Annotated in this window: 50 protein-coding genes (1 of these 50 cut by a window edge); 35 read left to right on the top strand and 15 right to left on the bottom strand. The window is 73.0% G+C overall.

The window, feature by feature from the left end; all coding sequences use genetic code 11:
* The 5 genes in view from ACIQ9E_RS14075 to ACIQ9E_RS14055 are tightly spaced (at most 7 nt apart) and all read left to right on the top strand, a layout consistent with a single transcriptional unit that may run on beyond the window.
* Positions 1–1,397, top strand: partial view of an ABC transporter substrate-binding protein gene (locus tag ACIQ9E_RS14075; RefSeq protein WP_403706561.1) — the 3' portion only. The gene continues 121 nt to the left of window position 1, outside the view; the window shows 1,397 of its 1,518 coding nt (coding positions 122–1,518); its start codon lies off the left edge, out of view; its stop codon occupies positions 1,395–1,397.
* A gap of 7 nt (positions 1,398–1,404) precedes the next feature.
* Positions 1,405–2,370 carry an ABC transporter permease gene (locus ACIQ9E_RS14070; RefSeq protein WP_403706559.1) on the top strand — a complete coding sequence of 322 codons (966 nt, stop codon included), beginning with the start codon at positions 1,405–1,407 and terminating at the stop codon, positions 2,368–2,370.
* On the top strand, positions 2,367–3,242 hold the full coding sequence (locus tag ACIQ9E_RS14065; RefSeq protein WP_403706557.1) for an ABC transporter permease: 876 nt from the start codon (positions 2,367–2,369) through the stop codon (positions 3,240–3,242). The genes ACIQ9E_RS14070 and ACIQ9E_RS14065 overlap by 4 nt, the downstream gene beginning before the upstream one ends.
* Complete coding sequence (locus tag ACIQ9E_RS14060; protein WP_403706555.1) at positions 3,239–4,114, top strand: ATP-binding cassette domain-containing protein; 876 nt, start codon at positions 3,239–3,241, stop codon at positions 4,112–4,114. Before ACIQ9E_RS14065 ends, ACIQ9E_RS14060 begins: the two co-directional genes overlap by 4 nt.
* The gene (locus tag ACIQ9E_RS14055; protein WP_403706553.1) at positions 4,111–4,956 is read left to right on the top strand and encodes an ABC transporter ATP-binding protein; all 846 of its coding nucleotides are present in this window, start codon (positions 4,111–4,113) and stop codon (positions 4,954–4,956) included. The genes ACIQ9E_RS14060 and ACIQ9E_RS14055 overlap by 4 nt, the downstream gene beginning before the upstream one ends.
* A gap of 6 nt (positions 4,957–4,962) precedes the next feature.
* Here ACIQ9E_RS14055 and ACIQ9E_RS14050 read toward each other — a convergent pair whose 3' ends face one another.
* The 3 genes from ACIQ9E_RS14050 to ACIQ9E_RS14040 all read right to left on the bottom strand — a co-directional run bounded on the left by ACIQ9E_RS14050 (position 4,963) and on the right by ACIQ9E_RS14040 (position 8,079).
* The gene (locus tag ACIQ9E_RS14050; protein ID WP_403706551.1) at positions 4,963–5,646 is read right to left on the bottom strand and encodes a gamma-glutamyl-gamma-aminobutyrate hydrolase family protein; all 684 of its coding nucleotides are present in this window, start codon (positions 5,644–5,646) and stop codon (positions 4,963–4,965) included.
* 50 nt (positions 5,647–5,696) lie between these two features.
* Entirely contained in the window at positions 5,697–7,181 is a 1,485-nt protein-coding gene (gene eat, locus ACIQ9E_RS14045; RefSeq protein ID WP_403706550.1) for an ethanolamine permease, read from the bottom strand.
* 157 nt (positions 7,182–7,338) lie between these two features.
* Positions 7,339–8,079: a FadR/GntR family transcriptional regulator gene (locus ACIQ9E_RS14040; protein WP_403706548.1), complete on the bottom strand. Its 741-nt coding sequence runs from the start codon at positions 8,077–8,079 to the stop codon at positions 7,339–7,341.
* 78 nt (positions 8,080–8,157) lie between these two features.
* Between ACIQ9E_RS14040 and ACIQ9E_RS14035 the strand changes: the two genes are divergently transcribed.
* The 3 genes from ACIQ9E_RS14035 (at position 8,158) to ACIQ9E_RS14025 (ending at position 11,759) form a co-directional block, all read left to right on the top strand.
* Positions 8,158–9,522 (top strand): glutamine synthetase family protein, encoded by a 1,365-nt coding sequence (locus tag ACIQ9E_RS14035; RefSeq protein WP_403706547.1) that lies wholly within the window; start codon positions 8,158–8,160, stop codon positions 9,520–9,522.
* A 76-nt stretch (positions 9,523–9,598) separates the two neighbouring features.
* Positions 9,599–10,969 carry an aldehyde dehydrogenase family protein gene (locus ACIQ9E_RS14030; RefSeq protein ID WP_403706545.1) on the top strand — a complete coding sequence of 457 codons (1,371 nt, stop codon included), beginning with the start codon at positions 9,599–9,601 and terminating at the stop codon, positions 10,967–10,969.
* Between the two features lie 4 nt (positions 10,970–10,973).
* Entirely contained in the window at positions 10,974–11,759 is a 786-nt protein-coding gene (locus ACIQ9E_RS14025; protein ID WP_403706543.1) for a 3-oxoacyl-ACP reductase, read from the top strand.
* Positions 11,760–11,786: 27 nt separating this feature from the next.
* Here the strand turns inward: ACIQ9E_RS14025 and ACIQ9E_RS14020 are convergent, their stop codons facing one another.
* Positions 11,787–12,989, bottom strand: coding sequence for an amino acid deaminase/aldolase (locus ACIQ9E_RS14020; RefSeq protein ID WP_403706541.1), 1,203 nt, complete (start codon positions 12,987–12,989; stop codon positions 11,787–11,789).
* Between the two features lie 1,544 nt (positions 12,990–14,533).
* On the opposite strand from ACIQ9E_RS14020, the gene ACIQ9E_RS14015 reads away from it, so the two are divergent.
* Positions 14,534–15,397 carry a hypothetical protein gene (locus ACIQ9E_RS14015; RefSeq protein WP_403706539.1) on the top strand — a complete coding sequence of 288 codons (864 nt, stop codon included), beginning with the start codon at positions 14,534–14,536 and terminating at the stop codon, positions 15,395–15,397.
* 65 nt (positions 15,398–15,462) lie between these two features.
* Positions 15,463–16,659 carry a type VII secretion-associated serine protease mycosin gene (gene mycP, locus ACIQ9E_RS14010; protein WP_403706835.1) on the top strand — a complete coding sequence of 399 codons (1,197 nt, stop codon included), beginning with the start codon at positions 15,463–15,465 and terminating at the stop codon, positions 16,657–16,659.
* A 124-nt stretch (positions 16,660–16,783) separates the two neighbouring features.
* Here the strand turns inward: mycP and ACIQ9E_RS14005 are convergent, their stop codons facing one another.
* Complete coding sequence (locus tag ACIQ9E_RS14005; protein WP_403706538.1) at positions 16,784–17,305, bottom strand: serine hydrolase; 522 nt, start codon at positions 17,303–17,305, stop codon at positions 16,784–16,786.
* A gap of 185 nt (positions 17,306–17,490) precedes the next feature.
* On the opposite strand from ACIQ9E_RS14005, the gene ACIQ9E_RS14000 reads away from it, so the two are divergent.
* Entirely contained in the window at positions 17,491–18,234 is a 744-nt protein-coding gene (locus ACIQ9E_RS14000) for an SseB family protein (protein ID WP_403706536.1), read from the top strand.
* A 201-nt stretch (positions 18,235–18,435) separates the two neighbouring features.
* On the opposite strand, the gene ACIQ9E_RS13995 is transcribed toward ACIQ9E_RS14000, so the two are convergent.
* Entirely contained in the window at positions 18,436–18,834 is a 399-nt protein-coding gene (locus ACIQ9E_RS13995) for a DUF1844 domain-containing protein (RefSeq protein WP_403706534.1), read from the bottom strand.
* Positions 18,835–19,204: 370 nt separating this feature from the next.
* Here ACIQ9E_RS13995 and infC point away from each other — a divergent pair, with 370 nt between their 5' ends.
* The 10 genes from infC to ACIQ9E_RS13945 all read left to right on the top strand — a co-directional run bounded on the left by infC (position 19,205) and on the right by ACIQ9E_RS13945 (position 31,829).
* A complete protein-coding gene (gene infC, locus ACIQ9E_RS13990; protein WP_403706833.1) occupies positions 19,205–19,840 on the top strand; it encodes a translation initiation factor IF-3 in 636 nt (211 codons plus the stop codon).
* Positions 19,841–19,965: 125 nt separating this feature from the next.
* Complete coding sequence (gene rpmI, locus ACIQ9E_RS13985; RefSeq protein ID WP_003959822.1) at positions 19,966–20,160, top strand: 50S ribosomal protein L35; 195 nt, start codon at positions 19,966–19,968, stop codon at positions 20,158–20,160.
* 139 nt (positions 20,161–20,299) lie between these two features.
* Complete coding sequence (gene rplT / locus ACIQ9E_RS13980; protein WP_006350245.1) at positions 20,300–20,686, top strand: 50S ribosomal protein L20; 387 nt, start codon at positions 20,300–20,302, stop codon at positions 20,684–20,686.
* Between the two features lie 231 nt (positions 20,687–20,917).
* Positions 20,918–21,748, top strand: a complete 831-nt coding sequence (locus tag ACIQ9E_RS13975; protein WP_403706532.1) for a TrmH family RNA methyltransferase — start codon at positions 20,918–20,920, stop codon at positions 21,746–21,748.
* 171 nt (positions 21,749–21,919) lie between these two features.
* Complete coding sequence (locus ACIQ9E_RS13970) at positions 21,920–23,044, top strand: ATP-binding protein (RefSeq protein WP_403706530.1); 1,125 nt, start codon at positions 21,920–21,922, stop codon at positions 23,042–23,044.
* A 185-nt stretch (positions 23,045–23,229) separates the two neighbouring features.
* A complete protein-coding gene (gene pheS / locus ACIQ9E_RS13965) occupies positions 23,230–24,354 on the top strand; it encodes a phenylalanine--tRNA ligase subunit alpha (RefSeq protein ID WP_403706529.1) in 1,125 nt (374 codons plus the stop codon).
* A complete protein-coding gene (gene pheT / locus ACIQ9E_RS13960) occupies positions 24,354–26,882 on the top strand; it encodes a phenylalanine--tRNA ligase subunit beta (protein ID WP_403706527.1) in 2,529 nt (842 codons plus the stop codon). Before pheS ends, pheT begins: the two co-directional genes overlap by 1 nt.
* Before the next feature lie 1,390 nt (positions 26,883–28,272).
* Positions 28,273–29,466: a PP2C family protein-serine/threonine phosphatase gene (locus ACIQ9E_RS13955; protein ID WP_403706525.1), complete on the top strand. Its 1,194-nt coding sequence runs from the start codon at positions 28,273–28,275 to the stop codon at positions 29,464–29,466.
* Between the two features lie 345 nt (positions 29,467–29,811).
* Positions 29,812–31,152 carry a transcriptional regulator gene (locus ACIQ9E_RS13950; protein ID WP_403706523.1) on the top strand — a complete coding sequence of 447 codons (1,341 nt, stop codon included), beginning with the start codon at positions 29,812–29,814 and terminating at the stop codon, positions 31,150–31,152.
* A 146-nt stretch (positions 31,153–31,298) separates the two neighbouring features.
* Positions 31,299–31,829, top strand: coding sequence for an NUDIX hydrolase (locus ACIQ9E_RS13945; protein WP_187144582.1), 531 nt, complete (start codon positions 31,299–31,301; stop codon positions 31,827–31,829).
* Between the two features lie 407 nt (positions 31,830–32,236).
* Here ACIQ9E_RS13945 and ACIQ9E_RS13940 read toward each other — a convergent pair whose 3' ends face one another.
* Positions 32,237–33,097 carry a 3-hydroxybutyryl-CoA dehydrogenase gene (locus ACIQ9E_RS13940; RefSeq protein ID WP_403706521.1) on the bottom strand — a complete coding sequence of 287 codons (861 nt, stop codon included), beginning with the start codon at positions 33,095–33,097 and terminating at the stop codon, positions 32,237–32,239.
* 156 nt (positions 33,098–33,253) lie between these two features.
* Between ACIQ9E_RS13940 and ACIQ9E_RS13935 the strand changes: the two genes are divergently transcribed.
* Positions 33,254–34,507: a glycoside hydrolase family 10 protein gene (locus ACIQ9E_RS13935; protein ID WP_403706519.1), complete on the top strand. Its 1,254-nt coding sequence runs from the start codon at positions 33,254–33,256 to the stop codon at positions 34,505–34,507.
* Positions 34,508–34,642: 135 nt separating this feature from the next.
* Here the strand turns inward: ACIQ9E_RS13935 and ACIQ9E_RS13930 are convergent, their stop codons facing one another.
* Positions 34,643–34,837, bottom strand: coding sequence for a DUF1918 domain-containing protein (locus ACIQ9E_RS13930; RefSeq protein ID WP_006350254.1), 195 nt, complete (start codon positions 34,835–34,837; stop codon positions 34,643–34,645).
* A gap of 324 nt (positions 34,838–35,161) precedes the next feature.
* Positions 35,162–36,106: a DMT family transporter gene (locus ACIQ9E_RS13925; protein ID WP_403706517.1), complete on the bottom strand. Its 945-nt coding sequence runs from the start codon at positions 36,104–36,106 to the stop codon at positions 35,162–35,164.
* Here ACIQ9E_RS13925 and ACIQ9E_RS13920 point away from each other — a divergent pair.
* A complete protein-coding gene (locus tag ACIQ9E_RS13920) occupies positions 36,105–37,541 on the top strand; it encodes a PLP-dependent aminotransferase family protein (protein ID WP_403706516.1) in 1,437 nt (478 codons plus the stop codon). The two genes, ACIQ9E_RS13925 and ACIQ9E_RS13920, sit on opposite strands and share 2 nt — an antisense overlap.
* Positions 37,542–37,655: 114 nt before the next feature.
* Here ACIQ9E_RS13920 and ACIQ9E_RS13915 read toward each other — a convergent pair whose 3' ends face one another.
* The gene (locus ACIQ9E_RS13915; RefSeq protein ID WP_403706514.1) at positions 37,656–38,315 is read right to left on the bottom strand and encodes a CGNR zinc finger domain-containing protein; all 660 of its coding nucleotides are present in this window, start codon (positions 38,313–38,315) and stop codon (positions 37,656–37,658) included.
* Positions 38,316–38,380: 65 nt separating this feature from the next.
* Here ACIQ9E_RS13915 and ACIQ9E_RS13910 point away from each other — a divergent pair, with 65 nt between their 5' ends.
* The 3 genes from ACIQ9E_RS13910 to ACIQ9E_RS13900 all read left to right on the top strand — a co-directional run bounded on the left by ACIQ9E_RS13910 (position 38,381) and on the right by ACIQ9E_RS13900 (position 42,417).
* Positions 38,381–40,153 (top strand): MFS transporter, encoded by a 1,773-nt coding sequence (locus tag ACIQ9E_RS13910; protein WP_403706512.1) that lies wholly within the window; start codon positions 38,381–38,383, stop codon positions 40,151–40,153.
* Entirely contained in the window at positions 40,084–40,518 is a 435-nt protein-coding gene (locus tag ACIQ9E_RS13905) for a hypothetical protein (protein WP_403706511.1), read from the top strand. The genes ACIQ9E_RS13910 and ACIQ9E_RS13905 overlap by 70 nt, the downstream gene beginning before the upstream one ends.
* Positions 40,519–40,794: 276 nt before the next feature.
* A complete protein-coding gene (locus ACIQ9E_RS13900; protein ID WP_403706509.1) occupies positions 40,795–42,417 on the top strand; it encodes a N,N-dimethylformamidase beta subunit family domain-containing protein in 1,623 nt (540 codons plus the stop codon).
* Positions 42,418–42,455: 38 nt separating this feature from the next.
* On the opposite strand, the gene ACIQ9E_RS13895 is transcribed toward ACIQ9E_RS13900, so the two are convergent.
* The 3 genes from ACIQ9E_RS13895 to ACIQ9E_RS13885 form a co-directional block, all read right to left on the bottom strand.
* Entirely contained in the window at positions 42,456–43,097 is a 642-nt protein-coding gene (locus ACIQ9E_RS13895; protein WP_403706831.1) for a beta-glucanase, read from the bottom strand.
* A gap of 104 nt (positions 43,098–43,201) precedes the next feature.
* Positions 43,202–43,651, bottom strand: a complete 450-nt coding sequence (locus ACIQ9E_RS13890) for a hypothetical protein (RefSeq protein WP_403706507.1) — start codon at positions 43,649–43,651, stop codon at positions 43,202–43,204.
* Positions 43,652–43,718: 67 nt separating this feature from the next.
* Positions 43,719–44,711: an SMI1/KNR4 family protein gene (locus tag ACIQ9E_RS13885; RefSeq protein WP_403706506.1), complete on the bottom strand. Its 993-nt coding sequence runs from the start codon at positions 44,709–44,711 to the stop codon at positions 43,719–43,721.
* A gap of 151 nt (positions 44,712–44,862) precedes the next feature.
* Between ACIQ9E_RS13885 and argC the strand changes: the two genes are divergently transcribed.
* The 5 genes from argC (at position 44,863) to ACIQ9E_RS13860 (ending at position 49,839) form a co-directional block, all read left to right on the top strand.
* Positions 44,863–45,891 carry an N-acetyl-gamma-glutamyl-phosphate reductase gene (gene argC / locus ACIQ9E_RS13880; protein ID WP_403706505.1) on the top strand — a complete coding sequence of 343 codons (1,029 nt, stop codon included), beginning with the start codon at positions 44,863–44,865 and terminating at the stop codon, positions 45,889–45,891.
* A 73-nt stretch (positions 45,892–45,964) separates the two neighbouring features.
* Complete coding sequence (gene argJ / locus ACIQ9E_RS13875; RefSeq protein WP_403706504.1) at positions 45,965–47,116, top strand: bifunctional glutamate N-acetyltransferase/amino-acid acetyltransferase ArgJ; 1,152 nt, start codon at positions 45,965–45,967, stop codon at positions 47,114–47,116.
* Positions 47,113–48,045: an acetylglutamate kinase gene (gene argB / locus ACIQ9E_RS13870; protein ID WP_403706502.1), complete on the top strand. Its 933-nt coding sequence runs from the start codon at positions 47,113–47,115 to the stop codon at positions 48,043–48,045. Before argJ ends, argB begins: the two co-directional genes overlap by 4 nt.
* Positions 48,042–49,232, top strand: coding sequence for an acetylornithine transaminase (locus ACIQ9E_RS13865; protein ID WP_403706500.1), 1,191 nt, complete (start codon positions 48,042–48,044; stop codon positions 49,230–49,232). The genes argB and ACIQ9E_RS13865 overlap by 4 nt, the downstream gene beginning before the upstream one ends.
* Positions 49,233–49,317: 85 nt before the next feature.
* Positions 49,318–49,839: an arginine repressor gene (locus ACIQ9E_RS13860; protein ID WP_403706829.1), complete on the top strand. Its 522-nt coding sequence runs from the start codon at positions 49,318–49,320 to the stop codon at positions 49,837–49,839.
* 62 nt (positions 49,840–49,901) lie between these two features.
* Here ACIQ9E_RS13860 and ACIQ9E_RS13855 read toward each other — a convergent pair whose 3' ends face one another.
* Positions 49,902–50,666: a L,D-transpeptidase gene (locus ACIQ9E_RS13855; protein WP_403706498.1), complete on the bottom strand. Its 765-nt coding sequence runs from the start codon at positions 50,664–50,666 to the stop codon at positions 49,902–49,904.
* Between the two features lie 146 nt (positions 50,667–50,812).
* Here ACIQ9E_RS13855 and ACIQ9E_RS13850 point away from each other — a divergent pair, with 146 nt between their 5' ends.
* Together ACIQ9E_RS13850 and argH are read left to right on the top strand one after the other, a co-directional pair.
* Complete coding sequence (locus ACIQ9E_RS13850; protein ID WP_403706496.1) at positions 50,813–52,009, top strand: argininosuccinate synthase; 1,197 nt, start codon at positions 50,813–50,815, stop codon at positions 52,007–52,009.
* Between the two features lie 70 nt (positions 52,010–52,079).
* Positions 52,080–53,507: an argininosuccinate lyase gene (argH, locus tag ACIQ9E_RS13845; RefSeq protein WP_403706494.1), complete on the top strand. Its 1,428-nt coding sequence runs from the start codon at positions 52,080–52,082 to the stop codon at positions 53,505–53,507.
* Between the two features lie 130 nt (positions 53,508–53,637).
* Here the strand turns inward: argH and ACIQ9E_RS13840 are convergent, their stop codons facing one another.
* Complete coding sequence (locus ACIQ9E_RS13840) at positions 53,638–54,144, bottom strand: hypothetical protein (RefSeq protein WP_403706492.1); 507 nt, start codon at positions 54,142–54,144, stop codon at positions 53,638–53,640.
* A gap of 89 nt (positions 54,145–54,233) precedes the next feature.
* Between ACIQ9E_RS13840 and ACIQ9E_RS13835 the strand changes: the two genes are divergently transcribed.
* Both ACIQ9E_RS13835 and ACIQ9E_RS13830 read left to right on the top strand, forming a co-directional pair.
* Positions 54,234–54,788, top strand: a complete 555-nt coding sequence (locus ACIQ9E_RS13835; protein ID WP_040916805.1) for a TetR/AcrR family transcriptional regulator — start codon at positions 54,234–54,236, stop codon at positions 54,786–54,788.
* Complete coding sequence (locus ACIQ9E_RS13830; protein ID WP_403706491.1) at positions 54,785–56,335, top strand: MFS transporter; 1,551 nt, start codon at positions 54,785–54,787, stop codon at positions 56,333–56,335. Before ACIQ9E_RS13835 ends, ACIQ9E_RS13830 begins: the two co-directional genes overlap by 4 nt.
* Positions 56,336–56,563 lie beyond the last annotated feature (228 nt).

Raw genomic sequence — 56,563 nt, 5'->3', positions numbered from 1 at the left:
GCGCCACCGTCTCCATCGGCTCCCTCTACGAACCGCAGAACCTCGACAACACCGGAGGCGGCGGCCAGGGAGTCACCGAAGCCCTCCACGGCAACGTCTACGAAGGCCTGTTCCGGCTCACCGACACCGGGAAGACCGAACCGCTGCTCGCCGCCGCCCACCAGGTCAGCCCGGACGGCCTCACCTACACCTTCACCCTCCGCGACGGTGTCACCTTCCACAGCGGCAAGAAGCTCACCAGCGCCGACGTCAAGTACAGCCTGGAGCGGGTGATCGCCCCGGCCTCCCAGTCCGCGCGGAAGAAGAACCTGTCCGTCATCAAGACGGTCGAGGCGCCCGACCCGAAGACCGTCCGCGTCACGCTCTCCCAGAAGTCGATCTCGTTCGTCTACAACCTCAGCTACGTGTGGATCGTCAACTCCGCCGCCGGTGACCTCCGGGCCACGGCGGACGGCACCGGCCCCTTCCGGCTCGGCAAGTGGACCCGCGGCTCCAGCCTCGGACTCGACCGCGCCACCGGCTACTGGGGCACCGCCGCCGCCAGCAAGAAGGTCGTCTTCCGCTACTTCAAGGACGCGGCAGCGCTGAACAACGCCCTGCTCAGCAATGGTGTCGACCTGGTCACCAGCCAGCAGTCGCCCGACGCCCTCGACCGGTTCAAGAACAACCCGGCCTACCAGGTCACCGAGGGCAACTCGACCACCAAGCTGCTGCTGGCCTTCAACGACAAGGCCAAGCCGTTCACCGACGTCAAGGTCCGGCGGGCCGTCGCCGCCGCCGTCGACGACAAGAAGCTGCTGGAATCCGTCTGGGGCGGCCACGGCAAGCTCATCGGCTCCATGGTCCCGCCCACCGACCCCTGGTACGAGGACCTCACCGGCACCGACCCGTACGATCCGGCGCTCGCCAAGAAGCTCCTCGCGGAAGCCGGTTACGCCGACGGGTTCACCTTCACCCTCCAGACCCCGTCCTACGACCCCCACCCCACCGCCGCCACCTTCATCGCCGCCCAGCTCGCCGACGTCGGCATCAAGGTGAAGATCAACACCATCACCCCGGACGAGTGGTACACCAAGGTCTACAAGAACAAGGACTTCGACGCCACGCTCCAGGAGCACGTCAACGACCGGGACCTGGTCTGGTACGGCAACCCCGACTTCTACTGGGGCTACCACAACCCGCAGGTCACCCGGTGGGTCGACGAGGCCGAGCGGTCCGGCACCGCGGCGGAGCAGACCGAGCTGCTGAAGAAGGTCAACCGCACCACCGCCCAGGAGGCGGCCAGCGAGTGGCTCTACCTCTACCCGCAGATCGTGGTGGCGAGCAGCCGGGTCTCCGGCTACCCCCTCAACGGGCTGAACTCGCAGTTCCACGCCTTCGGCATCAAGAAGAGCTGACGCCCCGATGGCCCGCTATCTGCTGCGGCGGTCCGCTCTGCTCCTGCTCTCGCTGGGGCTGGCGACCGTGGTGCTCTTCATCCTGCTGCGGATGCTCCCCGGCGATCCGGCCAACGCGCTGACCGCCGTCGGCGCCACCGACGAGCAGATCGCCGCCGCCCGCGCGGCGATCGGCTCGGACCGGCCGCTGCCCGAGCAGTTCACCCACTGGACCGGACAGCTGCTCCGGGGCGACTTCGGCACCTCCTTCGTCAGTTCGCTGCCCGTCGGACCCGAGATCGCCACCCGGCTCCAGGTGACCCTTCCGCTGACCGCCGCCGCGTTCCTGCTGGCCGTCCTCGTCGCCGTACCCGCGGGCTTCGTCGCCGCCCACCGGCGGCACACCTGGTACGGCTCCCTGCTCAGCGGGGTCTCCCAGCTCGGCATCGCCGTCCCGGTGTTCTGGCTGGGCATGATCCTGGTCGCCGTGCTCGCGGTGAACGCCCGCTGGTTCCCGTCGGGCGGTTTCCCGCCCGACGGCTGGGCCGACCCCGCCGAAGCCGTACGCTCCCTCGCGCTTCCGGTGATCACCGTCGCCCTGGTGATGAGCGCCTCCCTCATCCGGTACGTGCGCTCCGCCGCCCTCGACGTCCTCGGCAGCGACTACCTGCGCACCGCGCGGGCCCTCGGCGGCACCTTCCGGGGCGCCATGTGGCGGCACGGACTGCGCAACGCCTCCGTCCCCGTCATCTCGGTCCTCGGCATCGAACTCGCCTCCACCCTGCTCGGCGCCGTGGTCGTGGAGTCCGTCTTCGCCCTGCCCGGACTCGGCTCCCAGCTCACCACCGGCATCAGCCAGCACGACTACCCCGTCATCCAGGGCGTGCTGTTCGTGTCCACGCTCGCCGTCCTGCTGATCGGCTTCGCCGCCGATATCGTCCAGCGCATCGTCGACCCCCGGCTCCGGGGCGGACTCGCGGGAGGCCCCCGATGAACGCGACCGCCGAGACCGCCACGACCGCCGAGAGCCCAGAGGCGACCGGGGCGCGGCCGCGCCGCTCCCTCACTCTCGTCACCGGCTGCGTCCTCGCCGGAGCCGTCGGACTGCTCGCCCTGGTCGCCGTGTTCTGGCTGCCGTACGCCACCGACGACACCTCCGGCGGACGGCTCGCCGCGCCCGGCGGCGACCACCTCCTCGGCACCGACAAACTCGGCCGCGATCTGCTCACCCAGGTCATGAACGGGGCGACGATCGCCGTCCAGGCCGGCCTCGGGTCCGTCCTGATCGCCGCCTCCCTGGGCACCGCGCTCGGTCTGCTGGCCGCCTTCGCCCAGGGCTGGTTCGACGACACCGTCTCCGCCGTCCTCGACCTCCTGATCGCCTTCCCGACCCTGCTGCTCGCCATGCTGATCGTCGCCGCCCGCTCCGGCAGCCTCGGCTCCGCGATCATCGCCATCGGGATCGCCCAGAGCGCGGTCGTCGCCCGTCTCGTCCGGATCCTGGCCAAACGCGTCCTCTCCCAGGACTACATCACCGCCTCCCGGACCTCGGGCACCGGCTGGCCGCGGATCGTCGCCGGGCACGTCCTGCCCAATATCTGGCCGACCCTCGTGGTCAATCTCGCCCTGCAGTTCGGGCTCGCGGTCCTCGCCGAAGCCGGACTCTCCTACCTCGGCCTCGGCGCGCCCCCGCCCAACGCCTCCTGGGGGCGGATGCTGCTGGAGGCGCAGGCCACCTTCACCACCGCGCCCGCGGGCGCCCTCGCGCCCGGCATCCTCCTCGTCGTCCTCGTCATCGGTGTCAACCTCGTCGCCGACGGGCTGCGCGACACTCTCGACCCGACGGCCCGCGGAAGGCAGGCATGAGCATCCCCGACCCGCGTCCGGCAGTGGCCACGAGCACCGGGAGGACACCCCCGGCGGATACGGACACCGGCGAACTCCTCGCCGTCCGGGAACTGACCGTCCGCACCCGGACCGGGCAGGCACTCGTCGACGGGCTCTCCTTCGGCCTCCGCCCCGGCGAACGCCTCGGCCTCATCGGCGAATCCGGCTCCGGCAAGTCCCTGACCTCCCTCGCCGCACTCGGTCTGCTGCCCGGCGGACTCACCGCCGAAGGCAGTATCCGGCTCGCCGGGACCGAGATCGTGGGCGCCCCGGAGAAGCGGCTGGTCACGGTACGCGGACGGGACGCGGCGATCGTCTTCCAGGAACCCCTCACCGCCCTCGACCCGCTGATGCGGGTCGGCCGCCAGATCGCCGGACCGCTCGCCCGCCACCAGGGGCTCAAGGGCGCCGCGCTGCGGAGCGCCGTCACCAGTGCCCTGGAGCAGGTGAGGCTCCCCGACCCGGAGCGCATCGCCCGGGCCCGGCCGCACGAGATCTCCGGCGGCCAGCGGCAGCGCGTCGCCCTCGCCATGGCGCTGGCCTGCGCGCCCCGGCTGCTGATCGCCGACGAACCGACCACCGCCCTCGACGTCACCGTCCAGGCCGAACTGCTGGCCCTGCTCGACACCCTCGTCCGGGAACGGAACATGTCCCTCCTGTTCATCAGCCACGATCTGGCGGTGGTCGCGGGGATCGCCGACCGGGTGGTCGTGATGAAGGACGGGCGCGCGGTGGAGGAGGGCAGCGTACGGGACGTCGTCGGCGCGCCCCGCGACCCGTACACGGCGGCACTCGTGGCGAGCGCCCGCACGCTGGAAGACGCACTGGAACGACGGAAGGCCGCACGGTGAAGGGGACGGAAACGGGGACGCAGGCTGCCGCCGGTGCCGGGGAACCGGCCGAGCCCGCCGCCCTGCTGGCGGCCGACCGGGTCTCGTACACCTACCGGTCGTCCCGGTCCGGCGGGCGCCCCGTCCTCGACGGGGTCTCCCTCGCGGTCCGCCCCGGTGAGAGCCTGGCCGTCGTCGGAGAGTCCGGCACCGGCAAGACGACCCTGCTGAGACTGCTCCTCGGCCTCGCCGGGCCCACCTCGGGGGCGGTCCGCTTCGAGGGCGAAGAGCTGCGGCCGCGCGACCGGGCGCAGCTGCGGCGCTTCCGCTCCGCGGTGCAGTGCGTATTCCAGGATCCGTACGCCTCCCTCGATCCCCGCCGCCGGGTGGGCGACACGGTCGCGGAGCCGCTGCGCTCCCTCGGACTGGCGGACCGGCGCGAGGCCGTGCCGCGCGTGGCCGCCGCGCTCACCGCCGTCGGGCTGCCCCCGGAGGCGGCCGGGCGCTATCCGCACGAGTTCTCCGGCGGGCAGCGGCAGCGGATCGCGATCGCCCGCGCGACGGTCTGCGATCCGCGGGTGCTGCTGGCCGACGAACCGGTCAGCGCGCTCGACGTCACGACCCGGGTCAAGGTCGTGGACCTGCTGCACCAGCTGCGCGAGGAGCGCGGTCTTGCGCTGGTGATGGTCTCCCACGATCTGTCGGTGGTGGCGTCGCTCTGCGACCGTACGGCGGTACTGGAAGGCGGCCGGGTGGTGGAGAGCGGGCCGACCGGAACCGTGCTGGGCGCCCCGGAGCACCCGTACACGGCCCGGCTGGTCGCGAGTGTGCCCTCGCTGGCCCGGTCCCTGCCCGGCGGGTAGGCGCCCTCAGCCCGTCGCCGCGGCCACCAGCCCCCGGGTCACCGTGAGGTCGTCGGATGCCTCCGGATGCCACTGGACCCCCAGCACCCAGCCGGTGCCCGGCAGTTCCACCGCTTCGACCGTGCCGTCGTCGGCGTGCGCCGACGCGGTCAGCGGCGGGGCGAGCCGGTCCACGGACTGATGGTGGTATGTGGGTACCTCGACGGGCTCCGGGGCCAGTGACCCGTACCGGGTGCCGGGCACCGGCGTCACGCGGTGGCGGCCGAAGACGCCCGGACCGCCCGTATGGCCGTCGAGGTGCTGGACGAGGGTCCCGCCGAGGGCGACGTTCAGCAGCTGCATACCGCGGCAGATGCCGAGCAGCGGGGTGCCCGAGTCCAGCGCCGCGTCGATCAGGGCGAGTTCCCAGGCGTCCCGGTCCCGGGCGGGCGGCCCCGTCCGGGCGTCCGGCTCGGCGCCGTACCGCACCGGCTCGACGTCCGCACCGCCCGCGATGACCAGACCGTCCAGCCGGGCGACCACGGAACGTGCGGCTCCGGGGTCCGGATCCGGCGGCAGCAGCACCGCCAGTCCGCCGGCGCGGTGGACCATGGCCGGATAGGCGGCGGGCAGCAGCGCGGCGGGCACCGACCACACCCCCCACGCGGCCGGTTCGAGATAGGTGGTGACACCGATCAGAGGCTCGGGCACGATGCTCCTTCCGGGTTGCTCTGGTGATGGGGGCCGCGGGCCGGGGGCCCTCAGTCCCGGCCCCGGTCGCGGGCCAGTTCCGCCTCGGCCGCGGCGAGCGCGGCGAACTCCTCCTCCGGAGCCTTCGCCACCAGATGGTGACGGCTGTAGACCGCGAAGTAGGCGAGGGCCACGCCGTAGACGGCCAGGGCGATGACCGCCGCCTCCTTGTCCACCAGGAACGTCGCCACCAGCGCGGAGAGCGCCAGGACGAAGGCGACGGAGGAGGTGGCCGTCCCGCCGGGCGTGCGGTACGGCCGGTGCAGACCGGGCTCGCGGCGGCGCAGGACGATATGCGAGAGCGCCATCAGCGCATAGCTGATCGTCGCCCCGAACACCGCGATGTTCAGCATCCGCCCGCCGTTGCCGGTCGACGCGGCGAGCGCGAACCCGATCGCGCCCGGGATCAGCAGCCCGAGATAGGGCGAGCGGCGGCGGCTGGTGAGGGAGAGGAACCGCGGCAGATATCCGGCCCGTGAGAGCGCGAACAGCTGGCGGGAGCCCGCATAGATCAGGGAGAAGAAGGACGCGACCAGACCGGCGAGCCCCGCATAGTTGACGAACCGGCTCAGCGCCGTCGGATCGCCGTCCCCCTGCAACGCCACCACCAGCGGATTCCCTGCCTCCTGGAGGGCTGCGGAGCCCCGCGCGCCGGTCGCCGCGAAGAACGTCAGCACCGCCAGCAGCACCAGGACGGCCATCGAGATCGCCAGCGCCCTCGGCAGCGACCGCACCGGGTCCCTGGCTTCCTCCGCCGCCAGCGGCACCCCCTCGACCCCGAGGAAGAACCACATGCCGAACGGGAACGCCGCCCAGATCCCGAGCAGTCCGAACGGCAGCCACGAGTTCGCGCCGAAGGCGTCCTCGTCGACCGGGATGTCGTTCAGCCCGTCCGCGGAGAACTCCGTGAACGCCCCCAGCGCGAAGATCAGCAGGGCGGCCACCGCGATGGCCGTGACGACCAGGCTGAACCGCAGCGCCTCGCCCACGCCCCACAGATGGATGCCGATGAAGGCCACGAAGCAGAACAGGTAGACCGGCCAGCCCGATTCCAGGCCGAAGAGACCGAGGGATTCGACGTAGTCGCCGATGAAGATGGAGATCGCGGCGGGTGCGAGGACGTACTCGATGAGGATCGCGGTCCCGGTCAGGAAGCCGCCCCAGGTGCCCAGCGCCCGCCGGGCGAAACCGTAGCCGCCGCCCGCGGTCGGCAGGATCGCGGACAGCTCCGCGAGGGCGAAGACCAGACAGGCGTACATCACGCCCATCAGGACGGTCGCGATCGCCAGCCCGCCGAAACCGCCCTTGGAGAGGCCGATGTTCCAGCCGGAGAAATCGCCGGAGACGACATAGGCGACCCCGAGCCCGGTCAGCAGCAGCCAGCCCGCGCTGCCACGGCGCAGCATCCGGCGGCTGAGATAGCCGTCGTCGGCGGGTACCCGCTCCGGAGGCGCCGGTTCCGGTGGGGTGTTTGTCTGGGTGGTTCCTTCGGCCATGGCTGGACCCCTCCCGCCTTCAAAGGTTGAGGGCGACACCTTTGCGGTACGGTCGGGATCCGCGCAAGCCCCCTGCGCCGAACTCGCACGCTCCGGCGGACCGCAGGCCCGCCCGGCTCCGGCATGCGGAAGGACCGGCGGACGGCCCCGGCGCGGGTCAGGACAGGAAGCCCCGCAACAGCGCAGCCGTTCCCCCGCAGTGTTCGCGCATCGCCCGCCGCGCGCCGTCCGCGTCCCCCGCCAGCACCGCATCGACCACCGCCGTGTGCTGCTGCTGCGAATGCTCCAGATTCCGGACCAGGATCGGAATGCAGTCCAGCAGCTCGTTCACCCCCGCCCGGACCGCCGCGTACTGCTCAGCCAGCGACGGCGAACCCGACAGTTCGGCCAGCGTGAGATGGAGCAGCGTGTCCCGGCGCCGGTACTCCGCGAGCGGCGCGTCGTGCGTGGCCGCCAGCGCCGCCCGCAGCCGCCGCCCGCCTTCCTCCGGCAGCCCGTGCGCCGCGCACAGCCCCGCCGCGCCGACCTCCAGGACCTCACGGAACCGCAGGGTGTCCTCAAGGTCCGCGCCCGCCAGCCGGCGCCGCAGCTCCTCCTCGCCGTAGGCCTCGGGACGCGGCAGCACAAACGTCCCGCCGTACCGCCCCCGCCTGCTCTCCAGCAGCCGCTGCTCCGTGAGGACCTTGAGCACCTCCCGCAGGGTCACCCGGCTGATCCCCAGCCGCTCGGCCAGTTCGCGCTCCGCGGGCAGCCTCTCCCCGGCGGCCACCAGCCCGAGCCGCAGCAGCCGGAGTATCTGCTCCAGCGCCTCCTCGAAACCGTTGCCCGCCCGCACCGGCCGCAGCACGGCCGCCGGCCGCCCCGGCTCCGCCCCGTCCCGCCCGTTCGTCTCCGCCACGTCGCCGTTCCCTCTTCCCAAGCAATGGTCTTCAGCAATACCTTATGGCTCCCGGCCGACCCGAGGAGGCGCGATTCCATGGCTGCCCGCACACCCCCGCTCGCCGTGGAGGAGCTGCGCTCCCTGGTGGCGTCGGGCGAGATCGACACCGTCGTGCTCGCCTTCCCCGATATGCAGGGACGCCTCCAGGGGAAGCGCTTCGCGGCCCCCTTCTTCCTCGACGAGGTCCTCGGCAACGGCACCGAGGGGTGCAACTACCTCCTCGCCGTCGATACCGAGATGAACACCGTCGACGGCTATGCGATGTCCTCCTGGGAACAGGGGTACGGCGATTTCGCCATGCACCCCGACACCGCCACGCTGCGCCGCGTGCCCTGGAACGCCGGTACCGCCCTCCTCGTCGCCGATCTCGCCTGGGGTGACGGCCGTCCCGTCGCCGCCGCCCCCCGCCAGATCCTCCGCCGTCAGTCGGCCCGGCTCGCCGACCGCGGCTGGACCGCGAACGTCGGCACCGAGCTGGAGTTCATCGTCTTCAAGGACACGTACGAACAGGCCTGGGACCGCGACTACCGCGGACTCACCCCGGCCAACCAGTACAACATCGACTACTCCGTCCTCGGCACCGGCCGGATCGAACCCCTGCTGCGCAGGATCCGCAACGAGATGGCCGCCGCCGGGCTCACCGTGGAGTCCGCGAAGGGCGAGTGCAACCCCGGCCAGCACGAGATCGCCTTCCGCTACGACGAGGCCCTCACCACCTGCGACCAGCACTCCGTCTACAAGACCGGAGCCAAGGAGATCGCCGCCCAGGAAGGCGTCTCCCTCACCTTCATGGCCAAGTACAACGAGCGCGAAGGCAACTCCTGCCATATCCACCTGTCCCTCGCCGACGCCGCCGGCGACAACGTCATGGCCGGGGACGGGCCCGGCGGAATGTCGCCCGTGATGCGGCATTTCCTCGCCGGACAGCTCGCCGCGCTGCGCGAATTCAGCCTGCTGTACGCGCCCAACATCAACTCCTACAAACGCTTCCAGCCCGGTTCCTTCGCCCCCACCGCCGTCGCCTGGGGGCACGACAACCGCACCTGCGCCCTCAGGGTCGTCGGGCACGGACGCTCGCTGCGCTTCGAGAACCGGCTCCCCGGCGGTGATGTCAATCCCTATCTCGCCGTCGCCGGAATGATCGCCGCCGGATTGTACGGAGTGGAACAGGAGCTGGAACTGCCCGAGCCGTGCACCGGGAGCGCGTACACGGCGGGACATGCACATGTCCCCACCACCCTCCGCGAGGCCGCCGAGCTGTGGGAGACCAGCCCCCTCGCCAAGGCCGCGTTCGGCGCCGAGGTCGTCGACCACTACCTCAACATGGCCCGGGTCGAACTCGCCGCGTACGACGCCGCGGTCACCGACTGGGAGCGGCGCCGCTCCTTCGAACGCCACTGAGCCCGTGCGCCCGCGGCCGGCCGCCCCCGGCCCACCCGTCCCGTCCCGGCCCGCCCGCGCCCCGGAAAGGAACGCCGTGCACCACCCCGAGTACCACGAGGTCCTCAACCCCGCCACCGGCGCCCTCGTCGACCAGGTCGCCGCCACCGCGCCCGCCGAAGTCGACGCCGCCGTCACCCGTGCCGCCGCCGCCCAGCGCGGCTGGGCGGCCGCCGCCCCGGCCGACCGGGCGAGGCTGCTGCGCCGCTTCGCCGCCGTCGTCGACGACCACATCGAGGAACTCGCCCGGCTGGAGGTCCTCGAAGCCGGACACCTCATCGGCAACGCCCGCTGGGAGGCCGGGAACGTCCGCGACCTCCTCGACTACAGCGCCGGGGGAGTGGAGCGGCTCAGCGGCCGCCAGATCCCCGTCCCCGGGGGCATCGATCTCACCTTCCTCGAACCCCTCGGCGTCGTCGGGGTGATCGCCCCCTGGAACTTCCCGATGCCCGTCGCCGCCTGGGGCACCGCGCCCGCCCTCGCCGCCGGGAACGCCGTCCTCCTCAAACCCGCCGAGACCACCCCCCTCACCGCACTGCGGCTCGCCGCGCTGGCCCTGGAGGCCGGACTGCCCGAACACCTCTTCCAGGTGCTGCCCGGCGCGGGCGGTATCACCGGCGCCGCCTTGGTCGACCACCCGGGCATCGCCAAGATCGTCTTCACCGGATCGGGCCGGGTCGGCCGGGCCGTCATGGCCCGCTGCGCCGCCACCGTCAAACGCGTCACCCTCGAACTCGGCGGCAAGAGCCCCAATATCGTCTTCGCCGACGCCGACCTCGAAGCGGCCGTCGCCGCCACCCCCATGTCCTTCCTCGACAACAGCGGCCAGGACTGCTGCGCCCGGAGCCGGATCCTCGTCCAGCGCACCGTGTACGACCGCTTCCTCGGACTCCTCGCCCCCGCGATCGAAGCCGTCAGGGTCGGCGACCCCGCGGACGAGTCGGTGCAGATGGGCCCGCTGATCTCCCGGGCCCAGCTCGACCGGGTCCGCTCCTACGCCCCCGGCGAACTGCCCGGCATCCGCGGCACCGCCCCGGACGGCCCCGGGTTCTGGTTCCCGCCCACCGTCCTCACCGGCCTCGGCCCCGATGCGCCCGCCGCCCGTGAGGAGATCTTCGGGCCCGTCGCCGCCGTCCTCCCCTTCGACGACGAGGCCGACGCGATCCGGCTCGCCAACGACACCGAGTACGGCCTCTCCGGCTCCCTGTGGACCCGTGACGTCGGCCGGGCCGTCCGGGTCTCCCGCGCCGTCCGGGCCGGCAACCTCTCCGTCAACTCCCACTCCAGCGTCCGCTACTGGACCCCCTTCGGGGGATACCGGCAGTCCGGCCTCGGCCGGGAGCTGGGCCCCGACGCCCTCACCGCCTTCACCGAGACCAAGAACGTCTTCATCAGCACGGAGGACTGACCCCATGAGCGAACCCCAGAACGTCTGCCGCCGGCTGGTGGGCCGGACCGCCGTCGTCACCGGCGCGGGCAGCGGCATCGGCCTGGCCACCGCCCGGCGCCTCGCCTCGGAAGGCGCCCACGTCGTCTGCGGCGATATCGACGAAACCGCGGGCAAGGCCGCGGCCGAGGAGACCGGCGGGCTGTTCGTCCGTGTCGACGTCACCGACCCCGAGCAGGTCGAGGCGCTGTTCCGGGCCGCGTACGACACCTACGGCTCCGTCGACATCGCCTTCAACAACGCGGGCATCTCGCCCCCGGACGACGATTCCATCCTCACCACGGGCCTGGAGGCGTGGAAGCGGGTCCAGGACGTGAACCTCACCTCCGTCTACCTCTGCTGCAAGGCCGCTCTCCCCTATATGCGGCGCCAGGGCCGCGGCTCCATCATCAACACCGCCTCCTTCGTGGCGATCATGGGCGCCGCGACCTCCCAGATCTCGTACACCGCGTCCAAGGGCGGGGTGCTCGCCATGTCCCGCGAACTCGGCGTCCAGTTCGCCCGCGAGGGCATCCGGGTCAACGCCCTCTGCCCCGGCCCCGTGAACACCCCCCTGCTCCGGGAGCTGTTCGCCAAGGACCCCGAGCGCGCCGCCCGCCGGCTCGTCCACATCCCCGTCGGACGGTTCGCCGAAGCGGACGAGATCGCCGCCGCCGTCGCGTTCCTCGCCAGCGACGACGCCTCGTTCGTCAACGCGACGGACTTCCTCGTCGACGGCGGGCTCTCGGGGGCGTACGTCACCCCGCTGTAGCCGGCTGCGGGCCACCCGGGCCGGGGGTCACAGGAAGGTGAGGCCCTCGCCCCGGTACGTCGGCACCGTGTCCACCACCCGGTCGCCGTCGATCAGATGCAGTACGGCGAACCGCTCGCACAGCTCCCCGGCCTTGGCGTGCCGGAACCACACCCGGTCCCCGATCAGCAGATCGTCCGCCGGGGAGCCCAGCAGCGGTGTCTGCACCTCGCCCGCGCCCTCCGCGGCGTCGTACCGCAGCCCCTCCGGCAGATACGGCACCGGCAGCCGGTCCCGGCCCGCCGGGCCCGACGCCGGATAGCCGCCGCCGAGCACCGTCACCGCGCCCACCCCCGGCCGGCGCACCACCGGCAGCGCGAACAGCGCCGCCGGACGCCCCGAGAACGCCGTGTAGTGGTCGAACAGCCGCGGTACGTACAGCCCCGAGCCCGCCGCTATCTCCGTCACCGCGTCCTCGGCGGCCGTACTCTGCACGCTGCCCGTCCCGCCGCCGTTGACGAACTCCAGCCCGGGCACCACGGCCCGGACCGCCCGGACCGACTCCGCGCGCAGCACGGCGAGCCGGCGGCGGGCCGTCCGCTGCATCAGCCGGACCCCCCGGGACCGCAGCGGACTCCCGGCCACCGCGTCCCCGACACCCGCGATATGCCCCTCGTACGCCATCAGGCCCACCAGCCGGAATCCCGGCCACCGGACCACGGACCGGGCCAGCGCGGCCAATTGCTCCGGAGCGTGCCGCGGCGAACGCCGGGCCCCGACCCGGATCCGCCCGCCGAACAGGCGCAGCGCCGTGTCCAGCTCCAGACAGACCCGGATCTCCTCCCGGCCGCCGTCCCGGGCCCGGTCGATCAGCTCCAACTGCGCCGGATCGTCGACCATCACGGTCACGGCCGCCGCCAGTTTCGGGTCGGCGGCGAGCCGCCCGAAGGACTCCCGGTCCACGGACGGATACGCCAGCAGGACATCCCGGAACCCGGCCCGCGCCAGCCAGAGCGACTCCGCCAGCGTGAACGACATCACCCCGGCGAAACCTTCCTGCGCCAACGCCCGCTCCAGCAGCGCCCGGCAGCGGACCGACTTGCTGGCGATCCGTACCGGCTTGCCGCCCGCACGCCGCACCAGATCGGCGGCGTTGGCATCGAACGCCGCCAGATCCACGACGGCGAAGGGCGCGTCGAGCAGGGCGGTGGCCCGGTCGTACCGGGCCCGGTCGGCGGCTCGGTGAGTCATGGCCAGAGCCTGCCAGACCGGATTACCGAGGGGTAGGGGGAGGATCGGGGCAGATCCGGGCGGAGTCGGCGCCCGGTGCCTCCGCGCCCCCTCCACCCCGTAGAGTGACGCAGGCGCGGAGACGAACAAGCATGCTGCGAGGGGCGATCCGACGGCGGTAAGGGCATCGGGACACGGGGGACGGTATGAGTACGGAGACACCGAGCCCGCCCGGCCACGCCGACGACACCCCGCCGCCTCCACCGCGCTCCCGTATCACGGACGCCCTGCTGCCGGGTCCGGCCCAGCGGTCCGCCGCCGTACCGAAGGCACCCACCGGCCCGTCCGGAGCCCCGACCGACCCGTCGGCCCGCCGTCCACCGCAGTCCCCGCCCCGCCGCGACACCCCGACCCGCCCGCTCGGCACCCCGCTGCCGCCGTCCCCGGATTCCACGGATTCCACGGTGACGCGCCGCCTCGGCACGGGCACGCCGGTTCCCCGGGACGGTTCGGCGCTCCGCACGGAACCCGGACCTCCGGCTGCCGCGCGCACCGGGAGCCCGGCCACCGCTCCCGGCGCGCCGGGCGCACCACGGCGCACGGGCCCCGTCGTTCCCGGTCCGCGGACCGGCTCCGGACCGGTCGGCGGCGGCGCCGCGCGGGACCGGGACCGGGACACGGCCCGGCTCCGTATCCCGTCCCCGCAGCCGCGGAACGCTTCCGGGGGCGGGGACGGCCGTACGGGACGGGAGCCCGCCGCCTCCGGCGCACCGCACGATCCGTCGAGCCCGCCCGGCCCGGCGGTACCCCGGTCCGGCGCCGAGCCGGAGCCCGCCGTACCCCCCGGGGGAACCGGTGGCGGTACGGCGGCGGTTCCCCCGGCCGGTACGCCCGGTCGTGCTCCGGAAGCGGGCGGCCCGCGTACGGTCCCACCGCGTCCGCCGGCGCCTCCGGCCGCCGGGACCCCGGCGGGGGAGCACCGCAACGCGAAGCCGGACCCCCGCCCGGCGGCTCCCGCGCCGAGGGCGCGGCGCCCCGCGGCGCCCGGCCCGGAACTGCCCCCCGAAGCCCGAGCCGAAGCCGAAGCCCCGGCCGCGGGAAGTCCGGTGCGCCCCGCCGGGCCGCCCGGCAAGTCCCCGGCGGCCGCCGGTGCCCGGCCCGCTGCGCCCGGGACGTCCCCTACCGGCGCGGCAGCACCGGACCCCGCCGGGCCCCGACGCCCGGATGCCCCGCCGGCCGCGGCGTCCCGCGCCGTGCGCCCGCGCCCGGCGAGGCCGGGTCGTCCCACCGGGCCTGCGGTTTCCCGTACGGCCGGGACCGGGGCGCCCGCCGAACGGACGGCCCCGCCGTCCGCCGCGAGAGCCTCCGCCGCGCCCGCTCCTTCCGCGGGCCCGCCGCCCGGCCCGGGTGTCCGTGCCCCGTTCGCCGACGGACCCGGTCCGGCCCGTACCGCAGGGCCGGTCGCGCCTGCCCGGCCCGCGGTTCCCCCGCCGGCCCCCGCGGGCCCCGCGCCCGCACCGTCCGGCGCCGAATCCGGGTCCGTACGGCCGCACCCGGCGGGCCCGTTGCCCCCCGAGCGCGCGACCCGTCCCCCCGTACCCCCGCCCTACGCACCGCTGCTCCCGCCCGAGGAGTACGCCGAGATCACGGCCCGGCTCCGGCCCGTGCCCGCGCGGCGACCGGTGCGGACCGCCGTGGCCGCGGTCTGCGCCGTACTCGGACTCGGGCTGATCGGCGGTGCCGTCACCGCAGCCTTCCTCACCGGCGGGCCCGGCGGCGGCTCCGCCGAAGAGTCGGCCTACGACCGTGCGCACGCGCTCTGGCACACCGCGCCCGTCGACAGCCTCTTCCCCCGGACGGTCAGCGGCCCCGAGGCCGGACCCGGCAAGGCCGACCGGGTCTGGACCCGGATCGCCGTGGCGCCCGACAGCGACTGTGCCGCGGCACTCGACCCGGGGCTGGCCGCCACCCTGTCGAAGACCGGCTGCGTCCGCGTCGTCCGGGCCACCTACACCGATGCCACCTCGACCAACGTGACCACCGTCGGCATGGTCTTCACCGGCGCCGACGAGCACGATATGGCCGCCCTCGCCCAGCGCGTCGACACCCAGAGCCTGGACGAGCGCCCCGATCTGCTGCCGCGCGCCTTCCCGGCCAAGGGCACCGTCGCCGAGCGGTTCGGCGCCGCCCAGCGGGCGAGCTGGTCGCTCAAGGTGCTGCCCGACGCGCCCGTCGTGGTCTACGCCGTCTCCGGCTTCGCGGACGGCCGGACCGCGGAGGGGCCGCAGCCCGTCGCCGCGGCCCGGGACGCCACATCGACGGCCCCCGTCGCGCAGGCCGGTCTCGGCCACGAGGCCGCGGGTCTGGCCGCCGGAGCCGAACGGGCGCTCCGGGCGGCGCTCAACCCCCCGACGGAGGCCCCCGAGTGACCCCGAAGCCCGCCTCCCGCACGGCCCGTACGCCCGCCGCCGCGCACGCCACCGTCTGTACGCCGGTGCCCGCCCGCGGGGGCAGCCTCCGGCGCCGCGGGCTGCACCGTGCCGCCGCGCTCACCGCTGCCACCGCGTTCGCACTGCTGCCCGCCGTCCCCGCGCGCGCGGACGGTATCCGCGTCCAGCAGTGGGGGCTCGACGCGCTCAACACCGACGAGGCCTGGCGTACCACCAAGGGCGGGGGCATCACGGTCGCCGTCCTCGACACCGGTGTCGACGACGAACACCCCGACCTCAAACGCAATGTGCTGCCCGGCAAGGACCTCATCGGCTTCGGCGCCGTGCGCGGCGACCGCTCCTGGGCCCGGCACGGTACCGCGATGGCCGGGATCATCGCCGCCCACGGCCGGGGCTGGAACGACGAGTCCGGGGTCGTCGGCATCGCGCCCGAGGCGAAGATCCTGCCCGTCCGGGTCATCCTCGAAGGCGGCGACAACGCCCGCGAGAAGGCCCGTAAATCCCGGGGTACCGCCCTGGCCCAGGGGATCCGCTGGGCCGCCGACCAGGGCGCCGACGTCATCAATCTCTCCCTCGGCGACGACAGCGAGTCCGCGCACCCCGAACCCGGCGAGGACGCGGCCGTCCAGTACGCGCTCGCCAAGGGTGCCGTCGTCGTCGCCTCCGCGGGCAACGGCGGCGAGAAGGGCGACCGGATCTCGTACCCCGCCGCCTACCCGGGCGTCATCGCCGTCACGGCCGTGGACCGCTTCGGCAACCGCGCCTCCTTCTCCACCCGCCGCTGGTACGCGACCGTCAGCGCGCCCGGGGTCGACATCGTGATACCGGACCCGGACCGCAAGTACTACGAGGGCTGGGGCACCAGCGCGGCGGCGGCCTTCGTCTCCGGTGCCGTCGCCCTGGTCCGCTCCGCCCACCCCGGTCTGACCCCCGCCCAGATCAAACGACTCCTCGTGGACACCGCCCGCGACCGTCCCGACTCCGGCCGGGACGACTCCCTCGGCTACGGCACGATCGACCCGGCAGCGGCCATCGAGGCGGGGAAGCAACTCCGTCCCCGGGATCCGAAGACGGCCACGGCGGGTTATGCGAAGCCGTACTTCGGGCCGGGGCCGCAGCCCGAGGAGCCCGACGAGACACCGTCCAACTGGCTTGCGCCACTGGTGGGCGTTGCCGGTGCGGTGGTCCTGGCGATCGCGGTCGTACTCCGGCGCGGCACCGGCCCCCGGCCGGGCGCCTGATCCGCCCCGTACCGCACCCGCCTCACAGCGCACCGGCGCCGTACCGGCCCGGCTCCGCACCACGCCTGCTTCCACCGGCACCGGCACCGGACCGCCTCCGCCCCCGGCCGGGCGCCTGAGCCGCTCAGGGCGCGGCCGCCACCGCCTCCCGGACCGCCGCCTCCACCCGTGCGATCCCCGCCTCCTTCGACGGATGCCCGTCCGACAGCGCCACCACGAGCCGGCCGGCCGCCCGGCCGACGGAGTGGACCACCCACAGGCCCGTCGTCCGCATCGGCATCCAGCCGTTCTTCAGCGCCCATCCGCCGTTCCCCGGGGCGGCCGCCGACACCCCCCAGGCCTGGTCCGCCCGGACCCGGCCCATCAGCTCGCGCAGCGGCGCGTACACGGGCTCCCGGAACACGGCGCGCAGCAGGGTCAGCTGATCGCGGGCGGTGGTGCGGGTCAGGCCCCAGGCCGGATCGGCGGTCGTACCGGTGAGGCCGAGGCGGGCATGTGCCGCGTCCAGCGCCCCGGCGCCGCCGAGGTCCCGCCGGAGCGCGGTCGCCGCGTCGTTGTCACTGCTCACGATCGCGTCCCGGGCCCACTCCCGGTGGTGCGCCTCCAGCGGACGCCCGCGCGCCGGCAGAGCGGCCAGGATCGACACCTTGACGATGCCGAGGGATAGCCCTGGTCGGCGTCCCCGCCGTACCACGCGCCGGCCGCGGTGCGGACGGCCACGGACAGTCCCGGGCCCGCCGGTCCGGGCACGGCGGTCGGATCGGTCACGGCCGCAGGCCATCCGGAGCACCCCGTGGCGGGCCGCCGACCGGAGGGAACTAGGCTCGGCACGTGGCGCTCAAGAACATCCCCGATCCCGGTTTCTCCGAAGACGACGGCACCGCCGACCCGCGGCTCACGGCGGCGCTCGCCGCCTGGGCGGGGGACCGGACGGCCGAAGGGGCCGAAGGGGCCGTCCTGGCGGCGCTCGCCGGGGCCCGGCTGCTGGTGCCCGTCGTCGCCGTCCTCGGCGAGGTCGAGACGGACGGGAACGGACTCCGGCGGGAGAAGACCAGCGAGATGGCGGTGCCCACGCTCACCGCGGGGGACCGGCGCGCGCTGCCCGCGTTCACATCCCTGGAAACCCTCGCCCGCTGGGACCCGAAGGCCCGCCCGGTCGCCGTGCCGCTGCACCAGGCGCTGAAGGCGGTCGCCCACGAGCAGGCCGACACCCTGGTGCTGGACCTCGCGGGTCCCGTGCCCTACCAGCTCAGCGGTGCCGCGCTGCGGGCCCTGGCCGAGGGGCGGACCAGCGCCGACCCGCTGGACGATCCGGCGGTGACCGGGGCGGTACGGGAGGTGATGGCGGCCGAGCCCGCCGTCGTCCGGGTCCATCTGCTGCCCGGCGACGGCACCGACGGCACCCTCGCCCTGGTCCTCGCGGACGGTGCCGAGCCCGCCGAGGCCGCCGGACGGGTGGCCAGGGCCGTCGCGGGCCACGACGTACTCAGGGCCCGCCTGGTGCGGGGCCTCGACCTGGCGCTGCTGCCGGCCGGGGCCACCCCTCCGGGCGAGCCCTTCTACGTACGTTCCTGATCCCGTCCGATCCGGGAGGGGCCCCTGGGCCGTGTCTGACAAATCCCGTCTGGCCCGCGACGCCCGGCACGCACACTCGCTGCGTTGTCGGGATTTCCCGAGTACGTCCAGTACGAGGGAAACCCTCCGCCTTGCGATTGCACGCACCGGACGCCGCGGGCCCCGCCCTCCGGGCGGACGACGCTATTTGTCAGACGCGGCCTACCCGTAGACCGGGCCCGTGTACTTCTCGCCCGGCCCCTGACCGGGACCGTCCGGCACCAGGGACGCCTCACGGAACGCGAGCTGGAGCGACTTCAGCCCGTCGCGCAGCGGGGCCGCGTGGAAGGAGCTGATCTCCGTGGTGCTCGCGTCCAGCAGCCCGGCCAGGGCGTGCACCAGCTTGCGGGCCTCGTCGAGGTCCTTGTGCTCGTCGCCGTCCTCGGTGAGACCGAGCTTCACCGCGGCGGCGCTCATCAGGTTCACCGCGACCGTGACGATCACCTCGACGGCGGGCACCTCCGCGATATCGCGGGTCAGGGCGTCGAAGTCGGGGGATTCGGCAGAGGCGCCCGGCTGAAGGGACTCGCCGGCGCCGGGGGAAGGGGTCGCGTCACTCATGACGCCCACGATATGCCCCGCCGGATACGGCGCCGCCGGGGCCACCGGTTAGCACCGCCCCGCCGGAGCTGCTAACCTTGTGTGACGACCGGCCGGACACGACTGTGCCCGGCCCACAAGTGGAGGCTCCGATCTCCCACCTGACCGCCTTCCGGGCGGCGGGTCACCGGTCAGGCGGTCCCCATCGTTCCGTACGGACGATGGAACCGCCCGATGTGCGCCCCGCGGGTTCCGCGGCGGTGCTCCGGTATTCGAGGAGCTGCCGCCTGTGTCCCGTCCGGGGCGTTTTTTCTGCTCCTGCGCGGGTTGGTCTCACCAGACGCTCGCGGCCGTCTGCCAGTCGGCCGCGCGGTGCTACCGAGGAGGATCCATCAGCGCCGAGCCCCGCATCAACGACCGGATTCGCGTTCCCGAAGTACGGCTTGTCGGTCCCAGCGGCGAGCAGGTGGGCATTGTCCCGCTCGCCAAGGCTCTCGAACTCGCCCAGGAGTACGACCTCGACCTCGTCGAGGTCGCGGCGAACGCCCGGCCGCCCGTGTGCAAGCTCATGGACTACGGGAAGTTCAAGTACGAGTCGGCCATGAAGGCCCGTGAGGCGCGCAAGAACCAGGCGCACACGGTCATCAAGGAGATGAAGCTCCGGCCGAAGATCGACCCGCACGACTACGACACCAAGAAGGGTCATGTCGTCCGGTTCCTCAAGCAGGGCGACAAGGTCAAGATCACGATCATGTTCCGTGGTCGTGAGCAGTCCCGCCCCGAGCTTGGTTACCGACTGCTTCAGCGCCTCGCGTCCGATGTCGAAGACCTCGGATTCATCGAGTCGAATCCGAAGCAGGACGGCCGGAACATGATCATGGTTCTCGGACCGCACAAGAAGAAGACCGAGGCCATGGCCGAGGCGCGTGAGGCCCAGGCCGCACGCAAGGCGGGCCGGGACCCGAAGGCGGAGGCCCAGGCCGAGGCCGAGGTCGAGGCTCCGGCCGAGACGCCCGCCGAGGGGTGATCCCGGGGGCAGCCGCAGGCCGCCCCGGGTCCGCCCCCGGACCTGACAAGACGAACTGGACGCTCCCGCGTGTCCGGTGCTCACGCGCCGGTCGAGAGCGCCACTGACGAGGAGATTACGGCGCGATGCCGAAGAACAAGACGCACAGCGGTTCCAAGAAGCGCTTCAAGATCACCGGCTCCGGCAAGGTGCTCCGTGAGCGCGCCGGCAAGCGCCACCTGCTGGAGCACAAGCCGTCCACGCTGACGCGTCGCCTCACCGGCAACGCGGAGATGGCCCCCGGCGACGCCAAGAAGATCAAGAAGCTTCTCGGCAAGTGACGTCGCCTCCCGCCTCCGGGCGGCCCCGCACCGGCGGGGCCCGCTGACGGGGCAGGGAAGCCGACGCCGGGACCGGGAGACCAAATTCGTATTCGGGCCGTGCCGCTGCACGTACGGCCCCGCTACAAGGAGTTAACAAGTGGCACGCGTCAAGCGGGCAGTCAACGCCCACAAGAAGCGCCGGGCGATCCTGGAGCAGGCCAGCGGTTACCGCGGTCAGCGTTCGCGCCTGTACCGCAAGGCCAAGGAGCAGGTCACCCACTCCCTGGTCTACAACTACAACGACCGGAAGAAGCGCAAGGGCGACTTCCGTCAGCTGTGGATCCAGCGCATCAACGCCGCCGCCCGTCAGAACGGTATGACCTACAACCGTCTGATCCAGGGTCTGAAGGCCGCCAACATCGAGGTGGACCGCAAGATCCTGGCGGAGCTGGCCGTCAACGACGCCAACGCGTTCGCCGCGCTGGTCGAGGTCGCGCAGAAGGCGCTCCCCGCCGATGTGAACGCGCCGAAGGCCGCCGCCTGATCGCCGCGTGATCGTCCCGCCGCCGCGGAGCGCGCTCCGCTGGTGGGACAACCCGCGTTCCGGACCCGCAGGCCCCTGTGGCCTGCGGGTCCGTCTGCATCCGCCGCCCGGACACCCGCCCGGACACCCCTGTCCCGGCATCCCGTCCGGCGCCCGGGTGTGCCCCTCCGCCCGTCCGCCACGCCGTCCGTGTCTGTCCTTGCGCGCGGCGCCCCTCCCGGAAGTGAGTCCATGGCCGCCCCCGAGTTGATCTCCCCGCGCTCCCCGCGCGTCGGCGCCGCCCGGCGGCTGGCGAGGCGGAATTTCCGCGGCAAGGAGCGGCTGTTCCTGGCCGAGGGACCGCAGGCGGTACGGGAGGCCACCGGCCACCGGACACCGGCCGGGGAGCACACGCTCACCGAGCTGTTCGCCACCCCCGAGGCCGCCGAGCGGTACCCGGACATCGTGGACGCGGCCCGGACCGCCGGGATCGGGTTCCACCTCGCCGACGAGATGGTGATCGCGGACATCTCCACCACCGTTACCCCGCAGGGGCTCGTCGGCGTCTGCCGGTTCGTCGACTCCCCGTTCGAGGACATCGTCGCCGCCCGGCCCCGGCTGGTCGCCGTACTCGCCCATGTCCGCGACCCGGGGAACGCGGGCACCGTGCTGCGCTGCGCGGACGCCGCCGGAGCCGATGCCGTCGTCCTCACCGACGCCTCCGTCGACCTCTACAACCCCAAGGCCGTCCGGGCCTCCGTCGGCTCCCACTTCCATCTCCCGGTCGCCGTGGGCGTCCCGGTGGAGCGCGCCGTACAGGAGCTGCGGGGCGCCGGAGTGCGCGTGGTGGCGGCCGACGGCGCCGGAGCCGACCTCGACGCCGAACTGGACGCCGGAACCATGGGCGGCCCCACCGCCTGGGTCTTCGGCAACGAGGCCTGGGGGCTGCCCGAGGAGACCAGGGCGCTCGCGGACGCCGTGATCCGGGTCCCGATCCACGGAAAGGCGGAGAGCCTGAACCTGGCGACCGCCGCGGCCGTATGTCTCTACGCCTCGGCGCGCGCTCAGCGCACCGGAGGATGAGTACGGCCCGGGGCGCGCCGCACCAGCGGACGGCGCATCCGGGGGGCAGGGCGGAACCGACAGGTGGTACAGGGGGCGCACTCGCGCACGAGGTCCGGACCGTCTCCTTGAGCTAGTAGGGTGACGGGCTCGGGGAGCCCACTGCGGCGGCGGAGAGGTGGGGGCACGGGTATGGCGGTCGGCACGAGCAGGCTCGCGGAGACGCACGGCGCCTATCCGCGCGCGTCCACCGATCCCGAGGCACTGATGATCGACCCCGACGACCTCCCCGACGGCCTCGTCGTCGCCGACGAGAACGGCCGGGTGATCTGCTTCAACGCCGCGGCCGTCCGGATCACCGCCACCGCCCGCGCCGACGCCGTCGGACTGCCCCTGGAACGCGCCCTGCCGCTGGAGGACCTCAAGGGCCGCCGCTGGTGGGCGCTGACCGACCCGTACGGCGGGCTCGCCACCCGGGTCGGCCAGCCCGAGCGCAATCTGCTCCTCCCCGGCGGACGCGAGGTCCTCGTCTCCGCCCGGTACGTCCGCGAACACCCCACGGGACCGCTGCGCCGCCTCGTCGTCAGCCTCCGCGGCACCGAGGCCCGCCGGCGTACCGAACGCAGCCACGCCGAGCTGATCGCCACCGTCGCCCATGAGCTGCGCTCCCCGCTGACCTCGGTGAAGGGCTTCACCGCCACCCTGCTCGCCAAATGGGAGCGGTTCACCGACGACCAGAAGCGGCTGATGCTGGAGACCGTCGACGCCGACGCCAACCGCGTCACCCGGCTGATCGCCGAACTCCTCGACATCTCCCGGATCGACTCCGGACGGCTGGAGGTCCGCCGCCAGCCCGTGGACATCGCCGCCGCCGTCACCCGCCATGTCCAGGCCCATATAGCCAGCGGCCGCAGCCCCGACCGGTTCGTGGTCCGGATCCACCCGGGCCTGCCCGCGCTCTGGGCCGACCCCGACAAGGTCGATCAGGTGCTCGGCAATCTGCTGGAAAACGCGGTGCGCCACGGCGAGGGAACCGTCACCATTGACGTGGCGCCGACCGCGGCGCCCCGCGACGACGAGGAAGGCACGGCCGTCACCGTGAGCGACCAGGGCCCCGGCATTCCCGAGGAGTCGATGGCCCGGGTCTTCACCCGCTTCTGGCGGGGCAGCAAACGCGGCGGCACCGGCCTCGGCCTCTATATCGTCAAAGGCATCGTCGAGGCGCACAGCGGCACGATCACCGTCGGCCGGGGACCGGCCGGCGGCGCCGAGTTCCGATTTACCCTGCCCGTCGGTCTGCCCGCTCATCTGAGCTGAGCCGCCCGCGGGCCCTTCCAGACCGCCCGGTCCACCGGGCCCCGGGACGCCCCCCGGAAACGCGCCGCCGCCCGCGCAACCCCGACCCCTTAGACTCGGACTTTGGCACCTTTGCGTCCTTCGTCTGCGTCCGTCGTCGCCGAGCGGGGCCGCGCCCACCCAGCCAACCGGAAACACGGGAAGAGATGTCGGCACCCAACAAGTCGTACGACCCTGTCGAGGTCGAGGCACTGAAACCGGAAGAAGTCGAGCGCATGCGGGACGAGGCGGTCGCCGCCTTCGCCGCTGCGGGCGACCTCGAAGCGCTCGCCCAGGCGAAGATCGCGCACACCGGTGGCACCTCGCCCCTCGCCCTCGCGAACCGTGAGATCGGCGCGCTGCCCCCGCAGGCCAAGGCCGAGGCGGGCAAGCGGGTCGGCCAGGCGCGCGGCGCCGTGAACCAGGCGCTCGCCGCCCGCCAGGCCGCACTGGAGGCCGAGCGCGACGCCCGGGTGCTGGTCGAGGAGGCGGTGGACGTCACCCTGCCCTACGACCGGGTCCCGGCGGGTGCCCGCCACCCCATCACCACGCTCTCGGAGCGTATCGAGGACATCTTCGTCGCCATGGGCTACGAGGTCGCCGAAGGCCCCGAGGCCGAGGCCGAGTGGTTCAACTTCGACGCCCTGAACATCGGCCCCGACCACCCCGCCCGCGGCGAGGCCGACACCTTCTTCGTGACCGGTTCCGCCGAGGGGGAGGCCTCCGGGATCGTCCTGCGCACCCACACCTCCCCGGTCCAGATCCGCTCCCTGCTCGGCCGCGAGCTGCCCGTGTACGTGATCTGTCCGGGCCGCGTCTACCGCACCGACGAACTGGACGCCACCCACACCCCCGTCTTCCACCAGGTCGAACTGCTGGCCATCGACGAGGGCCTGACCATGGCCGACCTCAAGGGCACCCTGGACCACATGGTCCAGGAGCTGTTCGGCGGCGAGGGTATGAAGACCCGGCTGCGGCCGAACTTCTTCCCCTTCACCGAGCCGTCCGCCGAGATGGACATGGTCTGCTACGTCTGCCGCGGCGAGTCCGTCGGCAACCCCGACCGGCCCTGCCGCACCTGCTCCAGCGAAGGCTGGATCGAACTGGGCGGCTGCGGGATGGTCAACCCCAAGGTGCTCGTCGCCTGCGGTGTCGACCCCGAGAAGTACAGCGGATTCGCCTTCGGGTTCGGCATCGAACGGATGCTGATGTTCCGCCACAACGTCGAAGACATGCGAGACATGGTCGAGGGTGACATCCGGTTCACCCGGCCCTTCGGGATGGAGATCTGATGCGGGCCCCGCTTTCCTGGCTGCGGGAGTACGTCGACCTGCCGCCGGCCGAGACCGGCCGTGACGTACAGCAGAAGCTGATCGCGGCGGGTCTGGAGGTCGAGTCCGTCGAGCAGCTCGGCGCCGGACTCACCGGCCCCCTCGTCGTCGGCCGGGTGCTGTCGATCGAAGAGCTGACCGAGTTCAAGAAGCCCATCCGGCACTGCATGGTCGACGTCGGACAGGCCAACGGGACGGGCGAGCCGCAGGAGATCGTCTGCGGCGCCCGCAACTTCGCCGTCGGCGACAAGGTCGTCGTGGTCCTCCCCGGCGCCGAGCTGCCCGGCGGCTTCAAGATCGCCGAGCGGAAGACGTACGGCCGGATGTCCCGCGGCATGATCTGCTCCGCCGCCGAACTGGGCATGGGTGACGACGGCACCGACGGCATCATCGTGCTCCCGCCGGAGCACGAGGCCGGCACCGACGCGATCGCCCTCCTGGAGCTGCGCGACGAGGTCCTCGACATCGCCGTCACCCCCGACCGCGGCTACGCCCTGTCGCTGCGCGGTATCGCCCGCGAGGCGGCCACCGCGTACGGGCTGCCGCTGCGCGATCCGGCACTCCTCGACGTCCCCGGGCCCAACGCCCACGGCTACCCGGTCCAGGTCGCCGACCCGGTCGGCTGCGACCGCTTCACCGCGCGCACCGTCACCGGCGTCGACCCCGAGGCGCGCTCCCCGATCTGGCTCCGCCGCCGCCTCCAGAAGGCCGGTATGCGGCCGATCTCGCTGGCCGTCGACATCACCAACTACGTGATGCTGGAGCTGGGCCAGCCGCTGCACGCCTACGACCGCTCCCGGATCGACGGCCCGATCGGGGTGCGCCGCGCAGAGCCCGGTGAGAAGCTCACCACCCTCGACGGCACCCGCCGCGTCCTCGACGCCGAGGACCTCGTCATCACCGACGGCCGCGGCCCGATCGGGCTCGCGGGCGTGATGGGCGGCGCGCACACCGAGATCGCCGACGCGGTCGTCGACCCCGAGACCGGGCAGACCACCGGCACCACCGACATCGTCGTCGAAGCCGCCCACTTCGACCCGGTCGCCATTGCCAGGACCGCCCGCCGCCACAAGCTGTCCTCGGAGGCCTCCCGGCGCTTCGAGCGCGGTGTCGACCCGCTCGCCGCGGCCGCCGCAGCCCAGCGGACCGTCGATCTGCTGGTCCTCCTGGCCGGCGGCACCGCCGAACCCGGCGTCACCGAGGCCATCACGCCCTCCGCGCCCCGCACGGTCACCATGCGCGCCGACCACCCCGACCGGGTCGCCGGTGTCGGCTACGGCCGGGAGACCGTCGTCCGCCGCCTCCAGGAGGTCGGCTGCGACGTCTACGGGCAGGACGAGCTGATCGTCACCGTCCCGTCGTGGCGCCCCGACCTCACCGCGCCCAACGACCTCGCGGAGGAGGTCATGCGGCTGGAGGGGTACGAGAACCTGCCCGCCACGCTGCCCCGGCCGTCCTCCGGCCGGGGGCTGACCGCCCGCCAGCGGCTGCACCGCCGCGTCGGCCGGGCGCTCGCCGGGGCGGGCTACACCGAGGCCCCGAACTACCCCTTCATCGGCACCCAGGTCTTCGACAAGCTGGACCTGGCCGCCGACGATCCGGCCCGCCGCGTCGTCACGCTGGCCAACCCGCTCTCCGACGAGGAGCCCGCGCTCCGCACCACCCTGCTGCCCGGACTCCTCGGAGCCCTCCGCCGCAACGACGGCCGCGGCAGCCACGACCTGGCCCTCTTCGAGACCGGTCTGGTCTTCCACCCCGCCGCCGAGCCCCGGCGGACCGACGCCCTCCCCGTCGACCGGCGCCCCACGGACGCCGAGCTGGCGGGCCTGGACGCGGCCCTGCCCGAGCAGCCCCGGCACGCGGCGGTGGTCCTCGCCGGAGCCCGGGAACAGGCCGGCTGGTGGGGCAAGGGACACCCGGGGGACTGGGCGGACGCCGTCGAGGCCGCCCGTACCGTCGCCCGTGAGGCCGGTGCCGAACTCGCCGTCGAGCAGGCGCAGTACGGCCCCTGGCACCCCGGCCGCTGCGCCGAGCTGTTCGTCGTCGTCGACGGGGTGAAGACCTCCGCGGGCCACGCGGGCGAACTGCACCCGCGCGTGGTGAAGGCCTTCGGGGTGCCCGCCCGTACCTGCGCCATGGAGATCGACCTGGACCTGGTGCAGCGGGCGGGCGAGGGCGCGGTCACCGCACCGCGGATCTCCTCGTTCCCGGTGGCCACCCAGGATGTCGCCCTGGTCGTCGACGCGGACGTCCCCGCCGCCTTCGTCGAGCACGCGCTCGCCGCGGGCGCCGGTGAGCTGCTGGAGTCCATCCGGCTGTTCGACGTCTTCACCGGGGAGCAGCTGGGCGAGGGCAAGAAGTCGCTGGCGTACGCGCTGCGCTTCCGCGCCCCCGACCGGACGCTGACGGTCGAGGAGGCCACGGCGGCCCGGGACGCGGCGGTCGCCGCCGCGGCCACTGCCGCGGGCGCGGCCCTCCGCGGCGTCTGACACCCCGCCGCCACCGCAACCCGCGGCCCCCGGAACCGGCAACGGCTCCGGGGGCCGCGGCCGTTCCGCGCGACGGGATACGTTCCCGGGCCGGGCCCCGCGGCGCGCCGCACTGCCGTGGGAAGCCTTGCGCGAGCGCCGGACCACCGCGGTCCGCTTCGGCAGGCAGGGCCGACGCTCAGCCACCCGTCGGTGCGGTGTCGCACGGACCGCCGGCCGGAGCCGTACCGCCGTGCCTTACGACGGCGCCGGCACCGCCCACCGGGAGGCGGGGACCGGCGGTACAGCCGGGCCGGGGCCTTGCCCCTCCGCCGCCGAGCCGCTGGGGCGGACACCGCAACTGCCCTGTGCAGGAGGTCCGCACGGCACCGTCCGGATTCGATCCGGGGTCCGTCCCGCGGTGCGCCGGACGCCCGTACCGCAGGGGTGCTCCCGGGCCGTGGGGCGTCGTCCCTTGGCCGTACGGGGGCGCCCTGTGCAGCCGCCGTACCGCTGTGGTCCGTTCCGGGGCGGGGGGGCGTGGTGCCGTGGCCGTACGCAGGTGGCTTGTGCAGTCGTCGTACCGGAGCACACCGGGTCCCCGCGCCGTGACCGTGCACCGCCGTCGGCGCCCGCCGGGCGCGGGCCCCGCGGGGCCCTGAGCCGGAGCCCGTCCACGGCCCCCGGCGGCCCCCGTACCCCGTTCGTGGCCGGATGCTGCCGTACCGGGCCCGGCCCGGCAGCAGATTCACCGTCGGTCCCGGCGGGAGCCCCCGGCAGCCGCTGGCCGACGTCCACGGCGGCCTTCCTGGGCCCCGTGCCCGGGATATCGCGCTCGGTGAGGATGCCGGGGCCCTCGGCGCCGCCGTCGAGGACGACGGCGGCGCCGGCCCGGCGGGCGGCCATCACCGTTCCTGGCCGATGCGGTCGGGCCCGGTCCGGCCCGGGAGCAGGCTCGCCGCCCGGCTCCGGCGGGAGGCCCCGGGTGCCGTGCCCGTGGTCGCACCGGGAAGGGGCCGGGCGGTCACGGTTGACGTCCGCGGCGGTCGCCCCGACCCGCCCCCGCACCGCGAGGACTCCCCGCCGCGCACCGCCCGGTCCGGCGCGTCCGGCACCAACGCCCCACCTCCGCACGTTATATGACATGGTGTCAGCCATCGGCGGCCCGGCGGGGTGAGCGGATCGCCGCCCACCGCGTCCGGTCCGTCCGGTCTGTCGGTGTGCTCACTCATTCGAGTGAGAACGGGGCAGGTTGTTCCCTTCCTCCCCGTACGGTCGACACAATCGACCCGGCCGCAGACCGTGCCCGTCCAGCCCCGGCCGCCCCTCCAGGGGCGGCCGGTACCGCTGTCCGGGCGAGCGCGCGGGGCGGCCGGAGCGCCGGGCAGGGGCCTATGAGGGGACCATCGGCATGATCCGTAGCACTTCCGCACGTCCCCGTCCGGGCCCGCCCCGGGCCGGACGGCCACGCGCCCACGGTCCGGCAGCGGCCCGTGCCCGGCCCGGCGCGATCCGGCCGCTGCGCAGACTGCTCCCGTTCGGTCTGCCCGTGGCCTGCGCCGCCGCCGCGCTCGTCGGACGGGTGGTGGTGCCCCACGACCACCCCGAGAGCCTCGCCGAGCGGATCGTCGCGGCGCTGGTCCTCCTCACGGTCGGCACCGGAGTCGTCATCGGCGCCCGCTGCCGCCTCCGCCGCGAACTGCGCCGGGCGCGCGCCGTGGCACACGCCACCCAGAGCGTTCTGCTGCGCCCGCCCCCCGCCCGGCTCGAAGGCCTCTCCCTCGCCGCGGTGCAGCTCTCCGCGAGCCGGGGCGCGATCGTCGGCGGCGATCTGTACGAGGCCGTGGCCACGCCCTACGGGGTGCGTGCCGTGATCGGGGACGTACGCGGCCACGGGCTGCCCGCGATAGGGGCCGTCGCGGCGGTCCTCGGCAGTTTCCGGGAGGCCGCGCACGACGAACCCGAACTCGGCGGCCTGCTGCGGCGGCTGGACCGCGCCGTCCAGCGCCATCTGCGCGAACGCGCCCGCGACGAGCATCCGGCGGCCTACGGCGGCGACCCGGAGAGCCCGTCGGCCGAGGAGTTCGTCACCCTGCTCCTGCTGGAGATCGACCAGGACTGCGGTGTACGGGCGCTGAACTGCGGCCACCCCTGGCCCTACCGGATCGGCCCCGGCGGCGCCCGGCCGCTCGCCGCCGCCGAACCCCTGCCCCCGCTCGGCCCGTTCCCCCTGCCCGCCGTACTCGACCCCTATCCCGCCGAGCCCCTGGGGCCGGGTGAGGATCTGCTCCTGCACACGGACGGGGTGGTGGAGGCGCGGGACGCCCGGGGCCGGTTCTTCGGCCTCCGTACCGCTCTGGAACGCATCGCGGCCGCCCCGCCCGTCCCACCCGCCGCCGTGATCGCCACGCTGAAGGCCGCACTGCTGCGGCACACCGGCGGCCGCCCCGGCGACGACGTCGCCCTGCTGCTGCTCCGGAACGACCGCCACGACCGCGCCGCGAGTGCGGGGAAGGAAGCGAGGGGGGACCGTACCGGCGAACCGGTGGGCACCCCGGCGGCAGAGCCGCCCGCGGTCGTACCGGCCGCACCGGCCCGGCGCTGATACCGGACACCGGCGCGGGCGCGGCCCCGGGTCCGTCCGCCGGACGGACCCGGTCGGCCGCACGCTGCGAAGGGAAGCCCTCCGAGGGCTGCCCGCGCGGCCTGCGCCGTCCGCCCTGCCGCGGAGTGTCGGGCAGATCAGCAGGGCAGACGGCGCGATCGGGGACCGCCGCACTGTACGAGGGGGAGCCGGCGGTCCGGCCGCCTCCTGGAGAGGCACCTCAGTCAAGCGGCTGCGGGCGGGCGGCGGCAGCGCACACGGGCCCCCGCCGCGGGCATTCCGTTCACACCCCGTGTGAACCGTCCGTCCACTACGCTGGGCGCACCGAGCCCCCGGAGCGCCTGCATGCAGCCGAACACCCTGCTCGACGCCCTCCTCGACGAGGCGGGCTTCTCCCACGCGGGCCTCGCCGCCCGGGTCAACCAGGCGGGCCGGGCCAGGGGACTCTCCCTGCGCTACGAGCACACCGCCGTCACCCGCTGGCTCAAGGGCCAGCGCCCGCGCGGCCAGGTACCCGATCTGATCTGCGAGGTCCTCGGCGCACGGCTGCACCGCTCGCTCGGTCTGGGCGATATCGGCCTCGGCGTGGACGGGGCCCAGCCCGCCCCGCCCGGCACCCCGCTCTCCGGTTTCGTGGACCGGGCCACCGCCCTGTGGCGCTCCGACGAACAGCAGCGCAGACATGTCATCGAGGCCCCCGCGGTCACCGGCACCCCGGCGGTGATGCCGGTCTGGGAGTGGGAGAACCCCCCGGAGGACGCGGACGTCTCCCGCTCCGGCGTCACCCGGGTCTCCATGGCCGACGTCACCATGCTGCGGGCCGCACGCGCCCACTACGAGCTGATGTACCGCAGGGCGGGCGGGGTGGCGACCCGTACCCGGATCGTCGGCTTCCTCAACGCCGAGACCGCGCCCCTGCTGCGCGGCTCCTACAACGACGCCCTCGGACGGCAGTTGCACCGGGCGACCGGCGGACTCGTCGCCGTCGCCGGGATCTGCGCCTACGACTCCGATGCGCACGGACTGGCCCAGCGCTACTTCCACCAGGCGCTGCGGCTCGCCAAGGCCAGCGGTGACCGGGGGCTCGGCGCCTATGTGATCGCCCTGCTGGTCAACCAGTCGCTGTTCCTCTCCGAGCACCGGCAGGCCGTCGCCTTCGCGGAGGCCGCCCTGCGCACGGCGGGCGGCCGGATCACCCCGGCGCTCTCCGCCGATCTGTACGCGATGCAGGCGAAGGCCTACGCCCATCTCGGCGACCACGCCTCGGCGCTGCGCTGCATCGGCCGGGCCGAAACGGAGGCCGAGCGGATCCACTTCGGGGACGAGCCCGACGAGACCGGCTATGTCCAGCCGGGCCTGGTCAATGTGCAGGCGGCGGAGGCGCTGCTCAGTCTGGGTGATCTGGCCGGGGCCAGGGAGCACGCCGCCGCCGCGGCCGGGACGCCCGCCCATGACCGGGGCCGGGTGCACCGGCTGGCGATGCTCTGCGAGATCGAACTCTGCCAGGGCGAGCCGGACCGGGCCGCGGCGACGGCCGTCGAGATGACGGAGCGGGCCCGGGGCATGGAGTCCCGGCGGCTGCGGGACCGGCTGCGGGGGGTCCGGGAGCATCTGCTGGCGAGCGGCAGCGCCGGCGCGCGGGAGGCGGCGGGGCTGATCGACGAGACGCTGCGGGTCCCGCTCTGAGACGGGCGGAGCGACCGGCGCCGGACCGCCGGTCGCGGTGGCCCCCGAGGGGCGTCCCGGTGGCTTGACCACAACGGTGGGCGATTCCACTGGACAAGATCGACTGCTGCGATGTTGCCACCTACGGCCCGAAAGGTGGCAGAACTGTGCAGTGGACGAACCTCAATGAGCAAACTGTGTATGAAAACCGCTGGTTCAGGGTGAATCTGGCGGATGTACGGCTGCCCGATGGCAGGCATCTGGACCACTTCCTCATCCGGCTCCGTGCCGTCGCCGTGGCGACGGCCGTCAACGAGGACAACGAGGTCCTCATGCTCTGGCGACACCGGTTCATCACCGACAGCTGGGGCTGGGAGCTGGCCGCGGGAGTGGTCGAGGACGGCGAGGAGATCGAGTCCGCGGCGGCCCGGGAGATGGAGGAGGAGACCGGCTGGCGGCCGGGCCCCCTCCGGCATCTGCTCACCGTCGAGCCGGCCAACGGCCTCATCGACGCCCGGCACCATCTGTACTGGGCGGAGGGCGCGACCTACATCGGCCACCCCGAGGACGACTTCGAGTCCTCGCGCCGTGAGTGGGTCCCGCTGAAGCTCATCCCCGAGCTGATCGCCCGGGGCCAGATCCCGGCCGCCAATATGGCGGCCGGGCTGCTGATGCTGCATCACATGCGGCTGGGCTGAGCCCCGGTGGCCGCCGGTGCCGGGACCGGCGGCGTCGCGGGTGACGGCGGGCGCGGACGTCCGTCACAGCGCACGGCGGGCCCGGCGGGCCCGTGAAGGACCGGACAGCGGGTGCAAGGCCCGTGGCAGAGCGGCGGGGCGTGCTCGTCCGTCCGGCCGGGGGCGGGCGGCAGGGCGCCCGGCCTCAGCCGTACACGCACTCGCGCCGCAGTCGCAGTCGCGGCCTCAGCTGTACGACCGCCGGCGTACGACCGGTTCCGTACGACTGCTCCCGTACGGCCGCCCGGGGGAGGGCCGCCGGTGCAGCACCGGTTCCGCCCGGCCGCCCGCGTAGGAGCCCCTCCGTACGAGTGCCGCGTATGGCCCCCTCCGTACGATCGCCCCCGCCGCACGGACACCGCCGCCCCTCAGCCGTACGGATAGAACCCCGAGCCCGTCTTACGGCCCAGCCGCCCCGCGTCCACCATCCGCTGGAGCAGTGGCGGCGCGGCGTACAGCGGCTCCTTGAACTCCGCGTACATCGAGTCGGCCACCGAGGCCACGGTGTCGAGACCGATGAGATCCGCCAGTTTCAGCGGCCCCATCGGATGGGCGCAGCCCAGCTCCATGCCGTTGTCGATGTCCTCACGGCCGGCGATCCCCGATTCGAACATCCGGATCGCGGAGAGCAGATACGGAATCAGCAGGGCGTTCACCACGAAGCCCGACCGGTCCTGCGCCCGGATCGGATGCTTGCCCAGCACCTGCTCCACCAGGGCCTGAGACCGCTTCACGGTCTCCTCGGACGTGGTCAGCGCCGGAATCAGCTCCACCAGCTTCTGCACCGGCGCCGGGTTGAAGAAATGGATACCGATGACCTGGTCGGGCCGGGAGGTCGCCACCGCCAGCCTCACCAGCGGAATGGAGGAGGTGTTGGAGGCCAGGATCGCGTCCGGGCGGGTCACCACCTGGTCGAGCACCTGGAAGATCTCCGTCTTCACCTGCTCGTTCTCCACGACCGCCTCGATGACCAGATCGCGGTCCGCGAACTCCCCGAGGTCGGTGGTGAAGCTCAGCCGTTCCAGCGCCGCGTCCCGCTCCTCCTCGGTGATCTTGCCTCGTTCGGCGGCTTTCGAGAGGGAGTTGACGAGCCGGGTGCGCCCCAGCTCCAGTGCCTCGCCCGTCGTCTCGGCGACCTTCACCTCCAGACCGCTGCGGGCGGCAACCTCGGCGATGCCCGCGCCCATCTGGCCACAGCCCACCACTCCGACGCGTGCAATGTCGGCCATTGAGTCCGTCACCTCGTGCCTTTCGCTGCTTCCGTGCGGGATTCCCCGTATGGTTCCGGCGCCCGCCTCGACTGTACGACGTTACTCCGGATTCACTTCGGGCACGATCACCAGAGCGGGGCGGGCCGGGTCCGGAAGAGAAAGGCAGCAGGGCGTATGGGACGTATCACCAGAAGAGGGTTCATGGCGGCGGCAGGGGTGATGGCGGGGCTGGCCACCGCGGGGGACGCGGCCGCGGTGCCGCACGGTGCCGTGGCCCCGGCCGCGGGCGGACGCGCCGCCGAATCCGCGGAGTTCCGCGGCATGTGGCTGGCGACCATCACCAACCGCGACTGGCCCTCCCGCTCCGGGCTGACGGCGGCCGAGCAGCGGGCGGAGCTGATCAGCCGGCTCGACACGGCCGTCGCCCGCCGGCTCAATGCCGTGGTCTTCCAGGTCCGGCCCGCAGCGGACGCGTTCTGGCCGTCCCCGTACGAACCCTGGTCGCAGTATCTGACCGGTGTCCAGGGCCGGGACCCGGGCTGGGACCCGCTCGGCACCGCCGTCACCGAGGCCCACCGGCGGGGCCTCGCCCTGCACGCCTGGTTCAACCCCTACCGGGTCGCCACCCACACCGACCCCGCCCGGCTCGCCGCCGGGCACCCCGCCAGGAGCAACCCGGACTGGGTGCTTCCGTACGGGGGGAAGCTCTATTACAACCCGGGTGTGCCCGAGGTCCGCGCCTTCGTCCAGAACGCCATGATCGACGCCGTACGCCGCTACGACATCGACGGCGTCCACTTCGACGACTACTTCTACCCCTACCCGGTGGCCGGACAGACCTTCGGCGACGACGCCGCCTTCGCCCGCTACGGCAGCGGCTTCGCCTCCAAGGCCGCCTGGCGGCGCGACAACATCGACCGGCTGGTGCGGGAGATGTCGGAACGCATCAAGGAGACCAGGGCCGGTGTCGCCTTCGGGATCAGCCCCTTCGCCGTCTGGCGCAACGCTTCCACCGATCCGCGCGGTTCCGACACCCGTGGCGGCATCCAGACGTACGACGATCTCCACGCCGACACCCGGACCTGGGTCAAGGAGGGGTGGATCGACTACGTCGTCCCGCAGATCTACTGGAACATCGGCTTCGCCGCGGCCGACTACGCCAAGCTCGTGCCCTGGTGGAACACGCTGGTCAAAGGCACCGGCGTGGACCTCTACATCGGCGAGGCCCTCTACAAGGCGGGCGATCCGGCGCAGGGCGCGCCCTGGCAGGATCCGGCCGAGCTGTCCCGGCATCTGACCCTGGCGGGGGAGTACGGGCAGGTGCGGGGCCACTGCTTCTTCTCGGCGAAGGAGGTCGGGGCCGACCGGATCGGGGCGATGGCGCGGGTGGTGGCGGACCACTACCCGAGCCGGGTGCCGGTGCCGTAGCGGCTGTCCGGACACGGGTGCGTACGACCGGTCCTCCAGGCGCACCCACCCGTATCCGGCCGGGACGGAGCGCGGCGTCCGGCCCGGATGGATCGCGGCCCGTCCGGGGCGGGCCGCGGCGGGCCGGGGAGCGGATCAGGCGACGGGTTCGTGGGGCCGGACGACCGTATCGGGCCCGGGGGACATCACGGTCTCGTGGCCGTCCTCGAACCGGACGCGGAACGGCGGCCCGCCGTGCTCGCCGAGCACCTCGACGACCTCGGCGACCCGGTCGTGGTGCCCCACCGTCCTGCCGTGCACCAGCAGCTTGTCGCCCACGTTCGCATGCATCGGGAGTGACCTCCTCGAAGCCGGGTGATGGTGGTGCCGTGTGCTTCCGAGTCTACGGCCGCCCCGCGGACGGCACCTCTGCTGTCCGGTCCTTCCCGTGGACCTCGGGAACCTCGTGCACCTCTGTGGTCCCGCTCCTCCCGTGGACCTCGTGAGCCTCTGCGGCCCCGGCCCTCCTGCGGACCTCGGGGACCTTGTGAGTCTCCACTGTCCCGACTGTCCCGACTGTCCCGACTGTCCCGGCCGTCCTGTGGACCTCACAGGTCACCGCCGTCCCGGACCTCCCGCGCGGAACGCCCCTCCGCCGTACCGTCCGGCCGCCCCTCAGGTGCGCGCCCGCTGGGTCACCGCGATGCAGACCAGCACCGCCACCGCGGCCACCGGGGCCGCCGGGGCCAGGTCCTCGCCCAGCAGGGCGACCGACCAGACCAGCGTCAGCAGCGGCTGCGCCAACTGCAACTGACTCGCCCGGGGAATGCCGATCGCCGCCATGCCCCGGTACCAGACGTACAGGCCGAAGAAGGCGGAGCCGCAGGCCACCCAGACCAGCCCGGCCACGCCCTGCGCGGTCAGCCGCACCGGCTCGTACGCCAGCGCCACCGCCGAACCCGCGACGGCGAGCGGCAGACAGAGGATCAGGGCCCAGCCCACGACCTGCCAGCCCGGCAGCTCCGCGGCCAGCCGTCCGCCCTCCGTATAACCGGCCGCGCACACCAGCAGGGCGCCGAAGAGATACAGATCGGCGGTCTGGAGCGCGCCGCCGCTCTGCTCCACGGTGAAGGCGATCACCACGGCGGCACCGGCCAGCGCCGCCAGCCAGAAGGCCCGGGAGGGGCGGCGGCCGGTGCGCAGCGCGGCGAAGACCGCGGTCGTCAGCGGCAGCAGACCCACCACCACCGCCGCGTGCGAAGTGCTGGACGACCGGAGCGCGAGGGTCGTCAGCAGCGGAAAGCCGATCACCACACCGCCCGCGACCACCAGCAGGGAACCCCAGTGGCGCCGCTCCGGCAGCGGAACCCGGAACGCCAGCAGAAAACCACCGGCGACCAGTGCCGCGAGCACACTGCGCAGGGAGACCAGCGACCAGGGGCCGAAGGAGTCCAGCCCCCACACGGTGGACGGAAAAGTGAGGGAGAAGGCGACCACGCCGGTGGCCGCGAGGGCCGTACCCGTCCGGTCCGCCGCCGCCGGGCCCCCGGCGGGGCGGGGAGCGGGCGGGATGTCGACTGCTATCGGCGCGGAAGCGATAGCGCTATTCTGTGCTCTCATGAACGAGAGTAGCAGTGTGGTCGAACTGGCCAATGCCCTGCGGAACGAACTCGACCGCTACTCGCCCGGTGGAAAGTTGCCATCGAGTCGCGCTCTGGTCGAGCGGTATCACGTCTCCCCGGTGACGGTCACCCGCGCGCTCGCCCGGCTCGCCGCCGAAGGCCTCGTCGTCACCCGGCCCGGAGCCGGCGCCTTCCGCGCCGAACGGCCGTCCGCGACCGCGCCCGCCGGGGACACCTCCTGGCAGGAGGTGAGCCTGAGCGCCGCCACCGCCGCCGAATCCGTACCCCGGTCGGTCGACGCCTCCGGAGTCCTCGCCACCCTCGCCGCGCCCCCGGCGGGCGTCATCGAACTCAACGGCGGCTACCTCCACCCCGCCCTCCAGCCCGAGCGGGCCCTGTCCGCCGCCCTCGCCCGCGCCGCCCGGCGCCCCGGCGCCTGGGGCCGGCCGCCCACCGACGGACTGCCCGAACTCCGGGAGTGGTTCGCCCGGGGCATCGGCGCCCCGCTGACCGCCGCCGACGTCCTGGTGACGGCCGGCGGCCAGTCCGCGCTCACCACCGCCCTGCGCGCCCTCGCCCCGCCCGGCGCTCCCGTCCTCGTCGAATCCCCGACCTACCCCGGCCTGATCGCCATCGCCAGGGCCGCGGGGGTCCGGCCCGTACCGGTCCCGGTCGACAGGGACGGCGTCCGTACGGAACTCCTCGCCGCCGCCTTCGAAGCCACCGGCGCCCAGGTCTTCGTCTGCCAGCCCCGCTTCCAGAACCCCACCGGCGCCGTACTCCACACCGACCGGCGCCCCGAAGTGCTGAGGATCGCCCGCGCCGCCGGCGCCTTCGTCGTCGAGGACGATTTCGCGAACCGCCTCGGCCACGAGGACGCGCCCCCGCTGCCGCGGCCGCTCGCCGCCGACGACCGGGACGGTGTCGTCGTCCACGTCGGCTCGCTGACCAAGGTCTGCTCCCCGAGCCTGCGCGTCGGCATGCTCGCGGCCCGCGGACCCGTACTCGAACGCCTGCGCGCCATCCATGTCGTGGACAGCTTCTTCGTCGCCCGCCCGCTCCAGGAGGCCGTCCTCGAACTCGTCGGAGCGCCCGCCTGGAACCGCCACCTCCGTGCCCTCGCCGCCGCGTTGAAGGGCCGCCGCGACACCCTCGCCGCCGCGGTCACCGGCACCCTCCCCGAACTCGCCCTCACCTCCGTCCCCTACGGCGGACACCATCTGTGGCTGCGGCTCCCGGACGGCACCGACGAACTCGCCCTGCACTCCGCGGCGCTGCGTGCGGGTGTGGCGGTCACGGCGGGGCGGCCGTACTACTGCGCCGAACCCCCGGCCGGATATCTGCGCCTGAGCTTCGCGGCCGTGGCGGCACCCGCGGACCTCACCGAGGGGGTACGGCGGCTGCGCACCGCCTACCGCGAAGTCCGGGGGTGAGGGGCGGACGGCGTCACGGCCGCCGGGCGGCCCGGCGAGGCGGCCCGCCGCTCGACGGCCCTGACGTCGCGGTCGTGGTCGTGATTGCGGCGGGGCGGTTGGTCCGTCCCTGCGTCAGGGGCCGCCGGGCCGGCGTTGCCCGGGTTCTCCGGCGCCGTCCGGGGGTGCCGCGCCGCCGGTCCGTCCGGCGCGCCGGTGGGCCGCGACCCGCTCCCGGGTCGCGCAGCGGCGGGAACAGTAGCGGCGGACGGGACCGCTGCCCTGCGTCAGGAAGACCTGCTCGCAGGCGGGGGAGGCGCAGATACCGCCGGGCGGCCGCTGCCGGTCCCAGACCAGGACGGTCAGCGCCAGGGACGAGGAGGCCAGCAGCCACTCGTCCCACGGTGCGTCGTCATGGCCGTCGAGGTGGGGGTGCCAGGGCGACTCGCCGCCGTGCGACGTCAGCCGCAGCGGTCCGGCGCTGAGCGGCAGCAGCGCGTTGAGCCGCTCCGCGGCCGTATCGACATCGTCCGCCGCGAACACCGTGCGCAGCTTCTCCGCCGCCTCGCGCAACCGGGCGACGTCCCGGCCGGACAGCTCCTCCGCCACCTGCTCGCCATGGGCACGCAGCACCGCGGCCACCTCGTCCGCCGCCGGGTCCCCGGGGCCGGACAGCGCATTGACGAGAGCAGCGGTACGGGCGGCGACCGCCGCCACGGAATGCCGCGCCGACCAGCCGTCGCGCCGGTTTCCGCCATCTGCCGGGGCGGGTGCGGGAGCGTCTGCCGAGACCATGCGGAGACCGTAGCGCATGTAACGCATCTGGTGAATGTTTGAGTTACCTGCGTAACGTGCTGCGCATGCAGAAGCGTTACGGATGGTGGTGCACCGACCTGCGGCGGAACGCCCGGAACCGCATCGGTCCCGCTCCGGCCGGCAGCCGCGTACCCCAGCACGGTCCACCGGCCCCGAACGACCCCGCCGAGCCGCGGGCCGGCCGCGATCGGCCCGGGGCCGTTCCCGACCGGGCGGCCGGGCCGGGATCGGCCGGGAACACCGGCAGCGCACGGGACGGGGCCGTCCCCGGCGACCGGCGGCCGTACGGGCTGGCGCGGTACACGGCAGGAGCGGTGGCCGCCCGCACCGGTGACGAGATGTCCGGGCCGGCCCTGCTGCTCGCCGGTCTCGCCACCACCGGTTCCGCCGTGACGGCGTCCACGCTCCTGGCGGCCGTCACCGTTGCCGCGGCGGCGGGCGGGCCGCTCCTCGGCGCCCTGTTGGACCGGTCGGCCCGCCCCGGCCGGCTCCTCGCCGGGGCCCTCGCCGGATACGCCCTCGCCCTCCTGGTGATCCTGCTCTGTCTGGGCCGGGTGCCCATCGGCCCCACCCTCGCGGTCGCCGTGCTCGCGGGACTCCTCGGGCCCGCCGTCGCGGGCGGCTGGACCTCCAGGCTCCCCGGCATCGTCCCGGCGGACCGGCTCGACCGGGCGAACACGCTCGACGCGATGACCTTCAACGCCGCCGGGCTCCTCGGCCCCCTCATCGCCGGGGGCGCCGCCCTGTACGCGGGCGCGGGCACCGCGGTCGTGGTCTCCGCGGCCCTGGTGGCGGCGGCGGTGCCCGCGGCCCTCCACCTCACCGGACCCCGGCCTCGCACCCTCCCCTCCGTCTCCCCCCACATCTCCGCCTCGGCCGCTGCCTCTACCTCCGCCTCCGCCTCGGCCGCTGCCTCTACCTCCGCCTCCGCCTCGGCCGCTGCCTCGGCCTCTACCTCCGCCTCCGTGAAGGCTTCCGTCCCCCCGGCCCCCTCCGGCCCGCCTCCCGCGCCCGCCCGGGAAGCGGGGTCCGCCGCGCCGCCCGACGCGTCCGCCGAGCGGCGCGGCGGACCGGCCGGGCAGGAGACCCTGCCCCGGCCGTCCGTCCGCACCGAACTGGCCGCGGGATTCCGGGCGATCGGGGAGACCGGGCCCCTGTCCCGGGCCACCGCTTCCTCCGTTCTCTCCTGCGCCGGCCAGGGAGCCTTCGTCGTCTGCGCGCCGTTCCTCGGGGCGCAGGTGCTCGGCGACGCCGGCCACGGGACGCTCCTGCTCGCCGTCGTCGCGGCGTCCGCCCTCGCCGCAAACGCCCTGTCGGCCCGCCGCCGGACGCCGCCGCCCCCCGAGGAGGTGCTCGCGGCGAGCACGGCCCTGCTCGCCGCCGCCCTCGCCCTCATGGCCACGTACCACCCCCTCGCCGTCGTCGCCGGTGCCGTCCTCCTCGGCGCGGGCGAGGGGCCGCAGCTCACCGCGCTCTTCGCAATCCGCCACCGGGAAGCGCCGGAACGGCTGCGCGCCCAGATATTCACCACCGGCGCCAGTCTCAAGATCACCGGCTTCGCGGTCGGTGCGGCCGCCGCCGGTCCCCTCGCCGCCCGCTCCCCGGCGATCGCCCTGACGGCCACCGCGATCGTCCAACTCCTCGCCGTCCTCCCCCTCTCCGGCCGTGGCCGCCGCCAGGAGGGAAGAATGGGACGACGAGACCGCGGCACGACACCCGTGACCGACACCCCGCCCGGGAGGCCACCATGCTCCACACCGACGATTTCGCCGACACCGGATGGGCCACGGTCCGCGTCGCCGGAGACCGGGAACTGACAGTCTCCTTCGACACCACGTCCGACACCACGTCCGGCACCGGTCCCGACACGAGGACCGGCGGCCCGTCCGCGCAGATCCTCGCCGCCCTGCTGCCCCGGGTGCGAGACCTCCTCGCGGACTTCGACACCGTCGGCCGTACCGCCGTCGACCACCTCTGGCGGTGGGGAGCGGAGCCGTCCGACACGGACGACGACCGGGCCGAGTTCCTCGCGACCATGCACCCCGCCGAACTCGTCGTCCGCGAGGACGGCGGATTCACCCTCCACTACACGGACACGGGCGGCCGTATGCTCGACGGCTACTGGCCCGCCGTCCACTTCACGCCCGACCGGACCCCGGCCGACGTCACCGTCGAATGCTGATCCGCCGGCCTCCCGCCGCCGCCCCGTCACCTCCACCGCCCCCCTGAGGCTCGGGGCCCCGGGCTGCCCGTCTGCGCCGTCGGCGGCTCCCGCCGTCCGGGCCGAACCACCCGCCCGGGGCCCCTTCGCGCGAGTGCCGGTGCGAGCGGCCGAGCCCGGCCGAACGGCCTCCGGTCCGGTTCCGGCGGCCATCCGGCGGAACCGATTTTGCGGCCCCTGCCGCTCCGTCGGACGATCATCGAAAGGAGAGGACCGGACCGACGCACAGGAGCGCGCGTGGACGACGGCGACCACCGGCCACCACAGCCGCACGGCACGGGGAAGCCCCCGGGGGAGCCATGCGGCGGACTGGACCGGCGGCGCTTCCTCGGTGCCGCGGCCGCGGGCGCGGCCGGAATCGTTACCGCGGCCACCGCCTGCGACACCGGCCCCGGAGGTTCGCCCGCCACCGCACCCCGGCGTGACCGCACCGGAACGGGTGAGAGCAGCGCGGCCGCCGAGCGAGCGGAACGCGACCGCCCAGGAGACGCCGGCTGGCGGATCACCTCCCAGGGTCCGCCCGACGCCGTCGAAGGCTATGCCGACCGCACCGCCGTGCCACCCGGGGGCGAATTCGGTCTGCACGTCTCCACCACCGCACCCGGATTCACCGTCTCCGCCTACCGCATCGGCTGGTACGGAGGCGCCCGCGCCCGCCTCGTCTGGCGCTCGGACCGGCTCCCCGGCCACCGCGCACCGGCCGCCCGCTTCCTCCCCGACACCCGGACCGTCCGGGCGGACTGGCCGCGCTCCACCACCGTCCGCACCGACGGCTGGCCACCGGGCGCCTATCTGCTGCGCCTCGACGCGGACCACGGCCACCAGCGCTACGTCCCCCTCGTCGTACGTTCCCCGAGCGCCGAGGGCCGCACCGTGGTGATGCACGCCGTCGCGACCTGGCAGGCGTACAACACCTGGGGCGGCTACGACCTCTACCGAGGCCGTGACGGCTCCTACGGCTCCCGCGCCTACGCCGTCTCCTTCGACCGGCCCTACAACGCCGACGGGGCCGAGAAGTTCCTGGCCTACGAGCGCGCCCTCGTCGTCCTCGCCGAACGGCTCGGCATCCCCCTCGCCTACACCACGGGACTCGACGTCCACCAGGACCCCGACGCCCTGCGGGGCGCCCGCGCCGTACTCTCCCTCGGCCACGACGAGTACTGGACACCGGAGCAGCGGCAACGGGTCACCGACGCCCGGGACGCCGGGACCAATCTCGCCTTCCTCGGTGCCAACTGCTGCTACCGGAGGGTCCGTCCGGAGGAGGGCCCGCCCGGCGAGCTGCGCACCGTCGTCTGCTACAAGACCGACTACCGCCGCGACCCCTATCTCGCCTCCCATCCCCGCTTTCCCACCAACGATTTCCGCCAGGATCCCGCCCCCGACCCCGAGTCCAGCCTCGTCGGCGTTCTCTACGAAGGCTTTCCCGTCGATGCGCCCTATGTCGTCCACAGCCCCGACCACTGGCTGTTCAAGGGCACGGGGGTACGGCGGGGAGACCGCTTCGACCATCTGGTGGGTGTCGAGTACGACCGGGTGATGGCCGATATGCCCACCCCCCGGCCGCTGGAGATCCTCGCCCACTCACCCCTGGTGTGCCGCGGCCGGCCCAGCCACGCCGACTCCTCCTACTACACCGCCCCGAGCGGTGCGGGAGTCTTCTCCTCCGGCACGATGCGCTGGGTCGAAGGACTGATGGCCGGGACCACCGAGAACGGACGCAACCACGCCATGGACGCCCGTACCGGAGACTTCACCACCCGGACCACGGAGAATCTGCTCCGCGCCTTCGCCGAGGGCCCGGCGGAGACCGTCCGGCCCCGCCCCGAGGACAACGTCGCTGCCGTGTACCCGGTCTGACGGCCCGGAGCCCGCCGCTCCGTACTCCGGGACGGTCGCTACCCCCGCCGCACCACCAGCCCCTCCACCTCGTACGACATCTCCGAAACGGCAGGATCCGGAGCCGGGTGATAACGCCCCGCGCAGACCGAGAGATTGACGATGAGATACGCCTGCCAGCGTCTCCCCACACCCCGGTAGTCCGCGTACACCCGCCGGCCGTTGACCCACCACACCACCGAGCGGGCTCCCAGCTCCACCAGCAGATCGATCCAGCCGCCGGGTTCGATCGCCGGATCCCGGTAGTAGCGCTGCCCGCCCCGGACCCGGTTCGACAGCTCCAGCAGATCGGGATTGTCCGGGTGGTACTCGAAGACGTCGATCTCCTGGCCGCCGTCGCGCCAGGTCCAGATCGCCGGCCAGGCCCCCATCTCCACCGGCAGCTTCACCCGCGCCTCCAGCACATCGCCCGCGCGCACCATGAAGCCCTGCTCACTGCCCTCCGTCGTGAGCAGCCCCGCGTCCCACTTGCCGTCCTCCCGCCGGGTCGCCCGGAACACCCCACCCCGGCTGTACGCGGGATCCTCCACCAGATGGTCCAGCTTGTTGTCCCCCGGATTCTCCGGACCGCCCCCCGGATAGGCCCAGGAACGCCCCGCGACCCACTGGGAAGCCGAAGCGAAGTCCGCGGTGAAGACCACCTCCCCGCCCCCCGGGCCGCCGCCCCCGCCGGGCAGCGGCCACCAACGCCTCAACCTCTCGAATCCGGTCACCAGCACCGCGCACCTCCCGTACAAACAGTCGATCAGTCCCCGATCCGGGTTCTGCCCGCCCCATCACCGCCCATGCCGAAGTCCTTACGCAATGACACGAATTGGTGACACAGGGCAACGGTGAGGTTTCCGGAAGCGTGTCGCGGCGCATGGCCGCAGGGGTACTCCAGCGGCCCCAGGTCGCCCTTCACCGCCCTCCGGATGATCGGCGGCCGGCCCCAGAGGGCCAGGAGTTCATTCGCCAGGCCCACGGTCGGCAGCGGATCCCGGCCGTAGTCCTCGATCCCGGCGGCGAGAAGACTCCGGGGAACGGCTCCCGCGTCCAGAAGGACCCGCCAGTCCGCGGGGCCGAGTTCGAGGAACTCCAGCCCGGTGAGACCGGCGATCTCCCGGGGGTCGGCGAGCGTCCCCGGATGCGCGGACAGCGTCCGCGGTCCGGGCAGCCCGACGACCGGGGCGAGACCGAACGGCGCCCCTCCCACACCCCGAGGGACAGCACCTCCAGCCCGGGGTGCGCGGCGGCCTCGACGCTCCGCAGGGACCGCTCGTTCACCCAGGCCACCGGCTCGGGACCGGGCTCCCGCACCGCGCCGCCCGCGCTGTGCCGGCCCGGCACCAGGTCCGTGAGGGAGTCGGCGACGAGCCCGGCGCCGATGTTCTCCTCGTGCGGAATGACGATGATCTGGCCGATGTGTCCCCCGCGCCCGGCGTCAGGTCGATCGCCGGCCGGTCCCCGCCACCGGTGTCCCCGAACACGATCCACCCCGGTGACCCGACCAGCCCCTGCACCGCGTCACCGGGCCGGGCGCCGACGCGTCCAGCGCGGCGGACGCCCAGGACCAGGGGCGGGACGACGGGTCCGCGATATGCACCCCGGTCCGGTTCGAGCAGCTCCCGGCCCACCGCCCGGAAGATCTTCGAAGCGGGCCCGTCCGCCGGGCGGGCCCGGGTGACCCGGTACAACGCCTTCAGCTCCGCGGGCAGCGTGGTCCCGATCCGCTCCTCCACGGCCGCGGGCTCCGCCTCCGTCGCCCCGACGGCATCGGGCAACCGCTCCCGCAGCGTCCGCTCCAGCAGCCCGGGATCCGCCGAAGGAGCCGCCACCGCCCCGGGTACGGATTCGGGAAGCCGGCGCCAGGGGGCGGGAACGGCCCCCTCGACCAGCAGCAGCACCCCCGGACCCGTACCCGCGGCCGCGGACTCCACCGCGGAACTCGGCCCGATCAGCTGGAGCACGGTCCGGCCGTCGGCCGCGATCTCCGCGCAGAACGAGACCTCTTCGGCCCCCACCGCCTCCAGCGCGCCCCGGACCCGGTCCACCGCGTCCATCTCGTCCTGCACGCCCTCGACCCGCGCCACCCCTCCCGGCCCCGGTCCGGGCCGCACCAGGTCCAGGCTCCACGAGCCCCGCCCGATGCGCCCCGCCACCCGAACCGGCGGCCCACCGCTCCGGGCCGCCCGGCCGGCACGGAGCAGCCGCAGCACCGGCTCCCAGGTCGAGAAGGCGTACACCGGCGCGGATGAAGGGATGTCGTCGATCATGCGCCGACCGTACGAGGCACCACTGACGCAACACCGATGCAAGACCGGCACACCACCGGCACCGCCGCCCGCTCCGGCAGTGTCTGCCGTTCGAGTGATTGCATAAAAGTTCGGCACTGCGTATAGTCATGCCATCGACGAGGAGGGTTCGATGGTGGTACGTGTCGCGGTAGCAGGCGCAAGCGGGTACGCGGGCGGGGAGCTGCTCCGGCTGTTGTCGGCGCACCCCGGTGTCCAGGTGGGTGCTCTCACGGCGCACTCGAACGCCGGGCAGACGCTCGGTGCGCTGCAGCCGCATCTCGTGCCCCTGGCGGACCGGGTGCTGCGGGAGACGACGGTCGAGGTGCTCGCGGGACACGACGTCGTCTTCCTCGCGCTGCCCCACGGGCAGTCGGCGGCCGTCGCCGAGCAGCTCGGCGACGAGGCGCTGGTGATCGACATGGGCGCCGACTTCCGGCTGGAGTCCGCCGCCGACTGGGAGAAGTTCTACGGCTCCGCCCACGCGGGGACCTGGCCCTACGGACTGCCCGAGCTGCCCGGCGCCCGCCCGGGGCTCGCCGGGGCCAAGCGGATCGCCGTGCCCGGGTGCTATCCCACCGCCGTATCGCTTGCGCTCTTCCCGGCATACGGGGCGGGGCTGGCCGAACCCGAGGCCGTGATCACCGCCGCCTCCGGCACCTCGGGCGCCGGAAAGGCCCCCAAACCGCATCTGCTGGGGTCCGAGGTCATGGGCTCCATGAGCCCCTACGGCGTGGGCGGCGGCCATCGGCACACCCCCGAGATGATCCAGAACCTCAGTGCCGTTGCAGGCCGGCCGGTCACGGTTTCCTTCACCCCCACCCTCGCCCCCATGGCCCGGGGCATCCTTGCCACCTGCTCGGTCAGAGCCCTTCCCGGGACAACCGCGGCGGACCTCCGGGCCGCCTATGAGAAGGCGTTCGTCGACGAGCCGTTCGTCCATCTGCTCCCCGCCGGGCAGTGGCCCGCGACCGCCTCCGTCTACGGGTCCAACGCGGCACAGGTGCAAGTTGCTCTCGACGAGGCCGCGGGCAGGATCATCGCCATCAGCGCGATCGACAACCTCACCAAGGGCACCGCGGGCGGCGCCGTCCAGAGCATGAACATCGCCCTCGGACTGCCCGAGGAGACCGGTCTCTCCGCGATCGGCGTCGCCCCATGAGGACCAGCGCCACCGCAACCGACACCGAAACCAGGAACACATCCGCGGCCGTCGCCGCCACAGAGGAGACCCAGTGAGCGTCACCGCAGCGCAAGGATTCACCGCCGCGGGCATCGCGGCAGGAATCAAGCAGAACGGCAATCCCGACCTGGCTCTCGTCGTCAACACCGGGCCCCGTCGCGCCGCCGCGGGCGTCTTCACCAGCAACCGCGTCAAGGCCGCTCCGGTCCTCTGGTCCGAGCAGGTCCTCAAGAGCGCCGCCGTCACCGCCGTCGTCCTCAACTCCGGCGGAGCCAACGCCTGCACCGGCCCTCAGGGCTTCCAGGACACCCACGCCACCGCCGAGAAGACCGCCGAGCTGCTCGGACACAGCGCGGGCGAGATCGCCGTGGCCTCCACCGGCCTCATCGGCACCCTGCTCCCCATGGACAAGCTGCTCCCCGGCCTCGACACCGCCGCCGCGCAGCTCGACGCGGACGGCGGGGAGAAGGCCGCCATCGCCATCATGACCACCGACACAGTCCACAAGACCGCCGTCCATCGGGGCGACGGCTGGACCGTGGGCGGTATGGCCAAGGGCGCCGGCATGCTCGCCCCCGGGCTCGCCACCATGCTCGTCGTCCTCACCACCGACGCCGACCTGGACTCCGCCACCCTCGACCGCGCCCTGCGCGACGCCACCCGGACCACCTTCGACCGGGTCGACTCCGACGGCTGCATGTCCACCAACGACACCGTGCTGCTGCTCGCCTCCGGCGCCTCCGGCACCACCCCCGGATACGAGGACTTCGCCGCCGGAGTGCGCACCGTCTGCGACGACCTCGCCCGCCGGCTCATCGGCGACGCCGAAGGAGCCTCCAAGGAGATCCGGATCGAAGTCATCGGCGCCGCCACCGAAGCCGACGCCGTCGAGGTCGGCCGCTCCATCGCCCGGAACAACCTCCTCAAATGCGCCATCCACGGCGAGGACCCCAACTGGGGCCGGGTGCTCTCCGCCATCGGCACCACCGGCGCCGCATTCGACCCCGACCGGCTCAATGTCGCCATCAACGGCGTCTGGGTCTGCAAGAACGGCTCCTTCGGGGAAGACCGCGACCTCGTCGACATGCGCTACCGCGAGGTCGGCATCACCGCCGACCTCTCCGCCGGATCCGAGTCCGCAGTGATCTGGACCAACGACCTCACCGCCGACTACGTCCACGAGAACAGCGCCTACAGCTCATGAACACCCGGAAGCACACCGCGCTCCCCAAGGCCCGGACCCTCATCGAGGCCCTGCCCTGGCTGACCCGCCACAACGGGAAGACCGTCGTCATCAAATTCGGCGGCAACGCCATGGTCGACGACGATCTCAAGGCCGCGTTCGCCCAGGACGTGGTCTTCCTCCACCACGCCGGACTCAAGCCCGTCGTCGTCCACGGCGGCGGCCCCCAGATCAGCGCCCAGCTCGACCGGCACGGCCTCGAAAGCGAGTTCAAGGCCGGACTGCGCGTCACCACCCCCGAAGCCATGGATGTCGTCCGGATGGTCCTCGCCGGCCAGGTCCAGCGTGAACTGGTCGGACTGCTCAACCAGCACGGGCCCCTCGCCGTCGGCATCACCGGCGAGGACGCCCACACCATCACCGCCACCCAACACCGGCCCACCATCGACGGCGAACTCGTCGACATCGGCCGGGTCGGCGAGATCAGCGCAATCGACACCGGAGTCGTCGAAGCCCTCCTGGAGAACGGCCGGATCCCCGTCGTCTCGTCGATCGCCCGCGCAGAGGACGACGGACATGTCTACAACGTCAATGCTGATACGGCGGCTGCGGCACTCGCTGCGGCGCTTGGCGCGGAAACACTGATGGTCCTCACCGATGTCGAGGGCCTCTACGAGGACTGGCCGAACAGCGACGAAGTCATCAGCAGACTGACCGCCACCGAACTGGAGAAGCTCCTGCCCGACCTCTCCAGCGGCATGGTCCCCAAAATGGAGGGCTGCCTCCACGCCGTACGCAACGGAGTGCAGACCGCACGCGTCATCGACGGCCGCGTCCAGCACTCCATCCTGCTCGAAATCTTCACCGACGAAGGCATCGGCACCATGGTCGTACCCGATGGACGAGCCACCCCCGGCACCCCGGGGAATCAGGGGGAAACAGCCGTATGACCACCAACCATGAGAACGTCCGGCGCTGGCGGGACGTCATGGCCGACAACTACGGAACCCCCGGACTCGCCCTCACCCACGGCGAAGGGGCCACGGTCCACGACGCCGACGGCACGGCCTACCTCGACTTCGTCGGCGGGATCGCGGTCAACGCCCTCGGCCACGGCCACCCCGCCGTCGTCCAGGCCGTCACCCGCCAGATCTCCGCCCTCGGCCATATCTCCAACCTCTTCATCGCAGAACCCCCCGTCACCCTCGCCGAACGGCTGATCCAGCTCTCCGGCCGCCCCGGCCGGGTCTTCTTCTGCAATTCGGGCGCCGAAGCCAACGAAGCCGCCTTCAAGATCGGCCGACTCACCGGACGCCGCCATATGGTCGCCACCCACGGCGGCTTCCACGGACGCACCATGGGCGCCCTCGCCCTCACCGGCCAACCCGTCAAACAACAGCCCTTCCTCCCGCTCCCCGGCGATGTCACCCATGTGCCCTACGGAGACGTCGAAGCGCTGCGCGCCGCCGTCACCGAGGACACCGCCCTGGTGATCATCGAACCCATCCAGGGCGAAAACGGCGTCGTCACCCCGCCCAAGGGCTATCTCACCGCAGCCCGCGACATCACCCGGGCCACCGGCACCCTCCTCGTCCTCGACGAAGTACAGACCGGCATCGGCCGGACCGGCCACTGGTTCGCCGCCCAGGCCGAAGGCGTCGACGCCGATATCGTCACCCTCGCCAAGGCACTCGGCGGCGGACTGCCCCTCGGCGCCACCCTCGCCTTCGGCCCGGCCGCCGACCTGCTGAAGCCCGGACAGCACGGCACCACCTTCGGCGGCAACCCCGTCGCCTGCGCCGCCGGACTGGCCGTCCTCGACACCATCGCGGCCGAAGGTCTCCTCGACGAGGTCAAACGGCTCGGTGAGAAGATCCGCAGCGGAGTCGAATCGCTGAACCACCCCCAGGTGTCCCATGTCCGCGGTGCCGGACTGCTGCTGGGTATCGTGCTCAAGGAGCCCCTCGCACCCCAGGTGCAGAAGGCGGCTCAGAGCGCCGGGTTCCTGGTCAACGTCCCCGCCCCCGATGTCGTACGGCTGATGCCGCCACTGACCATCGGAGAGGAGGCGGTGGACGCCCTCCTCCAGGCACTGCCCGGCATTCTGGACCAGGCGGAAGGAGAGAACGGGGAATGAGACGACGATGACCGAGGCGCGAGACAGTGCGGCACAGGACGCCAGGGACGCCCGCGATATCCAGGCGGCCGCGGTGGCAGGACAGATGGCCGAGGCCGGCGGACCCGCGGTACCGCAGACCCGGATGGCCCGCCACCGGCGGATCGTGGACATCCTCAACCGCCAGCCGGTGCGTTCCCAGAGCCAGCTCGCCAAGCTGCTCTCGGACAACGGGCTCAGCGTCACCCAGGCGACGCTCTCCCGGGACCTCGACGAACTGGGAGCCGTCAAGATCCGCAACACCGGCGGTGAGCTGATCTACGCGGTCCCCAGCGAAGGCGGCTTCCGGACCCCCCAGGCCCCCCTCGGAGAGTCCGCCAAGGAAGAGCGCATGCGCCGGCTCTCCGGCGAACTGCTGATCTCCGCAGAGGCATCGGCGAACCTGGTGGTACTCCGCACCCCACCGGGAGCGGCGCAGTTCCTCGCCTCCGCCATCGACCAGGCGGAACTGCACGACATCCTCGGCACCATCGCCGGGGACGACACCCTGATGCTGATCAGCCGGGACCCGGTCGGCGGCCAGGCGCTCGCCGACCATCTCCTCCGGCTCGCCCAGGGAGCCCGCTGACCACGGTCCGCCCACGGATCGCCGGCGGCCCGACGAAGCCTCGGGGCCCATGGCCGACACGCTCATCCACGCGTGACGGCCGTGGGCCCCGACTCCGTTCCCACGGCGATATGCGGCCGCCTTCCGGGATCCGCCCAGACCAGAATCCGTGCCATGTCCTCGGCCGGTACGGAAACACAGCCCGCCGTCGGACCCTCCCCGTTCACATGGAGGAAGATCCCGGCGCCCCGGCCGCGTACCGGCCGGTCGTAGTTGAAGCCGATGACCAGCCCATGGGCGTACTGAACGCCGTATTCGGCCATATGTTCCGCCTCCGCCGCCCGGCAGTCCGGCGGCAGGCCCTCCACCCAGCGGTTGTACTCGGTGGAGTCGTTGTCCTGGCACCAGTACGACCGGTCGGTCACCTGCCGGTACGGAAAACCGGCCCCCTCCGGAGCGGGCGAGATACCGAAGGCGTACGGCAGGTCGTACAGCCCCGTCGGAGTGGTCGACGTGCCCTGCACCCGCTCCCCGCCCGCCACCAGCCCGTTCGCCCCGAACCGTGCGGGCGCCGATCCGACCTCGGTCCACCGTCCGTCGGCCCCCCGGTCCCACCACACCACCCGGCCCGTCGTGGACCCCGTATCGGGCGCCACCGCGGTGATCAGCTGCGTACCTCCGCCGGTGTCCGCCATCCGCTCCGGCAGGGGAGCCTCTGGAGCCGGTCCGCCCGGTGCCGGTACCGCGGCGGACGGGAGTACCGCGAGTGGCGGGGGCGGCGGCGAGAACGCGACGCTCCCGGCCGTGAGCAGCAGCAGGACGGAGAGCGGAAGGAGGCGACGGCGCATGTCTCCCGACCGTACGCACACCTCGTGGACCCCGCGTCCGGAGCCGGTCCGTCCGGGCCCGTACACCGCCGAACGGGGGCGTTGACGAAACATACGGGATCATGCATACTTATGCCATCACCGAATGCATCGTTAAGGAGAAGCCCGTGACCGAGCGCGTCGTACTCGCCTATTCGGGCGGTCTGGACACCTCCGTCGCCATCGGCTGGATCGCCGAGGAGACGGGCGCGGAGGTCATCGCCGTCGCCGTCGACGTCGGCCAGGGCGGCGAGGACCTCGACGTCATCCGCAAGCGCGCGCTCGCCTGCGGTGCGGTCGAGGCCGAGGTGGCCGACGCCAGGGACGAGTTCGCCGACGAGTACTGCCTCCCGGCGATCAAGGCCAACGCTCTCTACATGGACCGCTACCCGCTGGTCTCCGCCCTCTCCCGGCCCACCATCGTCAAGCACCTGGTCGCCGCCGCCCGCAAGCACAATGCGGGCATCGTCGCCCACGGCTGCACGGGCAAGGGCAACGACCAGGTCCGCTTCGAGGCGGGGATCACCGCGCTCGGTCCCGACCTCAAGTGCATCGCGCCGGTCCGGGACTACGCGATGACCCGGGACAAGGCGATCGCCTTCTGCGAGGAGAAGCAGCTCCCGATCGCCACCAGCAAGAAGTCCCCGTACTCCATCGACCAGAACGTCTTCGGCCGCGCCGTCGAGACCGGCTTCCTGGAAGACATCTGGAACGCCCCGATCGAAGACATCTACGAGTACACCTCCAACCCCGCAGAGCCCCGTGAGGCCGACGAGGTCGTCATCTCCTTCAAGGAGGGTGTCCCGGTCGCCATCGACGGCAAGCCGGTCACCGTCCTCCAAGCCATCCAGCAGATGAACGAGCGGGCCGGAGCCCAGGGCATCGGCCGGATCGACATGGTCGAGGACCGGTTGGTGGGCATCAAGTCCCGCGAGGTCTATGAGGCGCCGGGTGCCATCGCCCTGATCACCGCCCACCAGGAGCTGGAGAACGTCACCGTCGAGCGCGAACTGGCCCGCTACAAGCGGCAGGTCGAGCAGCGCTGGGGCGAGATGGTCTACGACGGCCTGTGGTTCTCCCCGCTGAAGCGCGCGCTGGACGGCTTTATCAACGAAGCCAACCAGCATGTCACGGGCGATATCCGGATGACCCTCCACGGCGGCCGTGCCGTGGTCACCGGCCGGAAGTCCGAAGAGTCGCTCTACGATTTCAACCTCGCCACCTATGACACCGGTGACACCTTCGACCAGTCGAAGGCCCAGGGCTTTATCGAGATCTTCAGCCTCTCGGCGAAGATCGCCGCCCGGCGCGATCTGAACGCCTGATCCGTTCCACCCGGCCCCGCCTCCCTGCTCTCCGGGGGAGGCGGTGGCCCACGTCAGAGGAGTTCAAGCTGTGAGCAGCAACAACGGTGACGTCCGGCTCTGGGGCGGCCGATTCGCCGATGGTCCGGCCGAGGCCCTGGCCAAGCTGTCCGCCTCCGTCCACTTCGACTGGCGGTTGGCGCCGTACGACATCGCCGGATCCCGCGCCCATGCCCGGGTGCTCCACAAGGCGGGGCTGCTCACCCGTGATGAACTCACCCGGATGATCGCCGGACTCGACCAACTGGAGACCGACGTCGCCGACGGCTCCTTCACCGGCACCATCGCCGACGAAGACGTCCATACGGCACTGGAGCGCGGACTGCTGGAGCGACTCGGCCCCGAGCTGGGCGGCAAGCTGCGGGCCGGCCGCTCCCGTAACGACCAGGTCGCCACCCTCTTCCGGATGTACCTCCGCGACCACGCCCGGATCATCGGGGGGCTGATCGCCGAACTCCAGGACGCGCTGGTGGGCCTGGCCGAGGCCCACCCCGAGGTCGCCATGCCCGGCCGCACCCATCTCCAGCACGCCCAGCCGGTGCTCTTCGCCCACCATGTCCTCGCCCATGTGCAGTCCCTCTCCCGGGACGCCGAGCGGCTGCGGCAGTGGGACGAGCGGACCGCCGTATCGCCCTACGGCTCCGGCGCACTGGCCGGCTCCTCCCTCGGCCTCGACCCCGAGGCCGTCGCCGCCGACCTCGGTTTCGAGCGGGGCTCCGCCGGAAACTCCATCGACGGCACCGCCTCCCGCGACTTCGTGGCCGAGTTCGCCTTCATCACCGCGATGATCGGTGTCAATCTCTCCCGGATCGCCGAGGAGATCATCATCTGGAACACGAAGGAGTTCTCCTTCGTCACCCTCCACGACGCCTTCTCCACCGGCTCGTCGATCATGCCGCAGAAGAAGAACCCGGACATCGCCGAACTGGCCCGCGGCAAGTCCGGCCGGCTCATCGGCAATCTCACCGGGCTGATGGCCACCCTGAAAGCGCTGCCCCTCGCCTACAACCGCGATCTCCAGGAGGACAAGGAGCCCGTCTTCGACTCCTGCGACACCCTGGAAGTACTGCTTCCGGCCTTCACGGGAATGATGGCAACCCTCACCATCCACCGCGAACGGATGGAGGAGCTGGCCCCTGCCGGTTTCTCCCTGGCCACCGATATCGCGGAGTGGCTGGTGCGGCAGGGAGTGCCGTTCCGGGTCGCCCATGAGGTGGCGGGGGAGTGCGTCAAGGAGTGCGAGGCGCAGGGCATCGAACTCGACCAGCTCACCGATGCCCAGTTCGCCAAGATCTCGGAGCACCTCACCCCGGATGTCCGGAGCGTGCTCCAGGTCTCCGGCGCCCTCGCCTCCCGCAACGGCCGGGGTGGCACCGCCCCCTCCGCGGTCGCCGTCCAGCTGGCAGAGGTCAAGGCCGATCTGCTGATCCAGCACGCCTGGGCCGCCGCCAAGCAGTAGCCCCGCCAGGCAGTAGCCCCACCGGGCAGGAGCCGGTCCAAGTAGCTCCGCCAAGCAGGAGCCGCGGCAAACACGTGGCCCGTGGCAGCCGGAGCGGCCTCCGCTACCGGCCGCCACGGCCACCCATCACCTACAGCGCCGCCGCCCACTCCTCCAATGCCTCGAAATCCGGCCCCGTCAGCCCGATTCGATGGTCGATACGGAGGAGCAGGGCGGCGGTCAGGTGTTTCTGCTCCACGAACTCCCGGTCCAGCTCGGTGATCTCGTCCTCCACCCAGGCGAACGGCCGCCCCGCCGCATAGCCGAGCACATACTGCGTCTTCCAGAAGGTGCCGCGCGGCGACCGGCCGTGCATCACCGGCCAGTCGATGTACGGCAGCTCCGGCAGACCCAGCGGCGGAGCTATCCAACGGTTCGCCTCGCCCTTCCAGGTCGTCGCCCACACCAGCTCAAAGCGGTCCGCAAGCAGCAGCAGCTCGTCCCCGTGCCCCGGATTCAGCCAGACCCGCAGCGGCTTCTTCTCCCGCCAGCCCTCGGGCCGCATCCGATGGGTCCCATAGCCCGCCGGGCGCCGTTCCGGCTTCGCCCCGTACGGATTGAGCGGGCCGTCGACGTCGATCAGTAGCAGCGGCTTCATCACCACATCCTTCCAGGAATCGACCCCTCGCGCGGGGCATCGAACTATCGAATGAGACATTCATGTCTCATGTCGGTTAGTCTTGTCTCATGACTGTTGATCGTGAGCAGGTTCTGCGGGCTGCCGCCGCCCTTCTCTCCCGGAAGGGCAGCGCGACCATGGACGAGGTCGCCCGGGCGGCCGGGATCGGCCGGGCGACCCTGCACCGGCACTTCGCCGGGCGGGACACCCTGGTGCGGGCGCTGGAGGACTACGGGCTGCGGGAGCTGGAAACGGCGATCGAAGCCGCGAAGCTCGACGAGGGCAGCGCGGCCGATGCGCTGCGTCGGCTGGTGGCGGAGTCCGAGCGCTGCGCCCATCTGCTCTCGTTCCTGATCACCGAGAACCAGCTCTTCGAGGGCGAGGACGTCCACGAAGGCTGGCAGCGGGCGGACCGGCGCATCGTGGCGCTGGTGCAGCGGGGCCAGGAGGAGGGGGTGTTCCGGATCGACCTCACGGCGGCGTGGATCACCGAGGCCCTCTTCGGGCTGGTCAGCTCGGCCGCCTGGGCCGTCCAGTCCGGCCGGATCGCCGCCCGCGACTATACGTTCATGATCACCGAGCTGCTGCTCGGTGGTGTCACCCGACGGAGTGTGGAGAAGTGACCGGTACCGTCCGCCTGACGAAGACGAAGACGGAGGAGATCATCAAGGCCCCCGGCCGCTGGGTCGCCCTGGGCGTCCTGGTACTGGCCGTACTGCTGGTGGCGGTCGACGCCACTGTACTCGGTCTGGCCACCCCGTATCTGAGTGAGGATCTGCGGCCTTCGGGTACCCAGCTCCTGTGGATCGGTGACGTCTACTCCTTCGTCATCGCCGGTCTGCTGATCACCATGGGCAGCCTGGGTGACCGGATCGGCCGGAAGAAGCTGCTGCTGACGGGCGCGGTCGCGTTCGGCGCGGTCTCCGTCCTCAACGCCTATGCCACCAGTCCCGAGATGATGATTCTCGCCCGTGCCCTGCTCGGTGTCGCCGGTGCGACCCTGATGCCGTCCACGCTGGCGCTGATCCGGAACCTCTTCCACGATCCCCGGGAGCGGAGTATCGCGGTCGGCATCTGGGGCGCGGCTGCCTCCGCCGGTGCCGCGGTCGGCCCGCTGGTCGGCGGTGTGCTGCTGGAGCACTTCTGGTGGGGCTCGGTCTTTCTGATCAACCTGCCGGTGATGGCGCTGCTGGTCGTCATCGGTGTGAAGCTCCTCCCGGAGTCGCGCAACCCCAACCCGGGTCCCTGGGATCCGATCAGCGTCGTCCTCTCCCTCGTGGGCATGATCGCCTCGGTGTACTCCATCAAGGAGCTGGCCGTGCACGGCTTCGGTGCCGGGGCGCTGCTGGCCGGGGCCCTCGGAGCGACGGCCCTGGTGTGGTTCGTCCGTCGGCAGCTCATCCTGCCGTCGCCGCTGCTGGATGTCCGGCTCTTCCGGAACCGGGGCTTCTCCGGTGCCGTACTGGCGGATCTGCTGACCATCCTCGGCCTTTCCGGGCTGGTGTTCTTCCTGTCGCAGTTCCTCCAGCTCGTACAGGGCCGATCGCCGCTGGAGGCCGGTCTGATCGAACTGCCCGCGGCGATCGGTGCCGTGGGAGCGGGTCTGCTGGCCGGTTTCGTGGCCCGCCGGTTCTCCGTCCGGGGCACCGTCGCCGGTGGTCTGGCGGCCGTCGGCGCCGCCCTCGCGGGCTGTACGGTGCTGAGCGCGAGCACCGGCGCCCCCGCGATCGGTGCCGCCCTGTTCGTCGGTGGTCTCGGTGCGGGATTCGCCTTCACCGTGACGGCGGACGTGATCCTCTCCAGTGTGCCCAAGGAGCAGGCCGGTGCCGCATCCGCGGTGTCGGAGACCGCGTACGAACTGGGTGCCGCCCTCGGCATCGCCGTCCTGGGCTCGGTCGTCACCGGTGTCTACCGTGGCTTCACCGTGCCGGAAGGGGTGCCGGCGGACGTGGCGGAGGGGGTCCGTGACTCTCTGGGCGGGGCCGCCGAGGCCTCGGCGGCGCTGCCGCCGGAGCAGGGCGCGGAGCTGCTGTCCGCCGCCCGGGACGCCTTCGCCGAAGGTTTCCATGTGGCCGGCGCGGTCGGTTCGGCGGTGCTGTTCGCGACCGCCGCGGCGGCCTGGTTCCTGCTGCGGGGCCAGAAGCTGGAGGACGGCGTCGAGCACCCGTGACGCCGTAGCCTTCCGACGGACGAACGAACGGACGAACAGGCAGAGAGACAGACGGACGGACAGAGGGCCGGGGGGGGGGGGGCCCCCGGGGGGCGGGGCGCCGCGCGGGGGGGGGGGGGGGGGGGGGGGGGCGGGCGGGGGGGGGGGGGGGGGGGGGGGGGGGGGGGGGGGCAGGGCTTTGCGGTCGAGTTTGCCGTTGGTGGTGAGTGGGAGGGTGTCGAGGGTGAC

This window comes from Streptomyces sp. NPDC094448 (genome assembly GCF_044763775.1).
Classification (GTDB): domain Bacteria; phylum Actinomycetota; class Actinomycetes; order Streptomycetales; family Streptomycetaceae; genus Streptomyces.
Note: the sequence above shows the minus strand (reverse complement) of the source record. Positions and strands in the feature narration are given on the sequence as shown.

What these genes read in the sequence shown, in the direction of transcription:
- ACIQ9E_RS14070 (WP_403706559.1), top strand. Translation starts at nt 1,405, where the DNA reads ATGGCCCGCTATCTGCTGCGGCGGTCCGCTCTGCTCCTGCTCTCGCTG.
- ACIQ9E_RS14065 (WP_403706557.1), top strand. Translation starts at nt 2,367, where the DNA reads ATGAACGCGACCGCCGAGACCGCCACGACCGCCGAGAGCCCAGAGGCG.
- ACIQ9E_RS14060 (WP_403706555.1), top strand. Translation starts at nt 3,239, where the DNA reads ATGAGCATCCCCGACCCGCGTCCGGCAGTGGCCACGAGCACCGGGAGG.
- eat (WP_403706550.1), bottom strand. Translation starts at nt 7,181, where the DNA reads ATGGCCGAAGGAACCACCCAGACAAACACCCCACCGGAACCGGCGCCT.
- ACIQ9E_RS14035 (WP_403706547.1), top strand. Translation starts at nt 8,158, where the DNA reads ATGGCTGCCCGCACACCCCCGCTCGCCGTGGAGGAGCTGCGCTCCCTG.
- ACIQ9E_RS14025 (WP_403706543.1), top strand. Translation starts at nt 10,974, where the DNA reads ATGAGCGAACCCCAGAACGTCTGCCGCCGGCTGGTGGGCCGGACCGCC.
- ACIQ9E_RS14020 (WP_403706541.1), bottom strand. Translation starts at nt 12,989, where the DNA reads ATGACTCACCGAGCCGCCGACCGGGCCCGGTACGACCGGGCCACCGCC.
- ACIQ9E_RS13995 (WP_403706534.1), bottom strand. Translation starts at nt 18,834, where the DNA reads ATGAGTGACGCGACCCCTTCCCCCGGCGCCGGCGAGTCCCTTCAGCCG.
- rpmI (WP_003959822.1), top strand. Translation starts at nt 19,966, where the DNA reads ATGCCGAAGAACAAGACGCACAGCGGTTCCAAGAAGCGCTTCAAGATC.
- ACIQ9E_RS13975 (WP_403706532.1), top strand. Translation starts at nt 20,918, where the DNA reads ATGGCCGCCCCCGAGTTGATCTCCCCGCGCTCCCCGCGCGTCGGCGCC.
- ACIQ9E_RS13970 (WP_403706530.1), top strand. Translation starts at nt 21,920, where the DNA reads ATGGCGGTCGGCACGAGCAGGCTCGCGGAGACGCACGGCGCCTATCCG.
- pheS (WP_403706529.1), top strand. Translation starts at nt 23,230, where the DNA reads ATGTCGGCACCCAACAAGTCGTACGACCCTGTCGAGGTCGAGGCACTG.
- pheT (WP_403706527.1), top strand. Translation starts at nt 24,354, where the DNA reads ATGCGGGCCCCGCTTTCCTGGCTGCGGGAGTACGTCGACCTGCCGCCG.
- ACIQ9E_RS13955 (WP_403706525.1), top strand. Translation starts at nt 28,273, where the DNA reads ATGATCCGTAGCACTTCCGCACGTCCCCGTCCGGGCCCGCCCCGGGCC.
- ACIQ9E_RS13950 (WP_403706523.1), top strand. Translation starts at nt 29,812, where the DNA reads ATGCAGCCGAACACCCTGCTCGACGCCCTCCTCGACGAGGCGGGCTTC.
- ACIQ9E_RS13940 (WP_403706521.1), bottom strand. Translation starts at nt 33,097, where the DNA reads ATGGCCGACATTGCACGCGTCGGAGTGGTGGGCTGTGGCCAGATGGGC.
- ACIQ9E_RS13935 (WP_403706519.1), top strand. Translation starts at nt 33,254, where the DNA reads ATGGGACGTATCACCAGAAGAGGGTTCATGGCGGCGGCAGGGGTGATG.
- ACIQ9E_RS13930 (WP_006350254.1), bottom strand. Translation starts at nt 34,837, where the DNA reads ATGCATGCGAACGTGGGCGACAAGCTGCTGGTGCACGGCAGGACGGTG.
- ACIQ9E_RS13920 (WP_403706516.1), top strand. Translation starts at nt 36,105, where the DNA reads ATGAACGAGAGTAGCAGTGTGGTCGAACTGGCCAATGCCCTGCGGAAC.
- ACIQ9E_RS13925 (WP_403706517.1), bottom strand. Translation starts at nt 36,106, where the DNA reads ATGAGAGCACAGAATAGCGCTATCGCTTCCGCGCCGATAGCAGTCGAC.
- ACIQ9E_RS13915 (WP_403706514.1), bottom strand. Translation starts at nt 38,315, where the DNA reads ATGGTCTCGGCAGACGCTCCCGCACCCGCCCCGGCAGATGGCGGAAAC.
- ACIQ9E_RS13910 (WP_403706512.1), top strand. Translation starts at nt 38,381, where the DNA reads ATGCAGAAGCGTTACGGATGGTGGTGCACCGACCTGCGGCGGAACGCC.
- ACIQ9E_RS13905 (WP_403706511.1), top strand. Translation starts at nt 40,084, where the DNA reads ATGCTCCACACCGACGATTTCGCCGACACCGGATGGGCCACGGTCCGC.
- ACIQ9E_RS13885 (WP_403706506.1), bottom strand. Translation starts at nt 44,711, where the DNA reads ATGATCGACGACATCCCTTCATCCGCGCCGGTGTACGCCTTCTCGACC.
- argC (WP_403706505.1), top strand. Translation starts at nt 44,863, where the DNA reads ATGGTGGTACGTGTCGCGGTAGCAGGCGCAAGCGGGTACGCGGGCGGG.
- argB (WP_403706502.1), top strand. Translation starts at nt 47,113, where the DNA reads ATGAACACCCGGAAGCACACCGCGCTCCCCAAGGCCCGGACCCTCATC.
- ACIQ9E_RS13865 (WP_403706500.1), top strand. Translation starts at nt 48,042, where the DNA reads ATGACCACCAACCATGAGAACGTCCGGCGCTGGCGGGACGTCATGGCC.
- ACIQ9E_RS13860 (WP_403706829.1), top strand. Translation starts at nt 49,318, where the DNA reads ATGGCCGAGGCCGGCGGACCCGCGGTACCGCAGACCCGGATGGCCCGC.
- ACIQ9E_RS13855 (WP_403706498.1), bottom strand. Translation starts at nt 50,666, where the DNA reads ATGCGCCGTCGCCTCCTTCCGCTCTCCGTCCTGCTGCTGCTCACGGCC.
- ACIQ9E_RS13840 (WP_403706492.1), bottom strand. Translation starts at nt 54,144, where the DNA reads ATGAAGCCGCTGCTACTGATCGACGTCGACGGCCCGCTCAATCCGTAC.
- ACIQ9E_RS13835 (WP_040916805.1), top strand. Translation starts at nt 54,234, where the DNA reads ATGACTGTTGATCGTGAGCAGGTTCTGCGGGCTGCCGCCGCCCTTCTC.